51 protein-coding genes, 1 tRNA gene and 1 pseudogene (2 of these 53 running past the window's edge) are annotated in these 57671 nt (G+C 64.2%); 34 read left to right on the forward strand and 19 right to left on the reverse strand.

Annotation, left to right across the window (positions count from 1 at the left end; genetic code table 11):
• From EAV90_RS00745 to EAV90_RS00820, 16 genes are all read left to right on the forward strand, one after another.
• On the forward strand, positions 1–573 hold the 3' portion of the coding sequence (locus EAV90_RS00745; RefSeq protein ID WP_122406258.1) for a sensor histidine kinase. 393 nt of this gene lie to the left of the window's left edge; 573 of the gene's 966 nt are visible here — the last part of the coding sequence; its start codon lies beyond the left edge, outside the window; it ends in the stop codon at positions 571–573.
• Positions 574–879: 306 nt separating this feature from the next.
• A complete protein-coding gene (locus EAV90_RS00750) occupies positions 880–2616 on the forward strand; it encodes a putative bifunctional diguanylate cyclase/phosphodiesterase (RefSeq protein WP_162500527.1) in 1737 nt (578 codons plus the stop codon).
• Positions 2617–2710: 94 nt separating this feature from the next.
• Positions 2711–4147: a sigma-54 interaction domain-containing protein gene (locus EAV90_RS00755; protein ID WP_122406260.1), complete on the forward strand. Its 1437-nt coding sequence runs from the start codon at positions 2711–2713 to the stop codon at positions 4145–4147.
• A gap of 197 nt (positions 4148–4344) precedes the next feature.
• The gene (locus tag EAV90_RS00760) at positions 4345–5655 is read left to right on the forward strand and encodes an MFS transporter (RefSeq protein ID WP_122407000.1); all 1311 of its coding nucleotides are present in this window, start codon (positions 4345–4347) and stop codon (positions 5653–5655) included.
• A 110-nt stretch (positions 5656–5765) separates the two neighbouring features.
• On the forward strand, positions 5766–7799 hold the full coding sequence (locus EAV90_RS00765; RefSeq protein WP_122406261.1) for an acyl CoA:acetate/3-ketoacid CoA transferase: 2034 nt from the start codon (positions 5766–5768) through the stop codon (positions 7797–7799).
• A 105-nt stretch (positions 7800–7904) separates the two neighbouring features.
• Positions 7905–9089, forward strand: a complete 1185-nt coding sequence (locus EAV90_RS00770; RefSeq protein WP_162500528.1) for a substrate-binding domain-containing protein — start codon at positions 7905–7907, stop codon at positions 9087–9089.
• A gap of 183 nt (positions 9090–9272) precedes the next feature.
• Positions 9273–10037 carry an ABC transporter ATP-binding protein gene (locus tag EAV90_RS00775; RefSeq protein ID WP_122406263.1) on the forward strand — a complete coding sequence of 255 codons (765 nt, stop codon included), beginning with the start codon at positions 9273–9275 and terminating at the stop codon, positions 10035–10037.
• On the forward strand, positions 10034–10756 hold the full coding sequence (locus EAV90_RS00780) for an ABC transporter ATP-binding protein (RefSeq protein ID WP_122406264.1): 723 nt from the start codon (positions 10034–10036) through the stop codon (positions 10754–10756). The genes EAV90_RS00775 and EAV90_RS00780 overlap by 4 nt, the downstream gene beginning before the upstream one ends.
• Complete coding sequence (locus EAV90_RS00785) at positions 10753–11763, forward strand: branched-chain amino acid ABC transporter permease (protein WP_129142311.1); 1011 nt, start codon at positions 10753–10755, stop codon at positions 11761–11763. The genes EAV90_RS00780 and EAV90_RS00785 overlap by 4 nt, the downstream gene beginning before the upstream one ends.
• On the forward strand, positions 11760–12845 hold the full coding sequence (locus EAV90_RS00790) for a branched-chain amino acid ABC transporter permease (protein ID WP_174221619.1): 1086 nt from the start codon (positions 11760–11762) through the stop codon (positions 12843–12845). Before EAV90_RS00785 ends, EAV90_RS00790 begins: the two co-directional genes overlap by 4 nt.
• 171 nt (positions 12846–13016) lie before the next feature.
• Positions 13017–16139: an EAL domain-containing protein gene (locus EAV90_RS00795; protein WP_164936718.1), complete on the forward strand. Its 3123-nt coding sequence runs from the start codon at positions 13017–13019 to the stop codon at positions 16137–16139.
• A complete protein-coding gene (locus EAV90_RS00800; RefSeq protein ID WP_129142312.1) occupies positions 16139–17188 on the forward strand; it encodes a sensor domain-containing diguanylate cyclase in 1050 nt (349 codons plus the stop codon). Before EAV90_RS00795 ends, EAV90_RS00800 begins: the two co-directional genes overlap by 1 nt.
• 326 nt (positions 17189–17514) lie before the next feature.
• Entirely contained in the window at positions 17515–18678 is a 1164-nt protein-coding gene (locus EAV90_RS00805; protein WP_244608062.1) for an MBL fold metallo-hydrolase, read from the forward strand.
• Between the two features lies 1 nt (position 18679).
• Positions 18680–19591 (forward strand): hypothetical protein, encoded by a 912-nt coding sequence (locus EAV90_RS00810; RefSeq protein WP_122406269.1) that lies wholly within the window; start codon positions 18680–18682, stop codon positions 19589–19591.
• 25 nt (positions 19592–19616) lie between these two features.
• Entirely contained in the window at positions 19617–20336 is a 720-nt protein-coding gene (locus EAV90_RS00815) for a metallophosphoesterase family protein (RefSeq protein WP_244607843.1), read from the forward strand.
• A gap of 98 nt (positions 20337–20434) precedes the next feature.
• A tRNA-Arg gene (locus EAV90_RS00820) sits at positions 20435–20511 on the forward strand.
• 851 nt (positions 20512–21362) lie between these two features.
• Here EAV90_RS00820 and EAV90_RS00825 read toward each other — a convergent pair.
• Complete coding sequence (locus EAV90_RS00825) at positions 21363–21797, reverse strand: hypothetical protein (protein ID WP_197711523.1); 435 nt, start codon at positions 21795–21797, stop codon at positions 21363–21365.
• A 392-nt stretch (positions 21798–22189) separates the two neighbouring features.
• Positions 22190–22399, reverse strand: coding sequence for a hypothetical protein (locus EAV90_RS00830; RefSeq protein WP_122406270.1), 210 nt, complete (start codon positions 22397–22399; stop codon positions 22190–22192).
• A gap of 128 nt (positions 22400–22527) precedes the next feature.
• On the opposite strand from EAV90_RS00830, the gene dinB reads away from it, so the two are divergent.
• Together dinB and EAV90_RS00840 are read left to right on the forward strand one after the other, a co-directional pair.
• Positions 22528–23628, forward strand: coding sequence for a DNA polymerase IV (dinB, locus tag EAV90_RS00835; RefSeq protein WP_122407003.1), 1101 nt, complete (start codon positions 22528–22530; stop codon positions 23626–23628).
• A gap of 108 nt (positions 23629–23736) precedes the next feature.
• Complete coding sequence (locus EAV90_RS00840) at positions 23737–25176, forward strand: sensor histidine kinase (protein WP_122406271.1); 1440 nt, start codon at positions 23737–23739, stop codon at positions 25174–25176.
• Positions 25177–25599: 423 nt separating this feature from the next.
• Here EAV90_RS00840 and EAV90_RS00845 read toward each other — a convergent pair whose 3' ends face one another.
• Positions 25600–25893: a hypothetical protein gene (locus EAV90_RS00845; protein WP_122406272.1), complete on the reverse strand. Its 294-nt coding sequence runs from the start codon at positions 25891–25893 to the stop codon at positions 25600–25602.
• Positions 25894–26103: 210 nt separating this feature from the next.
• Positions 26104–26784, reverse strand: a complete 681-nt coding sequence (locus EAV90_RS00850) for a DNA-3-methyladenine glycosylase I (RefSeq protein WP_129142313.1) — start codon at positions 26782–26784, stop codon at positions 26104–26106.
• 157 nt (positions 26785–26941) lie between these two features.
• On the opposite strand from EAV90_RS00850, the gene EAV90_RS00855 reads away from it, so the two are divergent.
• Positions 26942–27769 carry a metallophosphoesterase family protein gene (locus EAV90_RS00855; RefSeq protein ID WP_129142314.1) on the forward strand — a complete coding sequence of 276 codons (828 nt, stop codon included), beginning with the start codon at positions 26942–26944 and terminating at the stop codon, positions 27767–27769.
• Here EAV90_RS00855 and EAV90_RS00860 read toward each other — a convergent pair.
• The 4 genes from EAV90_RS00860 to EAV90_RS00875 form a co-directional block, all read right to left on the reverse strand.
• Positions 27708–28193 (reverse strand): Crp/Fnr family transcriptional regulator, encoded by a 486-nt coding sequence (locus EAV90_RS00860; protein WP_122406275.1) that lies wholly within the window; start codon positions 28191–28193, stop codon positions 27708–27710. The genes EAV90_RS00855 and EAV90_RS00860 overlap by 62 nt on opposite strands.
• Before the next feature lie 168 nt (positions 28194–28361).
• The gene (locus tag EAV90_RS00865) at positions 28362–29102 is read right to left on the reverse strand and encodes a di-trans,poly-cis-decaprenylcistransferase (RefSeq protein WP_122406276.1); all 741 of its coding nucleotides are present in this window, start codon (positions 29100–29102) and stop codon (positions 28362–28364) included.
• 29 nt (positions 29103–29131) lie between these two features.
• Positions 29132–29506: a transcriptional regulator gene (locus EAV90_RS00870; protein WP_122406277.1), complete on the reverse strand. Its 375-nt coding sequence runs from the start codon at positions 29504–29506 to the stop codon at positions 29132–29134.
• Positions 29493–30110, reverse strand: a complete 618-nt coding sequence (locus EAV90_RS00875) for a hypothetical protein (protein WP_122406278.1) — start codon at positions 30108–30110, stop codon at positions 29493–29495. The genes EAV90_RS00870 and EAV90_RS00875 overlap by 14 nt, the downstream gene beginning before the upstream one ends.
• A gap of 201 nt (positions 30111–30311) precedes the next feature.
• Here EAV90_RS00875 and EAV90_RS00880 point away from each other — a divergent pair, with 201 nt between their 5' ends.
• Positions 30312–31556 (forward strand): S1C family serine protease, encoded by a 1245-nt coding sequence (locus tag EAV90_RS00880; RefSeq protein ID WP_122406279.1) that lies wholly within the window; start codon positions 30312–30314, stop codon positions 31554–31556.
• Positions 31557–31784: 228 nt separating this feature from the next.
• Here EAV90_RS00880 and EAV90_RS00885 read toward each other — a convergent pair whose 3' ends face one another.
• From EAV90_RS00885 to EAV90_RS00905, 5 genes and pseudogenes are all read right to left on the reverse strand, one after another.
• A complete protein-coding gene (locus EAV90_RS00885; protein WP_122406280.1) occupies positions 31785–32522 on the reverse strand; it encodes a DUF899 domain-containing protein in 738 nt (245 codons plus the stop codon).
• Positions 32523–32540: 18 nt separating this feature from the next.
• Positions 32541–32873, reverse strand: a pseudogene (locus tag EAV90_RS00890) (SRPBCC family protein); the annotation flags it as partial.
• Positions 32874–32884: 11 nt separating this feature from the next.
• Entirely contained in the window at positions 32885–33340 is a 456-nt protein-coding gene (locus EAV90_RS00895; protein ID WP_162500530.1) for an ArsR/SmtB family transcription factor, read from the reverse strand.
• Between the two features lie 100 nt (positions 33341–33440).
• On the reverse strand, positions 33441–33719 hold the full coding sequence (locus tag EAV90_RS00900) for a DUF3551 domain-containing protein (protein ID WP_122406283.1): 279 nt from the start codon (positions 33717–33719) through the stop codon (positions 33441–33443).
• A 148-nt stretch (positions 33720–33867) separates the two neighbouring features.
• The gene (locus EAV90_RS00905; protein WP_122406284.1) at positions 33868–34842 is read right to left on the reverse strand and encodes a Bug family tripartite tricarboxylate transporter substrate binding protein; all 975 of its coding nucleotides are present in this window, start codon (positions 34840–34842) and stop codon (positions 33868–33870) included.
• 124 nt (positions 34843–34966) lie between these two features.
• On the opposite strand from EAV90_RS00905, the gene EAV90_RS00910 reads away from it, so the two are divergent.
• On the forward strand, positions 34967–35377 hold the full coding sequence (locus tag EAV90_RS00910; RefSeq protein ID WP_129142315.1) for a VOC family protein: 411 nt from the start codon (positions 34967–34969) through the stop codon (positions 35375–35377).
• Positions 35378–35562: 185 nt separating this feature from the next.
• Complete coding sequence (locus EAV90_RS00915; RefSeq protein ID WP_129142316.1) at positions 35563–37143, forward strand: ATP-dependent acyl-CoA ligase; 1581 nt, start codon at positions 35563–35565, stop codon at positions 37141–37143.
• 114 nt (positions 37144–37257) lie between these two features.
• Here the strand turns inward: EAV90_RS00915 and EAV90_RS00920 are convergent, their stop codons facing one another.
• From EAV90_RS00920 to EAV90_RS00930, 3 genes are all read right to left on the reverse strand, one after another.
• Positions 37258–38352, reverse strand: a complete 1095-nt coding sequence (locus EAV90_RS00920) for an HD-GYP domain-containing protein (protein ID WP_122406287.1) — start codon at positions 38350–38352, stop codon at positions 37258–37260.
• 413 nt (positions 38353–38765) lie between these two features.
• Positions 38766–41051, reverse strand: coding sequence for a xanthine dehydrogenase family protein molybdopterin-binding subunit (locus tag EAV90_RS00925; protein WP_129142317.1), 2286 nt, complete (start codon positions 41049–41051; stop codon positions 38766–38768).
• Complete coding sequence (locus EAV90_RS00930) at positions 41048–41539, reverse strand: (2Fe-2S)-binding protein (protein WP_036002624.1); 492 nt, start codon at positions 41537–41539, stop codon at positions 41048–41050. The genes EAV90_RS00925 and EAV90_RS00930 overlap by 4 nt, the downstream gene beginning before the upstream one ends.
• Before the next feature lie 500 nt (positions 41540–42039).
• On the opposite strand from EAV90_RS00930, the gene EAV90_RS00935 reads away from it, so the two are divergent.
• The 4 genes from EAV90_RS00935 to EAV90_RS00950 all read left to right on the forward strand — a co-directional run bounded on the left by EAV90_RS00935 (position 42040) and on the right by EAV90_RS00950 (position 44691).
• Positions 42040–42804: an alpha/beta fold hydrolase gene (locus tag EAV90_RS00935; protein ID WP_129142318.1), complete on the forward strand. Its 765-nt coding sequence runs from the start codon at positions 42040–42042 to the stop codon at positions 42802–42804.
• 24 nt (positions 42805–42828) lie between these two features.
• Positions 42829–43164, forward strand: coding sequence for a hypothetical protein (locus EAV90_RS00940; RefSeq protein WP_122406290.1), 336 nt, complete (start codon positions 42829–42831; stop codon positions 43162–43164).
• A 167-nt stretch (positions 43165–43331) separates the two neighbouring features.
• A complete protein-coding gene (locus EAV90_RS00945; RefSeq protein ID WP_129142319.1) occupies positions 43332–44003 on the forward strand; it encodes a dienelactone hydrolase family protein in 672 nt (223 codons plus the stop codon).
• Between the two features lie 205 nt (positions 44004–44208).
• Positions 44209–44691 carry a hypothetical protein gene (locus EAV90_RS00950; RefSeq protein WP_129142320.1) on the forward strand — a complete coding sequence of 161 codons (483 nt, stop codon included), beginning with the start codon at positions 44209–44211 and terminating at the stop codon, positions 44689–44691.
• A 127-nt stretch (positions 44692–44818) separates the two neighbouring features.
• On the opposite strand, the gene EAV90_RS00955 is transcribed toward EAV90_RS00950, so the two are convergent.
• From EAV90_RS00955 to EAV90_RS00965, 3 genes are all read right to left on the reverse strand, one after another.
• On the reverse strand, positions 44819–45565 hold the full coding sequence (locus EAV90_RS00955; RefSeq protein WP_129142321.1) for a polysaccharide biosynthesis/export family protein: 747 nt from the start codon (positions 45563–45565) through the stop codon (positions 44819–44821).
• A 285-nt stretch (positions 45566–45850) separates the two neighbouring features.
• Positions 45851–46507, reverse strand: a complete 657-nt coding sequence (gene msrA / locus EAV90_RS00960; RefSeq protein ID WP_129142322.1) for a peptide-methionine (S)-S-oxide reductase MsrA — start codon at positions 46505–46507, stop codon at positions 45851–45853.
• Positions 46508–46663: 156 nt separating this feature from the next.
• Positions 46664–46981, reverse strand: coding sequence for a hypothetical protein (locus tag EAV90_RS00965; protein WP_122406294.1), 318 nt, complete (start codon positions 46979–46981; stop codon positions 46664–46666).
• A 423-nt stretch (positions 46982–47404) separates the two neighbouring features.
• Here EAV90_RS00965 and rpsT point away from each other — a divergent pair, with 423 nt between their 5' ends.
• The 8 genes from rpsT to murA all read left to right on the forward strand — a co-directional run.
• Entirely contained in the window at positions 47405–47671 is a 267-nt protein-coding gene (gene rpsT / locus EAV90_RS00970; RefSeq protein ID WP_024338506.1) for a 30S ribosomal protein S20, read from the forward strand.
• Positions 47672–48928: 1257 nt separating this feature from the next.
• The gene (dnaA, locus tag EAV90_RS00980) at positions 48929–50338 is read left to right on the forward strand and encodes a chromosomal replication initiator protein DnaA (RefSeq protein WP_122400102.1); all 1410 of its coding nucleotides are present in this window, start codon (positions 48929–48931) and stop codon (positions 50336–50338) included.
• A 375-nt stretch (positions 50339–50713) separates the two neighbouring features.
• Positions 50714–51832, forward strand: coding sequence for a DNA polymerase III subunit beta (gene dnaN, locus EAV90_RS00985; protein ID WP_122400103.1), 1119 nt, complete (start codon positions 50714–50716; stop codon positions 51830–51832).
• 75 nt (positions 51833–51907) lie between these two features.
• Positions 51908–52183: a GIY-YIG nuclease family protein gene (locus EAV90_RS00990; RefSeq protein ID WP_129142323.1), complete on the forward strand. Its 276-nt coding sequence runs from the start codon at positions 51908–51910 to the stop codon at positions 52181–52183.
• 46 nt (positions 52184–52229) lie between these two features.
• A complete protein-coding gene (gene recF / locus EAV90_RS00995; RefSeq protein WP_129142324.1) occupies positions 52230–53366 on the forward strand; it encodes a DNA replication/repair protein RecF in 1137 nt (378 codons plus the stop codon).
• A 92-nt stretch (positions 53367–53458) separates the two neighbouring features.
• The gene (locus tag EAV90_RS01000; RefSeq protein ID WP_129142325.1) at positions 53459–54202 is read left to right on the forward strand and encodes a hypothetical protein; all 744 of its coding nucleotides are present in this window, start codon (positions 53459–53461) and stop codon (positions 54200–54202) included.
• A 308-nt stretch (positions 54203–54510) separates the two neighbouring features.
• The gene (gyrB, locus tag EAV90_RS01005; RefSeq protein WP_122400107.1) at positions 54511–56946 is read left to right on the forward strand and encodes a DNA topoisomerase (ATP-hydrolyzing) subunit B; all 2436 of its coding nucleotides are present in this window, start codon (positions 54511–54513) and stop codon (positions 56944–56946) included.
• Between the two features lie 367 nt (positions 56947–57313).
• Positions 57314–57671, forward strand: partial view of a UDP-N-acetylglucosamine 1-carboxyvinyltransferase gene (gene murA, locus EAV90_RS01010; RefSeq protein ID WP_122400108.1) — the start only. Its footprint extends 938 nt past the window's final position; the window shows 358 of its 1296 coding nt (coding positions 1–358); the start codon lies at positions 57314–57316; its stop codon lies beyond the right edge, outside the window.

A 57671-nucleotide genomic window follows, 5' to 3' on the forward strand; every position in this document is an offset into this window, starting at 1 on the left:
GAAGAAGATTATCGCAAGCTGCTGGTCGACGAGCTCCAGCACCGGCTGAAGAACAAGCTGTCGACAGTGCATGCCGTGTTGCACCAGGTGCTGCACGACCAGCCGCAGGTGTGGACCCGGATTGATCCCCGGCTGCGCTCGCTGGCCGCGACCGACGATCTGATCTCGCGGATCGACAAGGGGGGCTGCGATATCCGCGACCTCTTGATCTCCGAGCTCGGGCCCTATGGCCATGTCCGATTCACTCTCAATGGTGAGCGGCTGTTCCTGCCGCCGAAGCTCGCGGTCACGCTGTCATTGATGTTTCACGAGCTCGCGACCAATGCAGGCAAGTACGGCGCATTCTCCGCACCGCGCGGTCTGCTGCAGGTGTCTTGGACCATCAACGACGACCGCCTCACCATCACCTGGGACGAAACCGAGGGGCCGAGCGTGGACAAGGTGTCCGAGCCCGGCTTCGGCACCAAGCTGCTGAAATCGGCACTGTCGGCCTTCGATGGCAGGACCGAGATCTCGTATCTCAAGTCGGGGCTGCATTGCATCATGCAATGCCGCATCCCCAAGAGCGGCTAGCCGACAGCAAGACTCGGTCGGATCACCTCTCGCCGGCGGGGAGAGGTGACCCTCCGGCGCGCGCATCGATTCAAACAAGGCTGATCGCGCATCCAAAGCGAAAGCGAGCCCGCGCACTGCGCGCGCGGTTTCGCATGCGTCGTTGACCCTCTGTTAATGACGATCGTCGGCGCGCGTCGCATCGTCGCAAGTTTTCTCCAAAACACCCCCGTATTTCTCCCGACCCCTTAACCAAACTTAAGAGGGAACCGCGCAAGATCGCGGCCATTGCAAAGGCGCGCTGAAACAACAAGATTCATGACTTCTATGAACGACAATAGATATTCCGGCGCGACTGAAGCCGAGCTCGGTTTTCTCAAGGAAATCGTTAGAATGCTGCCGGCCGGCCTCACCGTGCAGGACGCGCATGGCGAGCTTCTGCTGGTCAACGACGCAGCTGCTGCCCAGCTCGGCATGGACGGCAGCCGTCCCTCACCCGATCTGGCGCCGCGCCGCGAAGCCTGCCGCAAGGCGCTCAGCGCCGGCCAGCCGGTCGTCACCGAGGAAGCGCTTCACGACGGCGCGGCGCGCCAGGTGCTGCTCACGATCCATCGTCCCGTTCGGCTCGCCGGACGCGAGCTCCTGATCTCGGCGTCGTCCGACATCACCGAGCAGAAGAATTTCGAGGACCAGCTGTTCCGCTCCGCCTATTTCGACGAGCTGACCGGCCTGCCCTCGCGGCGCGTGATCGAGCATCGCGCCAACAGCCTGCTCGCGCGCGATCGCGGCGACGAGCGCTTTGCACTGGCCTTTCTCGACGTCGACAATTTCAAGCACATCAACGACTATTACGGTCACGCCGTGGGCGACGCGCTGCTGGTCGAGCTGTCGAAGCGGCTCGGGCGCGACCTGCGCGATTCGGACATGCTGTCGCGCATCTCCGGCGACGAATTCCTGCTGCTGCTCTCGCCGATCCAGAGCCAGGAGGAAGTCGCCGAATTCATGCAATCGACGCTGAAGCGGCTGACCGCGCCGTTCTTCATCGATCATTCGGAAGTCTTCGCCTCGACCTCGGTCGGCATCAGCCTCTATCCCGAGCATGGACGAAGCTTCGAGACGCTGCGGCAGAACGCCGACATCGCGATGTACCGCATCAAGAACAACGGCAAGGGACTGGCCGCCTTCTTCGACGCCAGCATGGAACGCGAGGCGCAGGCGCGGATGAAGGTCGAGCAGTCGCTGCGGCTCGCCATCCTGGAAAAGCGCTTCTGCTGCGCCTTCCAGTCCAAGGTCGACATCCGCACACAGGCCGTGAAGGGCATCGAGGCACTGGTACGCCTGCGCGACGACGAAGGCGTGATCCAGGCGCCGGGCTCGTTCATCAGCCTCGCCGGCGAGCTCGGCCTCATCGACGAGCTGACCCATCTCGTGCTCGCCGAGATCGTCAAATCGATCGACCTGATCAACGACACGTTCGGCGCGGAAGCGACCATCAGCATCAACGTCGCCGCCGAGCAGGCCGGCAATCCCGAGTTCATGCGCAGCTTTGCGCAGGCGCTGGACGACACCGGCTTTCCCCATCGCTTCATGATCGAGGTGACGGAAAATGCCTTCGTCGCCAAGAATCATTTTCAGGCCGAGATCCTGCCGATGTTCCGCAAACTCGGTGTCGGCATCTCCATCGACGATTTCGGCACCGGCTATTCCTCGCTTTCGGCGCTGGCCGACATCACGGCCGACGAGATCAAGATCGACCGCTCCTTCATCACCGACATCCATAAGCGCCCGCGCAGCCAGGGCATTCTGCGCGCGATCGAATCCTTGAGCGAAGCGCTCGGCATGACGGTGATCGCCGAAGGCCTCGAATCCTACGAGGAGCTGGCTTATCTGCAGGCCGCGACCAACATCCGCTTCGCGCAGGGCTATTACTTCTCGCGGCCGATCTTTCTGGAGGAGCTGAAGCTGGCAACGACCGTCTCCAGTGAGGCGCGGATCAGCGTGGCGAGCCGGCCGATGCAACAGAATCGCCAGGGCTATTCGCGGGCGAGCGGGTATCGGCGGTAGGGGCAGTGGCGGCGGCCCGAATTCTCCAATCAAATCCCCTTTGAAATTGCTGGTCTTTTGCTAATAAGCAGCCAGGCTTCCCGCGAGGTACGTCATGCCCGCCTCCTCCATCAGCGATCCCGCCTATCTCCGTGCGCGCGCGATGGAGACGCTGTTCGAGCGGCTGGAAAGGCTCTGCGAGGGCGCGATCGCGATCGACCGTGGCGGGCGCGTGGTCTACGTCAACGAGAAATACCTTGCCGCGCTCGGTCTCAACCATACGACCGAGGCGATCGGCCGGCCGATCGAGGAGGTCATCCCGAACAGCCTGATGCGGAAGGTGGCCGAGACCGGCGAGCCGATCCTGCTCGACATCATGGAGCTCGGCGGCGAGCAGCTCGTCGTCACCCGCATGCCGATCGAGGACGAGAACGGGAGGGTGATCGGCGCGATCGGCTTCGTGCTCTATGATCATCTCGAAAGCCTGAAGCCGCTGCTCGCCCGCGTCGCCCAGCTCGAGAGCGATCTGCGGCTGGCGCGCCGGCAATTGTCCAACCCCCGCGCGGCGCGCTTCACCTTCGCCGATTTCGTCGGCGCGACGCCGGCCATCGCCCGGGCCAAGGAGCTCGCAAGCCGAGCCGCGCGGCAGAACGTCACGGTTCTGCTCACAGGCGAGACCGGAACCGGAAAGGAGATGCTGGCGCAGGCCATCCACAATGCCTCCTCGCGCGCCGAGAAGCCGTTCGTCAGCGTCAACGTCGCCGCCATTCCCGACACGCTGATCGAGTCGGAGTTCTTCGGTGCGGCGCCGGGCGCCTATACCGGCGCCGACCGACGGGGACGCGAGGGCAAATTCCGCATTGCCGACGGCGGCACGCTGTTCCTCGACGAGATCGGCGAGATGCCGCTGCAGCTCCAGGCAAAACTCCTGCGGGTGCTCCAGGAGCGTGAGATCGAGCCGCTCGGCTCGGACAAGATCACCAGGGTCGACGTCCGCGTCATCGCCGCCACAAACGTGGACCTGCGCAAGCGCGTCAGCGACGGCGCATTTCGCGCCGACCTCTACTACCGTCTCAACGTGCTTTCGGTCGACCTGCCGCCGCTGCGCCACTGCCTCGACGATCTCCCCGACATCTGCGCCCGGCTGCTCGACGACATCAGCGCGTCCGGCGACTACGTCAAGGCGAAGATCACGCCGAGCGCGCTCGCCGCGCTCGCCCGTTACGATTGGCCGGGCAATGTCCGCGAGCTCCGCAACATCCTCGAGCGCGCGCTGATCCTCAGCGATTCCGGGCGGCTGACCGGCGAAGATGTCGCCCGCATCCTCCCGATCGGCACCGAGGCGAGGCTTGCACCGGCCGAGCGCCCGGCCGGAATGGTGGTGCCCTATGCCGAAGCCGAGGCCGAATTCGAGAAGCACACGCTCGAACAGGCGCTCGCCGCCAGCAACGGCCAGATCACCGAGGCCGCCAGGATGCTGCGGATCTCGCGCGCGACATTCTACAAGAAGCTCGCCAAGTTCGGCCTGGCCGCAGGCCCGGCCTCCGTCTGAATTTCGAGACTGGGCATGTCCGGAGTCTCGGATTCCTGACACGCGGCCTGGCCGCGCTTTCCTGATGCCTTCGCTGAATCTGCTGGGTTTTCAGCCATCTGCGCAAGCCTGCGGCAACTGGCGCGGAGCTTGCTCTTCGCTTTTGCACAATGACGCATGCTGCACATGCGCATTCGAAAACCAAGGGAGGACGCAAGATGAGCGAAGCGATCTCGGTCCATCAGCTTCAGGCGAAAAACCCGTCGCACGTCACGGTCGCCACCGCGAGCCTGATCGGCACGGCCATCGAGTGGTACGACTTTTTCCTCTACGGCACCGCCGCCGCGTTGATCTTCAACAAGCTGTTCTTTCCGACCTTCGACCCGATGATGGGAACCCTGCTGGCCTTCGCGACCTACGCGCTCGGCTTCGTCGCGCGCCCGCTCGGCGGCGTCGTGTTCGGGCACTACGGCGACAAGATCGGCCGCAAGACCATGCTCTATCTGACGCTGCTGATCATGGGCGCGGCGACCGCGGCGATCGGCTTTCTGCCGACCTACGAGACCGCCGGCATCTGGGCCGCGATCCTGCTGGTGACGTGCCGGCTGATCCAAGGCTTCGGCCTTGGCGGCGAATGGGGCGGCGCGGTGCTGATGGCGGTCGAGCATGCACCCTCAGACAAGAAAGGTTTCTACGGCAGCTGGCCGCAACTCGGGGCGCCGCTCGGCCTCGTGCTCGGCACGCTGGTGTTCTCCGTGGTATCGGCGATGCTGACTGACGCCCAGCTCTATGCCTGGGGCTGGCGTATCCCGTTTCTGTTCTCGATCGCGCTGGTGCTAGTCGGCCTGTGGATCCGCTTCACCATCGCGGAGTCGCCGGAGTTCCAGAAGGTCAAGGACACCAAGCAGGAAGTGAAGATGCCGATCCTCGAGGCGATCAGGATGTATCCCAAGAACATCCTGCTCGCGATGGGCGCGCGCTTCGCCGAGAACGGCTTCTTCTACATCTACGCGACATTCGTGCTCGCCTATGCCACGCAATCGCTCGGCATGAACAAGCAGGACATGCTCAACGGCGTGCTGATCGGCGCGGCGATCGAGACCGTCACCATCCCCGCCTTCGGCGCGCTCTCCGACCGGCTCGGGCGGCGGCCGATCTACATCTTCGGCGCGGTGTTCTCGGCGCTGATGTCGTTCCCGCTGTTCATGCTGCTCGCGACCAGGAACCCGCAATACGCCTGGATCGCGATCGTGCTGGGCCTTGCCGTCGGTCATGCCGCGATGTACGGGCCGCAAGCGAGCTTCCTGTCGGAGCTGTTCGGCACCAAGGTGCGCTATAGCGGCGTCTCGCTCGGCTACAACCTCGCCTCGATCTTCGCCGGCGCGCTGTCGCCGCTGATCGCGACGGGATTGATGACGGCCTATGCGCCGGCGACCTGGCCGATCTCGCTCTACATGATCGCGCTGGCGCTGATCACCGTGGTCTCGGTCTATTTCGCCACCGAAACGCGCAAGATAGCGCAGTCCTGAATGTCTTCATGTTGCCTCTTGTGTCGCGAGGAGCAACCTGTTCCGGGGCTGCTCTTCGCGATAAGATCAAGCATAACAAGGCATACGGTCCAGGGAGCGGGAGGAACGCCGTGAGCCACCATCCAGCCCTGCCTTATTTGCGCAATTCCGAGAAGGGCAAGGTCGTCTCGGCGACCGAAGCCGTCATGCTGATCCGCGACGGCGACACGGTGGCGACCGGCGGCTTCGTCGGCATCGGCTTTGCCGAGGAGCTCGCGATCGCGCTGGAGGAGCTCTATCTGTCGCAGGAGGGCGATGCGCCCTATACGCAGGGCAAACCGCGCAATCTGACGCTGGTCTATGCGGCCGGACAAGGCGACGGCAAGCAGCGCGGCCTCAACCATTTCGCGCATGAAGGGCTGGTCCGGCGCGTGATCGGCGGGCATTGGGGCCTTGCGCCGAAATTGCAGCAGCTCGCGATCGCGAACCAGATCGAGGCCTATAACCTGCCGCAGGGCGTGATCACGCATCTGTTCCGCGACATCGCCGCGCACCGGCCCGGCCACATCACCCGCGTTGGCATGGGCACCTTCGTCGATCCCCGGCACGGCGGCGGCAAGCTGAACGCGCGCACCACCGAGGACATGGTGGAGCTGATCACGCTGCGCGGCGAGGAGTGCCTGCTCTACAAGACGTTTCCGATTCAGGTCGGGATCATTCGCGCCACCACGGGCGATCCCGACGGCAATCTCACCATGGAGAAGGAGGCGCTGACGCTGGAAGCGCTCGCCATCGCCATGGCGGCGCACAATTCCGGCGGCATTGTCATCGCCCAGGTCGAGCGCGTCGCCGAGAGCGGCAGCCTCAATCCGCGCCAGGTCAAGATTCCCGGCATTCTCGTCGACTGCGTCGTGGTGGCGAAGCCCGAGAACCATTGGCAGACCTTCGGCACCCAATATAACCCGGCGTATTCGAGCGAGATCCGCGTCCGCGCCGCCTCTCTGCCGGTGATGCCGGTCAGCGAGCGCAAGATCATCGCCCGCCGCGCCGCCCTCGAGCTCAAGGCCAACAGCGTCGTCAATCTCGGCATCGGCATGCCCGAGGGCATCGCTTCGGTCGCCAATGAAGAGCGGATCATCGACCTCATCACGCTGACGGCGGAGCCGGGCGTGATCGGCGGCATCCCGGCGAGCGGCATCGATTTCGGCGCCGCGATCAACACGCAGGCGGTGATCGACCAGCCCTATCAGTTCGACTTCTATGACGGCGGCGGTCTGGATGCCGCTTTCCTCGGTCTTGCCCAGGTCGACCGCGCCGGCAATCTCAACGTCAGCAAGTTCGGACCGAAGCTCGCAGGTGCCGGCGGCTTCATCAACATCAGCCAGAACGCCAAGGAGGTCGTCTTCGTCGGCACGTTCGGTGCGGGCAAGCAGCGCATTGCGGTGAACGACGGCAAGCTCGTCATCCTCGACGAAGCCAAGTCGCGCAAGTTCGTGGACAGCGTCGAGCACGTCACCTTCAGCGGCCCGTTCGCCGCGGCGCGCAAGCAACGCACGCTGTACGTCACCGAGCGCTGCGTGTTCGAACTGCGGCCCGACGGGCTAGAGCTCACCGAAATCGCGCCCGGCATCGACATCGAGCGCGACATCCTGCGCCTGATGGATTTCAAGCCGCTGATCCCACGCGACCCGGCGCTGATGGACGCGCGCATCTTCGGCGAGGGTCTCATGGAGCTGCGCGAACGCCTGCTCACCATCCCGCTCGACCAGCGCTTCACACTGGACGAGCAGCAGGACCTGTTCTTCGTCAACCTCGAACGCTATCCGCTACGCAGCAAGGCCGAGATCGACACCATCGCCGCCATCGTCGAGGCCCGCCTGGCGCCGCTCGGGCGCCGCGTCTATGCCATCGTCAATTATGACAACTTCTCGATCCTGCCGGAGCTGATGGACGATTATTCGGCCATGGTCCGCAGCCTCGTCGACCGCTTCTATTCCGGCGTGTCGCGCTACACCACGTCGGGCTTCCTGCGCATCAAGCTTGGCGAAGCCCTGGAGAGGCGCGGCGTCGCGCCGCATATCTTCGAGAGCGCGGAGGAGGCGCAGTCGGACTGGCGCCAAGTCGAGGCCGGCGATTCGGGGACAGCGGGCCAAGCCCAAAAATGATGCATGCTCACGCGCCGGCGCGCTTCGCCGGAAGGTTTAATTGCAATGTTCGTAACGTTGTGCAAATCGCTGTTGCCGAGAAACTTTGAATCAGGAGGGACCATCGTGCGTCGATCACTCATCATAACAACAACCATTCTCGCGCTCGCCGCGGGCACTTCCGCACGGGCCGACGATCTCAAGATCGCGCTGATCTACGGCAAGACCGGTCCGCTCGAGGCTTACGCCAAGCAGACCGAGACCGGCCTGAAGATGGGATTTGAATACGCCACCAAGGGCACCATGACGCTCGACGGCCGCAAGATCGTCGTCATCACCAAGGACGATCAGGGCAAGCCGGACCTCGCCAAGGCCGCGCTCGCGGAGGCCTATCAGGACGACAAGGCCGACATCGCGATCGGCACGACCTCGTCGGCTGCGGCACTCGCCATTCTCCCCGTCGCTGAGGAAAACAAGAAGATCCTGATCGTCGAGCCCGCAGTCGCGGACCAGATTACTGGCGAGAAGTGGAATCGCTACATCTTCCGCACCGCACGCAATTCGTCACAGGACGCGATCTCGAACGCGGTCGCGATCGGCAAGCAGGGCGTCACCGTCGCGACGCTGGCGCAGGACTACGCCTTCGGCCGCGACGGCGTCGCCGCCTTCAAGGAGGCGCTGGCCAAGACCGGCGCGACGCTCGCCGCCGAGGAATATGCCCCGACCTCGACCACCGACTTCACCGCGGTCGGCCAGCGCCTGTTCGATGCGCTGAAGGACAAGCCGGGCCGCAAGGTGATCTGGGTGATCTGGGCCGGCGCCGGCAATCCGCTGGCAAAACTCCAGGACATGGACCCGAAGCGCTACGGCATCGAGCTCTCCACCGGCGGCAACATCCTGCCGGCGCTCGCCGCCTATAAGGGCCTGCCCGGCATGGAAGGCGCGACCTACTACTTCTATGAGATCCCGAAGAACCCGGTGAACGACTGGCTGGTCGCCGAGCACCAGAAGCGCTTCAACGCGCCGCCGGACTTCTTCACCGCCGGCGGTTTCGCCGCCGCGATGTCCGTCGTCGCCGCCGTCACCAAGGCAAAGTCGACCGACACCGAGAAGCTGATCACGGCGATGGAAGGCATGGAGTTCGACACGCCGAAAGGCAAGATGGTGTTCCGGAAAGAAGACCATCAGGCGCTGCAGAGCATGTATCACTTCAAGGTCAAGGTCGATCCGAACGTCGCCTGGGCCGTGCTCGAGCCGGTGCGCGAGCTGAAGATCGAGGACATGGACGTTCCGGTCAAGAACAAGCGGTGACCGCTTCACCTCTTCCATAGGGAGAGGTCGCACCGAAGGCGCGGGTGAGGGGTTCCGCTCTCTCGTGGGACCCGAGCCCTCTCACCCGATTTGCACTGGACGATGCTGCGCATCGCCAGGAGCCAATCGACCTCTCCCCTTCCGGGGAGAGGTGTCACAACCAGCCCGACACGCTTGAAACCCATGCCCCTGACCCTCGAAACCCGCGATCTCACCATACGCTTCGGCGGCCATGTCGCGGTCAACAATGTCTCCTGCACGTTTCGCCCGGGCGAGCTCACCGCCATCGTCGGGCCGAACGGCGCCGGCAAGACCACTTATTTCAATTTGATCTCGGGCCAGCTGCGCGCTTCGCACGGCAGCATCCTGTTCGACGGCGCCGACATCACCCAGCATTCCGCGCCGATGCGCACGCGCGCAGGCCTCGGGCGCGCCTTCCAGCTCACCAACCTATTCCCGAACCTCACCGTGGAAGAGAACGTCCGCCTCGCGGTGCAGGCGGCGAACGGCACCCATTACGACATGCTGCGGCCCTGGATGGTGCGCCGCGACCTGATCGCGCGCGCCGACGCCATCCTCGACCAGGTCGCCCTCGGCAATCGCTGCGGCGTCGCCGCGACCGCGCTGTCGCATGGCGACCAGCGCAAGCTGGAAGTGGCGTTGATGATCGCGCTGGAGCCAAAGGTCTTCATGTTCGACGAGCCGACCGCCGGCATGAGCATCGACGAGGTGCCTGTCGTCCTCAACCTCATCGCACAGCTCAAGCAGGACAAGAGCAAGATCATCCTGCTGGTCGAGCACAAGATGGACGTGGTGCGTTCGCTCGCCGACCGCATCATCGTGCTGCATAACGGACAACTCGTTGCCGACGGCCCGCCCGCCGAGGTGATCGCCTCGCCGATCGTGCAGGAAGCCTATCTGGGCGTTGCGCCAAAGAGTGCCGCATGACCGATCTCTTAAAACTCTCCGGCGTGCACACCCATATCGGGCGCTACCACATCCTTCAGGGCATCGATCTCGCCGTCCCGCAAGGGCAGGTCACGATGCTGCTCGGCCGCAACGGCGCGGGCAAGACCACGACGCTGCGCACCATCATGGGCCTGTGGCAGGCCTCGAAGGGCGAGATCACCCTCGCCGGGATGCGCATCGAGAGCCTTGCGACGCCCGACATCGCCCGGCTCGGCGTCGGCTACGTGCCCGAGAGCATGGCGGTGTTCTCCGATCTCACGGTCAAAGAAAACCTGGTGCTCGCGGCCCGCGACGGGCCCCTCGACGATGCCCAGCTCGACTGGATCTTCGGCTTCTTCCCCGCGCTGCGCCGGTTCTGGCTGTCACGGGCGGGAAGTCTCTCGGGCGGACAGAAGCAGATGCTGTCGATCGCGCGCGCCATCATCGAGCCGCGCAAGCTGCTCTTGATCGACGAGCCGACCAAGGGCCTCGCGCCCGCCATCGTGATGGCGCTGATCGAGTGCCTGAAGGAGATCAAGCGCAAGGGCGCGACGATCCTGCTGGTCGAGCAGAACTTCTTTGCCGCCCGCGAGCTCGGCGACAGCGTGCTGGTCATGGACAACGGCACCATCGTTCATCGCGGCGAGATGGCGGCGCTCGCCGCCGACGTGCCGCTGCAGGAGCGGCTGCTCGGCCTGAGCCTGGAGGCGCATCAGTGACAGACCTTGCCGCAACCGATCCGCTGCCGAAGCCGAAGCGCGATCTCGCGCCGGTCCTGCTGCCGATCGCCCTCGCGCTGCTGATGATCCCGCTGATCGGATCGACCAGCTCCTGGCTGACCTTGACCGCCGCGAGCCTTGCCATGGGCATGATGATCTTCATCATGGCTTCCGGCCTTACCCTCGTGTTCGGCCTGATGGACGTGCTCAATTTCGGCCACGGCGCCTTCATCGCCGTCGGGGCCTATGTCGCAACGCTGGTGCTGGCGCCGTTTGCGGCGTCAATTCAGGCGGATTCGCTCTGGGTGAACCTCGCGGTGCTGGCGCCGGCCGCGCTGCTGTCGATGGCAGTCTCCGGCGCGCTTGGCCTGGTCGTCGAGCGCGTGCTGATCCTGCCGGTATATGGCCAGCACCTGAAGCAGATCCTGATGACGACCGGCGGCCTGATCGTCGCCGAGCAGACGCTCTATGCGCTGTGGGGCCCGCAGATCATCCCGATGCCGCTGCCGGTCTCACTGCGCGGCTCCTTCATCCTCGGCGACGTCGCGGTCGCCAAATACCGCGTACTGGCCATGCTGATCGGGCTCGCCGTCTTCATCGCGATCCAGCTCGTGCTCAACCGCACCAAGCTCGGCCTCCTGATTCGTGCCGGTGTCGAGAACCGCGAGATGGTCGAGGCGCTCGGCTACCGCATCCGCCGGCTGTTCCTCGGCGTGTTCATGACGGGCTCGGCGCTGGCCGGCCTCGGGGGCGTGATGTGGGCGCTCTATCGCGAGCAGGTGCACGCCTCCATGAGCGACGACCTCACCGTGTTGATTTTCATCGTCGTCATCATCGGCGGCCTGGGATCGATCGGCGGCTGCTTCATCGGCGCGATCCTGGTCGCCATGGTTGCCAATTACGGCGGCTTCCTGGTGCCGAAACTCGCCCTCGTCTCCAACATCCTGCTGATGGTCGCCATTCTGATGTGGCGGCCGCGCGGCCTCTATGCGGTGACCAGCCGATGATGATTCTCTCAGGCGATCCGCCGCGCAGCCGCGTCCTCACGCTCCTTCTCGTCGTCATCATCCTGGCGCTGGCCGCGACGCCGTTCCTGTTTCCGGGCGCCAAGGCGCTGAACGTCGCGGCCAAGATCTGCGTCTTCGCCGCGCTGGTCGCCTCCTACGACCTGCTGCTCGGCTATACCGGCTCGGTGTCGTTCGCCCATACCATGTTCTACGGCATCGGCAGCTACGCCATTGCGATCGCCTTGTACGGAATGGGCCCGAACTGGGCCGCGGTCGCAACCGGAATCGTCACCGGCCTGCCGCTCGCAGCGCTGCTCGCGCTTGCCATCGGCCTGTTCTCGCTGCGGGTGGCCGCGATCTTCTTCGCCATGATCACGCTCGCGGTCGCCTCCGCCTTCCAGGTGCTGGCCTCGCAGCTGTCCTGGCTGACCGGCGGCGAGGACGGGCGCAGCTTTCAGCTGCCCGAATTGCTGCGCCCCGGCAGCGTGCTGATCTCGAAAAGCCTGTTCGGCTTCGAGATCAACGGCCGCATCCTGACCTACTACCTGGTGTTCGCGATCTCTGGCCTGATGATCCTCGCTTTGCTGCGCGTGGTGAACTCGCCGTTCGGGCGCGTGCTGCAGGCAATCCGCGAGAACCGGTTTCGCGCCGAGGCACTCGGCTTCCGCACCGTGTTCCACCTGACCTACGCCAACTGCCTCGCTGCGCTCGTCGCCGCCAGCGCCGGCATCTTGAACGCGCTGTGGCTGCGCTATGCCGGTCCCGACACCTCGCTCAGCTTCTCGATCATGCTGGACATCCTGCTGATGGTGGTGATCGGCGGCATGGGCACGATCTACGGCGCGATCATCGGCGCCACGATCTTCATCCTTGCCCAGAACTATCTGCAGTCGCTGATGGGTGTCGCCTCCAAGGCGGCGGGCGAAGCCGGCCTGCCGCTGCTGCCGGGGCTGTTGCATCCGGACCGCTGGCTGCTGTGGCTCGGGCTGCTGTTCATCGCCAGCGTCTACTTCTTTCCGACCGGCGTGGTCGGACGGCTGCGCAAGGCCGGCGGCGGCAAGAGTGCAGGCGGCCCGCACTAAGCCGGCATCAATGATGCAGAGCAGCGATTGCGCGCCGCGCAACCGCAACGAGAGATTCCCGCTTCGCGGCCTACGGACGCGACCACGCGGCCGAATTAATGCTTAGGTAACTGGTTTTCCTAAGGTTTGCGCCATTTCTGCAATGTATTCCTGTTCCAGCAGGGAGGGGGAATGCGCCAGGTTTTTTCCAAGGTTGCAGCCGGAATATCTCTAGCCGCGAGGAACGGCTGGGTGGTCTTGGCGCGGCGTGGTCCTGTGCTGTGGCTGACCCTGTGCGGCGTGTTGCTGGTCGCGGGCATTTTCATCGTCACGGCCGTGGCCGTCGGCGAATTTCGCGAGCGGGCCCTCGCCAACCGCGAACGCGAGCTGGAAAACACGGTGCAGCTGATCGCGCGGCACTTCGATCAGCAATTCCAGGATTCCGACAGCGTCGCCGCCGATGTGATCGAGCAGATGAACCTGCCTGAGATCACCTCGCCCGCAATGTTCCGCGAGCGCATTTCCGGACCTGCGACGAACCAGATGCTCCGCAGCAAGATCGGCTCCGTGTCCTATCTCGGTGACATCGCGATCTATGATGCCGACGGCGAACTGATCAACTGGTCGCGGATCCAGCCCCTGTCCAAGATCAACGTCTCCTCGCGCGCTTATTTCCAGACGTTCAAATCGGATCCAGCGGCCGAGCCGGTCATCCTGGAATCTGTCCGCAGCTTCATCATCGACCAATGGACCACGATCGTCGCGCGCCGGCTGACCGGCGCCGACGGCACCTTCCTCGGCGTGATGGTCCGGCGCATCGACCCGGACAGCTACCGGCAGTATTTCGCATCGGTCGCGCTTGCCGAGGGCACGGCGATCTCGCTGTTCGATCGCGAAGGCAAGATGCTGGCGCGCTATCCGCACGTCGAAGAATTGATCGGACGGAGCTTCAAGGACGCCCCGCTGATGCAGAGGGTGCTGACCAGGGGCGGTCAGCAGACGCTTCGCGTCAAGAGCCCGATCGACGGCGAGGACCGGCTCGGCTCGGCCGCGTCCCTGAATCATTTTCCCCTGATCATCGTTGCGACCAATACGATGTCGGCTGCGCTCGCGGACTGGCGGCAGCAGACCGGCTTCCTGGTCGCAACGGCAGGCTTCTCGGCAGCCGTGATCGCGCTGATCCTCTATCTCATCATTCGGCAGATCAACCGGCAGAACCGCGAGGCCAAGGAGCGAATCGAATTGGAGCGGCAGCGGCTGGATACCGCCCTCAACAACATGTCGCAGGGGCTGATCCTGTACGATGCCGCCGGATATATCGTCATTTGCAATCGCCGCTACGCCGATATGTTCGGTCTGTCCCACGACGTCATCAAGCCCGGCTGTCACATTCGCGAGGTGATGTACCATCGCAAGGAGCGCGGCGCATTCGACGGCAACGTCGCGGAATTTTGCGCGGACGTCATGCGGACCGTCGCCGAAGGTACCGTCTCCACGAGAACTCATCAGCTGGCCAATGGCCGCGCTTTCCACGTCATCAACACCCCTCTCGCGCAGGGCGGATGGGTCGCCACGATCGAAGACATCACCGAGCGCCGCGACCTGGAACAGGAGCGCGATCGCAACCACACCTTCCTGCGCGAGATCATCGATCACATTCCGTCGCAGATCACGGTAAAGGACGCTCAAACGCGGCAATATCTGCTGGTCAATCGCATCGCCGAGGAAGTCTTCAACGAAACGGGCGAGACGATCGTCGGCAAGACCGCCACCGATATTCTCCCGGCACCGGAGGCCGTCATCGTCAAGCGCGATGATGACGCCTTGCTGCAATCGCCCGATCAGCTGTTGGTCAAGGAACAAAGTTGGCCGAGGCGGACGGGTGGCCAGCGACATACCATCTCGAAGCGTATCGGCATTCGCGACAAGGCGGGCAAGCCGCGTTACATCATCAACGTGATCGAAGACGTCACCGAACGGCGGCGCGATCACGAAAAGATCGCGCATATGGCGCATTACGATGCGCTGACCGACCTGCCGAACCGGACCCTGTTCCGCGAGCAGATCGAACGCGAGCTGGCGAAAGTCGCCGATGGCTGCCAGTTCGCGCTACTCTACATCGACGTCGACGAATTCAAGGGCATCAACGATTCGCTCGGCCATCATGTCGGCGACGAGCTGTTGAAAGCGATCGCGGGCCGTCTCCGCGGCTGCCTCAAGCAGGGCGACCTGATCGCGCGGCTCGGCGGCGACGAGTTCGCGGTGATCCAGACCGGGATCGCATCGTCCGCCGACGTACTGTCCTTCGTGACGCGGATCTACCAGGCGATTCGGCAGCCCTATCATTGTCTCGGCCATCAGCTCTCGACCGACGCCAGCATCGGGATCGCGCTGGCGCCGCAGGACGGCGCCGATCTCGATCAGTTGATCAAGAACGCCGATCTCGCGATGTACGGCGCCAAGGCCGAGGGACGCCGCACCCACCGCTTCTTCGAGCCGGCAATGGATGCGAGCGCCAAGGCGCGCCTGAGCATGGAGCTGGATCTGCGGCAGGCTCTGGTGAATGGCGGCTTCGAGATTCACTATCAGCCGCTGGTCGACCTGCGCACCAATGAAGTGTCGGGCTGCGAGGCGCTGCTGCGCTGGCGGCATCCCGAGCGCGGCATGGTGTCGCCAGCGGAGTTCATTCCGATCGCCGAGGACACCGGCCTGATCACCGAGCTCGGCGACTGGGTGCTGCGCATGGCCTGCAACGAGGCCGCGACCTGGCCGGCGCATGTGCGTGTCGCGGTCAACGTGTCGCCGGTGCAGCTCAAATGCGACACGCTGGCACTGCGGATTGCGGGCGCGCTCGCCGCGTCCGGGCTGGACCCGCGCCGGCTCGAACTCGAGATCACCGAGGCGGTGCTGATCCGCGACGACGAGGCGGCGCTCTCGATCCTGCATCAGCTCCGCTCGATCGGCGTGCGCATCGCACTCGACGATTTCGGTACCGGCTATTCCTCGCTGAGCTATCTGAAGCGCTTCCCGTTCGACAAGATCAAGATCGACCGCTGCTTCGTCGCCGACATCGCCGAGACGAGCGGCGCGCCCGTGATCGTGCAGGCGGTGGTGAACATCGCGGCCGTCAGCAACATGACCACGGTCGCCGAGGGCGTCGAGACCGAAGCACAGCGCGACATGCTGCGCGCGCTCGGCTGCACGCAGATGCAGGGCTATCTGTTCAGCGCGCCGAAGCCCGCCAGCGAAGTGCGAAGGCTGTTCGGTCCCGGCGATGGCTTGCCCGGGACCTTGCCCGTGGCGGCGGTGGCGTGATGGCGAAGCCGCGCAAAAACGTCGATCTCGCGGATTCCTACGCGGTGCGGCTGATGCAGCACCTGGTGGTGCCGACCTTCGTGATCGATCCGAAGCGCCGTGTCGTGATCTGGAACAGGGCCTGCGAGCGGCTGACCGGCGTCGACGCTTCCGAGGTGATCGGCACCAATAGGCACTGGCAGGCCTTCTACGAAACCAGGCGGCCATGCCTTGCCGACCTCGTCGCGCTCGACCGTCCCGAACAGCTGCCGGAGTACTATTCGGAATATGCCGCGCGCGGCCACAACGGCCTCGGCTTTTCCGCAGAGAACTGGTGCGTGATGCCGAAGCTCGGCAACCAGCTCTATCTCGCCATCGACGCCGGCCCGATTCACGACGAGGCCGGCAACCTGATCGCGGTGGTGGAGACGCTGCGCGATCTCACCGACCAGAAGCGCGCCGAGATGTCGCTGAAGGAGCTCGCCACCAAGGACGGGCTGACCGGCCTGTCGAACCGCCGCGCCTTCGACCAGATGCTGATGAGCGAGTGGGCCCGCGCCCAGCGCACGCAGAAGCCGCTGGCGCTGCTGTTCGTCGACGTCGACCATTTCAAGCTGTTCAACGACCGCCACGGCCACCAGAGCGGCGACGAGTGCCTTCGCGCGGTCGCAGCTGTCGTCAACCGGCATGCCGTGCGCCCCCTCGACCTCGCCAGCCGCTATGGCGGCGAGGAGTTCGCGCTGATCCTGCCGGACATGGACTGCGACGCCGCCTGCACCGTGGCCGAGGAGATCCGCAGCGCCGTCATGGCCTTGCAGATCGCCCATGGCGCCACGGGCGCCGGCGACCACGTCAGCCTCAGCGTCGGCGTGGCAAGCCTGATTCCCGGTGGCGCGGGTGGCGGCCCCGACCGGCTGCTGGGCGCGGCCGACGAGGCGCTCTATGTCGCCAAACGGCTCGGCCGCAACCGCGTCATCTGTGCCGAAAGGGTGCTTGCCGAATTCGCGCGAGCCGATCGCGGCTCGCACCGACTTCCAGCCGTCGCAAGTCGCCGGTCGCGCCGGTGCTGAAGTTCAGCCCATTGAAGGTTCTATTGCGTTCGGGTTCGCCAACGGGTGATGTTGCGCCGAAGCAACATGCAGATTTTCTTCACGAGAAGTCGCAATTTCTCGGGCGCTCATTTGAATATAGATAAGTCATTGCCTGGAGCTGTATTCGCTTTGATGTTTCCCTGCCCATTGCCCAGTGCCCTCGCCTGCTCGGCCGCCCCCGGCTCAGCCATCGAGACCAGCCGCTGATGTCCAAGGAAGCTGGTTCGTTTCGCGGACGTGTCCACCGCGGAACGCAGCAAATTGGTGGCACCTGCATCGAACTCGAGGCCGCGGGCGAGAGAATCCTGCTCGACCTTGGACTTCCGCTCGACGCCGACGGCGCGTCCGACGATCTTCTCCCGTCCGTGGCCGGGCTTCGCGGCGACGATCCGACCCTGCGTGCGATCGTCCTGTCGCACGGACACGGCGACCATTGGGGTTTGCTCCCCCTGTGCAGCCCCAATGTCCCCCTGGCCATGGGCGCTGCAACCGCTCGCATCATGCGCGCGGCAGCTCCTTTCGTGCCCAACGGCTTCGTGCCAGGCGTTTCATTCGAGCTGGCCGATCGCAAGACTTTGCAGATCGGCCCCTTCAGCATCACGCCCTATCTGGTCGATCATTCGGCCTATGATGCCTATGCGCTGCTGATCCACGCCGCCGGCCGGCGTCTGTTCTATAGCGGCGACATCCGCGCGCATGGTCGCAAGAGCGGCCTGTTCGAGCGATTGGTGAGCGATCCGCCCCGCGGCGTCGATACGATGCTGATGGAGGGATCGAGCCTCGGCCGTCTTGACGAACGGACACAATTTCCGACGGAAGACGCCATCGAAGCGAGATTGACCGAGAGCCTCAGGCCGCCGGGCTTCGTCATCATCTCCGCCTCGGCGCAGAACATCGATCGCATCGTCAGCCTCTATCGCGCCTGCAAGCGCAGCGACCGGACGCTGCTGCTGGACCTCTACGCGATGGAGATATTGCGGGCCACCGGCAACGAGCGCCTGCCGAGCGTCGGCTGGCCCAACCTGTCGGTCTACGTGCCGGAATATCAGCGGCGACAGATCGCACGGAACAGGCGCTTCGACCTGCTCGAGCCGTACAAATCCGCGCGAATCTACCGCGAGCGCATCACCGAGATCGCCGATCGCACAGTGATGTTGTTTCGCCCGGCAATGGCCCCCGACGTGGAGACCGCAAATCTCTGGGCCGGCGCCAGGGCGATCTGGTCACAATGGGACGGATACCTGAAGGATGGTCCTGGAGCCAGGCTGAAGGCGGATCTCGCAACACGCGGCGTACCCATTGAGATCATCCATACCTCGGGCCACGCCAGCATCCTGGATCTCAAGCGGCTCTCGAGCGCAATACGACCGGACAAGCTGGTGCCCGTTCACACATTCGAAGGCGACAGCTTTTTCAAATATTTTGACAACGTCACGCGACGCAGCGATGGCGAATGGTGGGAGGTATGAAATGAGCTTCAGACGCGGAATCCGGCAAGACGACTTTCGCAAGGCACTCGAGGCACTTGCTCGGCAGGATGGCTGGTGGAGGGACGTTCTCGCCGATCCCTCTCTCATCATCGGCGTTCGGAACGAGTACCTGAACGTCTATTGGCAGGGACAATCCATCTTCAAGGTGTCGTTCAAGGGCGGGAAGGTGACCACCACGACGCACGAAAAGTATCTCCTGAATCCGGACTTGAAGGATCAGATCTCGCTTTTCGACGGCAAGTTCGCCTTTGGCGAGGCCGAGCAAAGAATGCTGACGCGCGAATATGAGGGCGCAAAGACCCTGGAGAAGCTCAAAAGGGCTGCATCGCTCTACTCCGGACGAGAGAAGGAAGGCGTTCACGAGATCGCGACATCCAATCGCTCCGTCGTCGACGTCGAGATCGCGATCAACGCATCCGGCGCCCCCGGCGTTGGGCGGAGTCTCCCGCGCATGGACCTTGCGAATTTCGAGACGACGGCGAGCGGAATAGATCTGGTGTTCTGGGAGGCCAAGACGTTCAGCAATCCCGAACTGGAGAACGGCAAGATTTTCCACCAGATCAAGGACTATAGGGCGGTGATCGACCTTCACAAGACGGAGATCGATGATAGCTATCGATGGGTTGCGAAGAATCTGACCGAGATGGCGGAATGGAGCAACGGGCACCGTAGTGTGGCTGAGGCGGTCGGCGCGGTTGCGAAGGGAGAGAAGATCAACGTGAGCAACGCCAATATCGGGCTGCTCGTCTATGATTTCACCGCGGACCAGCGTGATCGCAAGGACAAGGACGGCAAGACGCTGAACGACAGGGTGATTGAATCGCTCGCGGATCTGGGCGTGGGCCCAAAGCGCATCAGGTTCAAGGGCACGACCAAGGATCTCTACATCTGAGTTGGTAAGAGGGAGAAATCCTGCTTTGCCACTTCCCGAGCACGAACTGCTGACCTTCGCCATCGGCGACATCCACGGCTGCTTCGAAAAGCTGATGTCGCTTCTCGTCGTGTGCGATGAGATTCGCGGCCATCGGAGCGCCCAGTTTGTCTTTGTCGGAGACTACATCGACAGGGGGCCCCAGAGTCGCGAGGTCATGAATGTGCTCGTGGGCAGCAAGGGGCAGCAGGACCGATCCTTCGTCTGTCTCCGGGGCAACCATGAGGAAATGCTGCTTCGCGCGGCCGAGATAGAGCGCACCGACCGGGATCTCATGAACTGGTGGGGGAACGGCGGCGAACAGACGCTCGACAGCTACGGAATCGATGATCCGGCCGATTTCCCGAGCGAGCATCTCGACTGGATACGCGCGCTTCCGCTCATGAAGATCGAGCATGGACGACTTTTCGTCCACGCAGGAATACGGCCGGGCGTACCGCTGGCGTCGCAATCCGACCAAGATTTGCTCTGGATCCGGGAACCCTTCTTGTCGTCCGATCTCGACCACGAGTTGTTCATCGTCCATGGCCATACGCCGATCCGGTCCTGGACACCTGATCTGCGAGCGAACCGGCTGAACCTGGATACCGGCGCCTGCTTTGGCGGCCCGCTCACGGCGGCCGTGTTCGTCGCCTCGAAGGCGCGGCCGTTGATGTTTGTGAACGATTCCGGCGAGATCTCGCGACCGGCCGCCCTCCTGGATTGAAAAGCGATGCGCAGGACCGGGAATCGGGCGATACCGGGCGTCTGGGCGCGGGCGGAGGTTGCCGACCCCGCGGCAATCGGCTAAATGAACCTCGACTAGCACCCGTAGCTCAGCTGGATAGAGCGTTGCCCTCCGAAGGCAAAGGTCACACGTTCGAATCGTGTCGGGTGCGCCAATCGCTAAGCGGTTATACCCAATCAAGCCGCCTTCTGACCAGTGCACGATAGCTCGTCCCGCCTTGTCGGGGTCCCCGACGCTCCAGACTTCGTCCGCGGTTCGATGCCACTGTGCTGTTAGCGCGACATCGATGTTCGCCAGCACACAAGATCCTTGGCGAAGAGCCAGCCTTCGGCGTGCCAGGCGAAGGGCTCCTTTCACAATTGCGTCCATCCCGTGTTCGCGGAGCCAGTGACGATGGCGCCAATCATCGTCAGCTGAATAATCCATTTCGGCCTGAGCCAGGCGCAGCGCTTCCTGCAGCTCTGCAGCCGATATCCCGCGATCCGCCTGTCTCTCGAATTTGTTAATCGCCTCTACGACGAGAGCCAGCCGACGGATGAGGTAGACCGCTTCGGTATCGTTACCCGCCATTGTACGCAGCAGAGCGGCGGCGAATTGTGATAGCGCGGTGCGCCTCGTCCTTGGCCCATTCGATTTGTCGATCGGCCCGAGCATTCGGGTTGTCGCTAACGACCCTCAGCTTAGGAGGCTTCTCGTCGTCTTCCCCGTCATTGTCGCGGCCCGCCATTCTTAGACCCAATGCACCTTGAAGCGTGGAATGGGCCATGCGTCATCACCAGACCCTCCATAGGATCAGGCCAAGAAGCACAGTTTGCAGGACGAGCCTCGGATTCGATCTCATCAAGGTTCTCGCATACGTACCGACGGAAGTTCTCCTCACTTTGGAGCACCGCATATTGATCGTTGAAGGACCAGCGCAGGAAATTCGATCGTGTCATAGCTTCAAAACCGTAGATGTGAGACGCTCCTGGTCCTCCACAGACCCTGGCCAAGACCCAGGAGTCGCTAGTCATCGTCGCCCTGAATAGACAGGCCCTTGCCATATGGGTTCGTCGGACTGTCCGCCGAATACGGATTTCCGGCTCCGTATGGATTGTTGATGCTGTCCGGTGAGTAGCGGCTGCCGTATCGGCCGTTAGGGTTTGAAACGGAGTCCGGGTCGTAAGGATTGCTGCTCAGGCGTCCTCGATAATTCCCATCGGAATCGTATAGCTTTGGAGCGTTCGTAGCATACGGGTTGGTTGCCGAGTCGTTGCTGTACTGGCTGCCATAGCGCCCGTAGGGATTGTTGATGCTGTTTTGACCATACGGGCTTCCAGCACCGTACGGATTACCTGTCGAGTTAGGAGCGTACGGATTGGCGGAGTAATTCCCCAGTTGTTGGGCGCTTGCGTCTGAAATAGCCAAAGCCACCAAGCAGGCAAGTATCCATTTGACCATTTCCTCTCCCCTGGTTGAGTCTGCACTTTCATACAACCATGGGCAGGATTGTCTGTCCATTGCTTGAATAATGGTTTGACACATGAGCAAATTACCCGTCCGAGAGCCGCCGGCGCAGAAGAAATCACCAGCCCTCCAGTTCGTACAAGATTGGCTTCCAATTGCTGCGGTTTTGGTCGGAGCTCTGTGGACGCTCTACGACTACTCGACCAAGAGGTTGGAGGCGGAAAAAGCGGCAGAGGCAACCCGGAGGATTGAGGCCCGTCGCTGCCGCCCATGTATGCCGAGATCGGATCGACGATGATCAGCCTGACATTGCCGATTTTCCTCGCCATCTCTTCCAAGAGATCGACGTCGGGTGCGCCAGCTTGCAGCCGCTTTCATGCCGGCTTTCACGTCAGCATCGAGATGATTGCCTGAACCTGATCAGAGGCGGACGCCACCAGTCCGTCATACGAAGTCTGGCCGTGTGCCGCGGCCTTCAGGATGCATTCGGCTACGGCCGCTTTCAGACCGAAGACCGACTGGTGAGCCGGCACGTTCGCCACCACGGTCTCCAGCGCTTGGCGCATCGTCTGAATGAGTTCGGAGCTGTATTGCATGGGCGTCCTCCGCCGGCTCATATTAGGTCGCGTGCTCCCGCTTGCCACTCACAAGCCTGAGATTGCGCTTTGACAACTGACCCATCCATCACCTCGCGCTTCTCCTTGCTCGCTTGTATCATCTTGCCATGAGCGAATCCGACACCGTGACCGGCGCAGCCTCGCCGGTGCGCAAGATCATCCACATCGACATGGATGCCTTCTACGCGTCGGTGGAGCAGCGCGACAATCCGGAGCTGCGCGGCAAGCCGGTCGCGGTCGGAGGCTCCGCGGAACGCGGTGTCGTCGCGGCCGCCAGCTACGAGGCCCGCAAGTTCGGCGTTCGCTCCGCCATGCCATCGGTGACGGCGAAACGGCAGTGTCCCGATCTGATCTTCGTCAAGCCACGCTTCGAGGTCTACAAGGCGATCTCCAGGCAGATCCGCGACATCTTCGCCGAGCACACGGCGATGATCGAGCCATTGTCACTCGACGAAGCCTATCTCGACGTCACGGAGAACCTGCAAGGCATTCCGCTGGCGCGGGACATCGCGCTGAAGATCCGCGAGAAGATCAAGGCCGAGACCGGCCTCAACGCGTCCGCGGGCATCTCCTACAACAAGTTTCTGGCCAAGCTCGCTTCCGATCATCGCAAGCCCAATGGTCAGTTCGTGATCTCGCCGGAGATGGGACCGGCCTTCGTCGAGACGCTGCCCGTCGGCAGGTTCCATGGCATCGGTCCGGCGACAGCTGCCAAGATGAACGCGCTCGGCCTATTCACCGGCCGCGACATCCGTAACCAGACGCTGGAGTTCATGAATGCGAATTTCGGCAAGTCGGGCGCATACTATTATTGGATCTCACGCGGCGTCGACGAGCGGCCGGTCCGCGCCAACCGGATCCGCAAGTCGATCGGTGCGGAGAATACGTTCTCGGCGGATCTCGACGCGTTCGACGCGCTGGTCGCCGAGCTCAGGCCTCTCGTCGATAAAGTCTGGCGCCATTGCGAAGCCACCGGCAATCGCGGCCGCACCGTGACCCTGAAGATCAAGTTCGCCGACTTCGAGATCATCACGCGCAGCAGGTCGGTCACGGCGGCCGTTGCCGGCCGCGACGATCTGGAGCGGCTGGCCTGCGGCCTGCTCGAAGCCGAGATGCCGCTGCCCAAGCGCGTCAGGCTGTTGGGGGTCTCGCTGTCGTCGCTCCAGGTCGGAGACGGTGCGGAGCCGCAGCTGACGTTGGGCATCTGAACGGGGCTGGAGGCCCCCCCTTCAGCGAGCGCGGCATCTTTGTCCGCGACGCGGCGCGAAACCTGTCGTAGAGACACCAAGACACGGTTTTTCGCGATTGATGCTGGAATGCTTGCCTTATTGATACGCCTCGGACTGCGTTTCGAAGACCGCATCGAGGAGCGCCGGTTTGTCGACCAATATGTCCGAGGCAGTCTCGGCTGGACGCAGATCGCGATGCTGCTTGGCGCCGCCACCTATGCCGGCTACACACTGTGGGACTGGGTGCTCTACCCCGAAGTCGTGCCGACCACGCTCGCAATCCGTGGTGGCACCGCCGTGTTCATCCTGCTGCCGCTCACGGCATTGCTGTCACGGCGCTGGATGAAGCCGTGGGCGGAGACCATTTTCCTCGTCTATTGCGTCATCCCCGGCTGCATCCTGCCCAGCATTTATCTCGTGCTGCCATCGGGCTTCACGTTTGCCGCGCCCGGCATGATGATGATCATCCTGTTCGTCTCGACCATGCTGCCATTGCGGATCGGCTCGCTGGCGATCTTCTGTTTGCTCTCATGGGTGGCGCTGCTGATCGCCGAGACGTTCGCGCCGACGCTGCCGGCGGGCCTCAGGTTCATCAACCACTCTCTCGTCGGCAACGCCTACGCGCTATCGCTCTACGCTGTGGCTGCACGCGAGTACCGGGCGCGAAAGCAATTCCGGACATCCGAGGCGCTGCAACGCGAGAAAGAACGCTCGGAGAAATCGCTGCGAGATCTGCGCGCGACCCAGGAGCACCTCGTGCAGGCGGAAAAGCTCGCCTCGCTCGGGCAATTGGTGGCAGGTGTCGCTCACGAGGTCAGCACCCCGCTCGGCCTCGCCTTGACCACCTCGACGGCCATGCAGGCTGACCTGCAAGCGATGAGTGACGCATTGGCCGGAGCATCGGTCCGGCGCTCCGATCTGACCAAGGGCATTGACCGGCTGAAGCAGGGACTCAGCCTGACCTTCGACAATCTGCATCGCGCGTCCGAGATGGTGCACAGCTTCAGGCAGGTCGCCGTTCACCAAGCCGATGAGGACCGGCGCACTTTCGAACTCAGGGATTGGCTGTCGGAGTTGATGTCCAAGCTCGGGCCATTGCTGGCGCATCACGGCCTGACGGTCGAGGTGCAATGCCCGGCGGGAGTCAAGCTCAACAGCTACCCCGGAGCGCTTGCTCAGGTGATCAGCAATCTCGCCCTCAACACTGCCGTGCACGCCTATCCTGACAAGAGAGGCGGCAGGTTTGTCATCACGGTGAGCCGGCCGGACCCGACTTCGGTCCGCCTGGTCTGCGCCGATGAAGGCGTCGGAATCCCCGAGCCATTGCAGGCTCACGTCTTCGATCCGTTCGTGACGACCAGTCGGGAGCGTGGCAATGCCGGCCTGGGACTCCACATCGCGTTCAACCTGGTTGCCTCATCGCTCAACGGGCGCTTGCGACTTGAGCGCAAAGCGGGTCCGGGAACTCAGATCGCCATCGAGATTCCGACAGAACAGACATTGCAACACAGCAGCGAAGTCTCTTGAGATCGGAACGCCGTGCGAGCGGTTCCCGAGGCTGCGCCGATCTTCGCCCTCAGGATCGCCGGTCTGCTGCAAACCAACAACAGCCCCGCCAACTGGCTCTGCCTCAGCCAGGGTCGCACCAAGGAGTACATGCGCTGGAGCCCGTTCAATGTCTCAACATCGATTCTCGCCTTCATATGCGGGCTGCCGTTCGGACCAGTCGGCGTCGCCAGCGGTCATATGCGGTCTCGCTCACGATCGTCGCGTTGTTTCCGGCCTGTCGCGGAGAAATGTGGCGCTACGCTCGCACCCGTGGCGGATAGCACGACCGGCACGACGCTCGTTGGAAGACAACGGAACGACCGGGCATGCTGAAGCCTCGCGCCACGATCAGCGCTTTGCCGACCGTGGCGCACGTGTCTCGAAACGTCCTGCTCGGGGCGCTCAATGCTTCATCTGCTCGAACACCACGATCACGCCGGTCGGTTCGGGCTCATGCGCCATCAGGCGCGTCAGGTCGGAATCGCCCCAATCGGCGAGGCTGACGACTTCGCCGCTCTGGCGGTCGGTACCAAGCGATCCCGTGGGCTCGAGGACCTTGAGGCCCATCTCGTCGACGAAGAAGGTATGGTCGCCGAACATGCTGTTGAGCTGCGGCATCGCGGGATGTTCGTCGGGCAGCACCTGAGCGCCGAGCTGGTTGACGGTCTGCTTCACCTGTTCAGATGTGAGCTTCATGAGCTGCTCCGTTTCTGTAGCCGGTTCCTTTGAGCCGGGCGGGAGTGCGCGTTCCCTGCGCGCTTATCCGCCTGGCTCAATGGCCGAACAGGCGCTGCGGACAAAGGTTCCTGCAAAATGTATTTCGTGATCGCATGCGGCGTCCGCCGCGCTCGCGGCACAAGATCGCCACAGGATGCACACGATCCGGCGGTGGGCCGCGCTCACGCGCTATGCGTTTTCGCCGACCGAGAGCGCGCAGATGCGCGACAGATGGGTGTAGGGCAGGCCGGTCTCCCCGGCCCAGGCGTTGAACTGTGCCTGCACCTTGGCGAGGTCGCCCTTCGACTTGACCTCTTCGGCAATGTCGAGACCCGCACCGCGCAGGCAAGCCACCACGTCCCTCGACGTCACGAAACCGTCCCAGCCGACGAAGCGCAGCAGCATCTGGCCGGTGTTGCCCCCTAACCGGCTGCCGCGCTTGTTGAGGAGATCGAGCAGGCCGATCTCGTCGGACGACGGCCACTTCGCCAGAAACTTGCCGAAGCTGCCGTGCTCCTTCGCGATCTCCTGGACGAAGACGGCATTGTCCCGCACCGACATGACCTTGGCGCCGTTACGCACGATGCGCGCGTCGCGCAGCAGGCCCTCCCAATACTCTTCGGGCTGGAAGGTGAGCTTGGCGGGCTGGAAATGCAGGAAGGCGTCTTCAAAGCCGTCCCATTTCGAATCGATCACGCTCCAGGCAAAGCCGGCGCAGAACACGCGCTTGGTCATTTCGGCGAGGATACGGTCGTCGCCGAGCTTGGCCAGCCGCTTGAGGTCCGGCTTGGCCGGCAACAGTTTCTCCAACGCCTTGGGCCCGCCCTTGCGTTTCTCGGCGCGGGTGCGAATGGTCTTGAATGAGGTCATACGGACATCCGCATTGACGGTTCAATACGACATCAGAATTCGATGAACCGGTCCAGCGCTGCGATGATGACGCGAGGGAGCGACATGCTGGTCCGCTTCTTGCTTTCATGAGCCTGGAATTCCCGGATATAGTCGATCTCTCGCGGACGATTCTCCAATGCGCTGCCTGGTCGTGGCCGACCTGCACTATTCGCTGCCGCAGCTCGACTGGCTGGTCAGCGCGGCGTCGCAATTCGATCTCGTGATCTTCGCCGGCGATGCGCTCGACATCGGCTCGATGGTGGATTTTCGCGCCCAGATCGTCGTCGTGAAGAAGTACCTCGCGCTGCTTGCCGCGACGAGCCGCGTGATCCTCTGCTCCGGCAATCACGACCTCGACGAGCGCAACGCGGAGGGCGAAAAGATTTCGCGCTGGATCTCGGAGGTGCGCGAGCTTGGCATTGCCTGCGACGGCGACAGCCTCAACATCGGTGGCACCCTGTTCACGGTGTGCCCGTGGTGGGACGGACCACTGGTCAAGCAACGCCTCGTCGACCAGTTGCGCGATGCCGCGGCCGACCGACCGCAGCGCTGGATCTGGGCCCATCATGCGCCGCCGGCGGATTCACCCACGAGCTGGGGCGGCAAGCGCTTCTTCGGCGACGTCGAGCTGGTGCAATGGGTCATGCAGTACCAGCCGTCGATGGTGATCTCCGGCCATGTGCACCAGTCGCCGTTCGTCACCGGCGGCTCGTGGTTCGACCGGCTGGGCCAGACCTGGGTCTTCAACACGGGCCTGCAACCAGGCCGCCCCCCGACATACATCGTGCTGGACCTCGGTGCGGACAAAGCGTTCTGGCTTGCGGCCGGCGAGGCCCAATGGATCGACCTGAATGCGCCGCTGAAGCGCCCCGCCGCTCCGATCGAGGCGCCGCCCGATTGGCTCACATTCTTGGATCGGATTGCCGATCCGAGCCTGGCGAGACCTCGAGGGGCGGCAGGTTGATCATGCTCTGGAGCACTTCGCCGACCATGGCCAGATGCGTGCCGTGGCCGGCATATTGCCGCTTGAGATCGGCGAGGTAGGTATTGGCGACATTGAGCCGCTGCGCCAGCATTTTTGCGATCAGCAGGGCCACGCCCGGCTCCCTCTCCAGGAACGAGGCGGCATCCTCGAATTCGTAGACCACCGCGTCGGAGCAGGCCCGCACGGTTGCGGTGTGCGGCTGGCCCAGCAGCACGGACATTTCACCCAGCACCGCACCGGGCTCGGTGACGGTGGCGACCACCATCTCGCCCTTGAGCACCTCGAGCTTGCCTTGCATCAGCACGTAGAGATGGCCGGTGGTGCCACCCTCGGCGACCACGACCGTGCCGGCGGCAAGCTGCCGCTCCGTTCCGCCGGTGCAATAGTCCAGGACCGCACGCATCTTGCGAAAGCTCCCGTCGCGGCGCGATATCCAAAGTCGGAATACTAGAGCACGATCCATGCCAGGCGGCAATCAACGGGGATGCGGCTGGCGCCGCCTGCCCGCCGCTTGGACATCCTTGCCGGTCATGCGGCTGAAAACCAACAACTCGTTCTCACGTGCCGCCCGTCACACCCGAGAGAGCGAAGGCACCTCCCCAGGCAGAATGGCCTGCAAGCCACCAAAGCGGCGCTCACGGCTGTGGAAGGTGGCGAGCGCGTCAGCGAGATCGCCCGCCTCGAATTCGGGCCACATCCGCTCGGTGAAGTGCAGCTCGGCATAGGCGCCTTCCCAGAGCAGGAAATCCGACAGCCGCTTCTCGCCGGACGTGCGGATGATGAGATCGACGTCGCGAAGGCCAGCCTCGCCGGTAACGAGCTGCGAGAAGGCTTCGCGGGTGAGGCTCGTCAGCGCAGCCGCCTTCGCCGCGGCATTGAGGATGGCGTCACGCGCGGAATAATCGACGGCGATGCGCAAATGCAGCGCGCTGCCATCGGCTGTGGCTTCCTCGGCGCGGGTGATTGCGGTGGCGACGCCGTCGGGCAGGCGATCGCGGCGGCCGATGACGGAGAGGCGCACGCCGCTCCTGACCAGGCTCTGCACCTCGCTGGTGAGATAGAGGCGCAGCAAGGTCATCAGTGCGGCGACCTCGGCCTTCGGCCTCCGCCAATTGTCGGTTGAGAAGGCGTAAAGCGTCAGCGTGCCGATGCCCTGCTTGGGCGCGGCCTCGACGATACGGCGGATGCTTTCGACGCCAGCCTCGTGACCGCGCACGCGCGACAGGCCGCGCCGCGTGGCCCATCTGCCGTTGCCGTCCATGATGATGCCGACATGAAGCTTCTCGTTGCGGGACGTGATTTCACTTTGCATTGCAAAGTCTCCAGCCAAAAAGGGGAAGATCAGGTCGAGACGATATCGAGGCGGCCGAGCGGCGGCGCCTCGCGGCCGGCAGCTTTCGCCGCGTCGCGCACCAGCCGCTCGAGCACGGCGAGATAGTCGAGGAAACGGCGGCGGCCGGCCTTGGTCAGGCGGCAGGTCGTGTGCGGGCGGTTGCCCTCATAGCCCTTGGTCACCTCGACGAGGCCGGCTTCCTGGAGCACGGCTAGGTGCCGGCTGAGATTGCCGTCGGTGAGGCCGCAGAGCTGCTTGAGGTCGCCGAATGCCAGGCCCTTGGGATGCGCCATCAGCGAGGTCAGAAGCCCGAGCCTCGCCTTCTCGTGGATCACGCGGTCGAGCCCTTCATATGAGAAGGGCGCGCTGTCAATCTTCGACATCGTTGTCTCCGGACGCGAAATGCAGAATGGCCGCCATCACCGATTGCCCGATCACGAAGGGCAGCCCCATGGTCCATGGCGACAGCGTGTGCGTTCGGCTCGCGAGCACGACGACCGCAAAGCCCGACACGAAATACCAGGCGCCCGCGAGCGCGACCGTGCGCGGCAGCGAGCGGACCGAGGCGAAGATGCCGAGCGACACCAGGATCTGCCACAGACCCGGCAGCAGCCACAGCGTCTCGCTCGCGAACTTCCACATCACCACTGCGAGCAGCACGCCGGCAACGCCGGCGGGCAGAAACTGCTCGATCGCCTGGTGGATCATGGCATCGGCAAGACCCGAATGATGGCGTCGCGAGCGCGCACGCATCTCGATGCCGATGATGAGCCCCGAGAGAACGGCAGCGATGAACCAGCCGACGAAGAAGCCGAGCGGCTCACCGGTGGGATCACCCAGCAGCCAGAATTGCAGAATCGCGGTGATGAGCGCGACGGCGCCGGTTGCCGCCATGGTCGCCGGGCCGTAGCCGCGGAAGGCGGTGCCCGCCGCGATCTGGCTGCGGATCGCCACGATGTCGGCCAGCGCCTTGTCGAGATCGCGCATTGGCAACGCCAAAACCTCGTTCCACCCGGGCATTCCGGGACGATAGGTCCCGTTACTTTGTAGTGCAAAGTATATGGCACTGCAAAGCAGATGCAAGCCCGAACTGTTGCGAGAGCCGCACGACCTCGGACGGACAACTGACGGTTGCACCCGACCTGCCCTCGCGGATAAGATGGATCCGAAAGCGTTCCGGGGGCTGGTATGTGGTTGAGGTCGTTCGTCGTTGCGGTCGCGTTGCAGTTGAGTGTGGTCGGGGCGAACGCGGCGGGGCCGTTCGGCTCCGTCAATGTCGGCAACTGGATCGGCGGCGCCTTCAGCAATGACGAGACGGGTGCTTTCTCGCATTGTGCAGCGACGACGCCCTACGCCAACGGCGTCATACTCGTGGTAGGCTACAATGCCGCCGGCACCTGGACGCTGGCCTTTGCGAGTCCCAGCTACCGCTTCAAACAGGGCGAGAACGCCGCGATCGACGTCATCTTCGACGGGCAGGAGCAAGCCAGGCTGTTCGCCACGGCAAACCAGCCGAACATGCTCACATCCGTCATGCCTATCAACGTTGTGCGAACGTTTCAGAAGGCGAGTCTGATGGTCGCGACGAGCGGCCGCACCGCCTTGAATTTCGATCTGACATCGACCGGACCGGTGATCGCCGCTTTGGCCAATTGCGTCACCAGGGTGAAAGCCGACGGGCTGAGCAAGGCGGGCGACTTTACCAAAGGAGCGGCCAAGCCGGCAGTGACGGCGGAGAAGCAGACATCACCGCCGGCCGGCGGCAAATCTGCCAGGACCAAGAGCGGCACCGGCTTCGTGGTCAGCACGAGCGGACACATCGTCACCAACCACCATGTGATCGACGGCTGCGCCGGCGACATCAAGGGCAATCTCACCGGCGAGGCCGCAATGGTGCTGCGCGTGGTGTCGAGCGACGCCAACAACGATCTCGCCCTGATGCAGGCGCCATCGACGATGACATTCAAGGACTTTGCCCGGATCCGTGACCGCTCGATCCGCTCCGGCGACTCCGTGGTCGCGATCGGCTTTCCCTATCACGGCATCCTGACCTCGGACTTCACCGTGACGACCGGCATCGTGAGCTCGCTCAGCGGCATGCGCAACGACTCGCGCTTCCTGCAGATCAGTGCGCCCGTACAGCCCGGCAACAGCGGCGGACCGCTGTTCGATAGCACCGGTCAGGTCGTGGGCGTGGTCACCGGAAAGATTCCGGCATTGCGCATCGCGGTGGCGACCGGAAACATTCCCGAGAACATCAACTTCGCCATCAAGACGGGCGTGTTGCGCGACTTCCTCGACAATTCCGTAGTGCCCTATCAGACCGCCGAACCAAAGGGCGAGCTCAAGACCACCGACATCGCCGCCAACGCCCGGCCCTATACGATGCTGATCTCGTGCAATGCGACGGAGCAGGCGGACGCGAAGCGGTAGCGTGGCGCGGAAGGATAGCTGCCTCGCCGCCTCGCGCTGTCATTCCCCGCGACCCGGCTACGCCAAGGCTTCGCCGCGGTCGAGGTCCAGGGGCGCCGAAGCTTTAGCGTAGGCGGCAGGCGGGGAATCCAGCGGCCTCTCGATTGAACCACGACCGCCTCGGAGTACTGGATCGCCCGGTCAAGCCGGGCGACGACACCTTTGATGGGATCCGGCGTGCCCCTACCCTCACCCGTGGCAGCACGCCGCCTTCGCCGGCTGCGGCTCGTACTGGTCGCGCAGGCGGACCCAGTCCATCGGATAGGGCAGACCCTCCTCGTGACGACCGAGCGGCGTGAGATCGAGATATTGATAGGCGGCGTTCATCATGTCGAGGCCGCGGGCGAAGCAGGAATAGGTGTGGAAGATCTCACCGGCTTCGCCGCGGTAAAACACGCTGATGCCGGGCAGCTCGGGGCCGTAGATTGGCGTAGTGCCGAAATTGTACATCGGCTTTCCGGTCGCGATCTCTTCGCGCGAGAACGTCACGCCGTAGTCCCGATTGAAATCGTTGTCGCCCGAGGAGACCCAGTCGAAGGTCCAGCCCATCCGCTTCTTGAAGGCTTCGAGCTTTGTGCTGGGCGCCAGCGAGACCGCAGCCATGGACGTGTCGCGCGCGGCCAGATGCGGCACCATGCGCTCGAAGCCGTCGGCCCAAAACGAGCAGCTCTTGCAGGCAGCGTCCCAGTCGGGCGCGAACATCACGTGCTGGACGATGAGCTGCGGGCGGCCTTTGAAGAGATCGGAAAGCGTGACCTTGCCGTTCGGCCCGCTGAAGACGTAGGTCTTGTCGACCTTCACCCAGGGAAGCTGGCGGCGCTCCTCGGCAACCCGTTCGCGGGCCTGCGTCAACTCCTTCTCGCGAGCCAGAAGGGCCTTGCGCGCCGCAATCCATTGCTCGCGCGAAACGATTTGATGTTGCTGCATGATACTCTCCTTTGGAGCTCAGGCGACGAAGGCATCGAGCTTGTCGAAGAACGAGCTCCAGCCGCGCTGGTGGTTGTCGCGTGCGGTCTCGTCGAAGAACTGGGCGTGATGGAAGATCATCAAGGTGCCGGCACCGTCCGGCTTCAGCGAGATCGTCACCAGCGATTCGCGTTCCGGCGTCGAGTGCCAGGCCCAGGTGAAGACCAGGCGCTCGCTCGGCACCACTTCGCGATAGGTGCCGCCGGCCTCGAAATACTCGCCGTCGTCGCGGACGAAGCTGATGCGAAAGCGGCCACCGATGCGGACGTCGAGATCGGCTTGCAACGTCGCCGGCTTCATGTTCGGCGGCCCGAACCACTGCGCTAGCTGCTCGGCTTGCGTCCAGGCGGCGAAGACTTTTTCCGGCCGCGCGCGGAGCCGGCGCGTGAGCGTGAGGCTTGGTCGATCTGCTGGCGGGCGTTCAGCGGCGTTGACGGCGGTGGCGGCCATGTCTCTTCCTCCACGAAGGCGGCAAGACGGTCGAGATTGTCGGACCAGAACTGCGCATAGCGATTGAGCCAGTTCATCGCCTGCTCCATCGGCCGTGCGGTAAGCCGGCAGACCACGGTGCGGCCGGTCTTCTCCCGCACGATCAGGCCTGCATCCGTGAGCACGTCGAGATGCTTCATGATCGCCGGAAGCGAGACCGGAAACGGCGCGGCCAGCTCGCTCACCGACAGGCTGCGCTGCTCGCCGAGGCGCGCCAGCAATGCACGCCGCGTCGGGTCGGAGAGCGCCGCGAAGGTCCGGTCCAGTGCCTCGTCCTGATACTTAACCATGTGGTTTAGTATAGAAGCGAGCGGGGCAGCGTCAAGCCGGAACCCGCGGGCGCGGGTGCGCACGACTGCGTGATCAGGATGAGGCCAGTATGAAGCGTGATCAGTAGGGCGCGGCGGGCCGCGCGCGCCGGTGCGGCCGCGGCTGCGGGATTTGTTGCTGGCCATAGGCGAAGCGAGGATTGCGATCGCAGTACAGCAGCCGCCCGGACACGCTCGCCTGGCACTGCTCATAGGTGCTGTAGGCGCATTCGCCGGGATAGTCATACTCGCCGCCCCGGGCGCACCAGGGGTAATCGAGGGCTGCCGCCGGCGTGATGGTGACGAAGCCGGCAACGACCGTCGCGCACAGCGTCAGCAGTGCCAATTGCGTCTTGCGCATGACCGCAACTCCTTTGCTCACGACGCGAGATACGCGCCATCTACCATCAGGTTTCGTCGCACGGCTTTATTCCGGATCATGGCATCGCGCGCGCAAGAAAAAAGCCCTGCCGAACGGCAGGGCTCCCCTTTCAGGCATCACAAGATCGCTACTCGACCTTCAGGCCGGCGAACTCGACGACCTTCTTCCACTTCTCGGTCTCGGCCTTGATCTCCTCGCCGAACGCCTCCGGCGTCTGCACCCGAGGCTCGCCGCCGAGCTCGACCAGGCGCTTGGCCATGTCGGGCTCTTTCATCAGCGCGTTGATCTCGCTGTTGAGCTTGGTGATGATCTCCTTCGGCGTGTTCTTCGGCGCTCCCATGCCGAACAGCGCGCTCGCCTCATAGCCCTTGACGGTCTCGGCGATCGCCTGCACGTCCGGCAATTGCGGCGAGCGCTCCGCGGTGGTGACGCCGATCGCGCGCAGCGAGCCGGAGCGGATGTGCTGGATGATCGAGGGCATGTTGTCGAAGATCACCTGCACCTGGCCGCCGAGCATGTCGGTGATTGCGGGCGCAGCGCCGCGATAGGGCACGTGCTGCATCTTGCAGCCGGTCATGGCCATGAACATCTCGCCGGACAGATGCACCGAGGTGCCGTTGCCGGACGAGGCCATGTTCACCTTGCCGGGATTGGCCTTCACGTACTCGATGAACTCGGCGACGTTCTTGGCCGGCACGTCCTTGTTGACGGTCATCACGTTCGGCACGCGCTGGAACGAGGCGACCGGCGCGATGTCGCGCACGAAGTTGAACTTCAGATTGGCGTAGAGCGAAGCGTTGATGTAGTTGGCGGGATTGACCAGCTGCAGCGTGTAGCCGTCGGGCTCGGCGTTGATGACTGATTCGGTCGCGATATTGTTCCCGGCGCCGGGCTTGTTCTCGATCACGAATTGCTGGCCGAGCTTTTCCGAGAGCCGCTGGCCGATCAGCCGCGCCAGGATGTCCGTGGCCCCGCCCGGCGGATAGCCGACCACCCATTTCACCGGACGTGCCGGATAATCGGCGGCAACAGCCTTCGACAGCGGGGTGGCTGCAAGCGGACTGGCGGCGAGCAGGCCCAGCGCGGTACGGCGAGTGATCATCTCAAGGGTTCTCCCAGTGTTGTTCTTGAAAGTCGGATAGCTTGAACGTCGCGGCGGCGCGGTTGTAACAAAGCTTGCCGCAGGCGGAAAGTGCGCGGGGCGCATCACGACGAAAGGATGAGACATGCCGGTCAAGGTTCATGCCCTGGATCATCTCGTGATCAATGTCAGCGATGTCGCGGCGACGGCGGAGTGGTACCGCAAGATTCTCGGCATGGAAGTCAAGGTGTTCGATCCGGGCGGCGGCAAAGCGCCGCGGACTTTCCTCGAGTTCGGTAACCAGAGGATCAACGTCCGGCAGCGCGATGCCGACAGAGTGGAGTGGTTCACCGCGAATCATCCGACCGCCGGCAGCGAGGATCTGTGCTTCCTCACCTCGGCCACACCGGACGAGGTGGTGGCACATTTGCGGGCACATGGCGTTGCGATCGAGGCGGGCCCAGGCCCGAGGCAAGGCGCCCGCGGCACGCTGCGCTCGGTCTATTGCCGCGATCCCGATGGCAGCTTGATCGAGATATCGTCGTACGAGGACTGAGGCGCAGCGAAGCAAATCCAGACTGTTTCCGCGGAGTGAACCTGGATTGTTTCGTCGCAAGGGCTCCTCGCAATGACGGGAGAGATGGGGTGCTCCGATTTGCACCCCGCGCCATCTGGTGGCAGGAAGACGCAATAATCCAAAGACAGCCGCCAGCAAGATGCAGGGCTGCACCGGGAGGAACCATGCCAGTTCAACAGACCGCCGCCGGAATCGTGAGCCCGTTCGACGGGCTCGACGTGCCCTGGCTGCTCAAGCTGCGCGCCGAGGTCCGGCGTGATCATCCGTTCCTGATCTGGGCTCCGTTCGACGCGCCGGCGCGGCGCTGGAGCTATGGTGAGTTTCACGAGCGGGTCGGCGCGCTTGCGGCGGGGCTCGCCAGGCGCGGCGTCAAGCCCGGCGAATACGTGCTCATTCACCTCGACAACTGCATCGAGGCGCTGCTGGCCTGGTTTGCCTGTGTCGAGTTAGGGGCCGTCGCGGTCACCACCAACACGCGCTCAGCGCCCGCCGAGATCGAATATTTCGCCGATCATTGCGGCGCGGTCGCTGCGATCACGCAGCCGGCCTATGCGGAAGTCGTCGCGCAGAATTGCCGCAACATTCGCTGGATGGCGGTGACCTCGCATGACGCCGGCACAGCGCCTGCGCAGGCGGTCTCACGCGGCGACGGTTTTGAATCCCTGTTCGCCGACAGCGCCGATCGTCCGAGGCGCGCGACCGATCCGCTCGCGCCGTGCAGCGTGCAGTACACGTCGGGCACGACATCACGGCCGAAAGCGGTGCTGTGGACCCATGCCAACGCGCTGTGGGGCGGCAAGATCAATGCCGCGCATGAGGACCTTCACGCCGAGGACGTGCACCAGACCTATCTCCCGCTGTTCCACACCAATGCGCTGGCCTACTCCATGCTGGCGGCACTGTGGGTCGGGGCGACTTGCGTGATCCAGCCGCGCTTCTCCGCGAGCCGGTTCTGGGGCGTCGCGCGCGAGCACGGCTCGACTTGGACCTCGACGATTCCGTTCTGCATGAAAGCGCTGCTCGAGCAGGAGATCCCGAAGGACCACAAATTCCGCCTGTGGGGCAGTGCGATCAACGAGCCGCCGGCCTTCGCCGCGTTCGGCGTCAAGATCATCGGCTGGTGGGGCATGACCGAGACCATCACCCACGGCATTGTCGGCGAGGTCGACCAGCCCAACATCCCGATGTCGATCGGCCGCGCCGCGCCGGAATATGAAATCCGTATCACCGGCGATGATGGACGGCCGACCGAGGTCGGCGACACCGGCAATCTCGCGATCAAGGGCATCCCGGGCCTGTCGCTGTTCGCCGAGTACCTGCACAACGAGAAGGCGACGCGCGAGAGTTTTGACGAGCACGGCTTCTTCCTCACCGGCGACCGCGTCGAGCGGCTTCAGAACGGCTTCATCAAGTTCGGCGACCGCGCCAAGGACATGCTGAAGGTCGGCGGCGAGAACGTCGCGGCCTCCGAGATCGAGCAGGTGATCGCGCTGGTGCCGGGCGTGCGGGAAGCTGCCGTGGTGGCGAAGAAGCATCCGATGCTGGACGAGGTGCCGGTCGTCTTCATCATCCCGCAAGGCGGCGTCGCGGGTGCTGCGCCGGACCTGCATGATCGCGTGATGGAAGCCTGCCGCAAGGGCCTCGCCGACTTCAAGCTGCCGCGCGAGATCAGGCTGGTCGACGACATGCCGCGCTCGACGCTGGAGAAGGTGGCGAAGGCGGAGCTGAGGAAGATGGTGGGGTGATCTAGTCGTTCCCGGGCGATGCAGAGCACCGAACCCGGAACCTCGAGATTCTCAGGTGCGCAATTGCGCACCATAGTTCGCGCTTCGCGCGCCGCGGAATGACGGATTAGATCGTCAGAACGACCCCAGCGCCACGGGCCGGAAGGCCTGCAGCAGCTGCTGATCCAGCTTGCCGCCCATGCCTTCCATCATCGCGAAGGCGCGGGAGTGGGTGAAGGGCATGCGGTAGGCGCGCTTCTCCACCAGGGCGGCGTAGATGTCGACAATCGTCGTCAGGCGCACGATGTCGCTGATCTGGTTCGACGACAGGCCGTTCGGGTAGCCGGAGCCGTCGAGGAATTCATGATGATGCAGCACCACGTCGAGCATCTCCGGCGGGAAGCCGCCTTGGGCAGCGAGCGCGTCATAGCCGCGGCGCGGATGCTGGCGGACCTCCGCCATCTCCTCGTCGGTGAGCCTGCCCGGCTTGTCGAGCAGCGCGGCCGGAACGAAGGCCTTGCCGACGTCGTGCAGCAGCGCTGCGCGCGTCAGGCGGCGCTGGTCGTCCTCGCGCATGCCGAGATGCTGGGCGAAAGCGACGGCGAAGCCGGTGACGAACAGGCAATGGCGGTAGCTGCCGACATGATGGCAGCCGACCGTGGTGAGCCATTCGCGCAGCGAGGAATGCTTGATCGCCTTCAGGATCTTGCTCTCGGCCGCGATGACGTCGTCGAAGGTCAGGGGCACGCCGAGCGGCAGCTTCTCGAACATCTTGGTCAGCACCGCGTGCGCCGCCGCGACGCCGCGGTTGAGCGTCTTGCCGCGATCGGTGGCGTCATAGGCGGCCGTATCAGGGAAAGCGGCGCGGATGCGCTGAAGGATCGCGTCCGCCTGGAGCGGCCGTGAGATGGTGTCGGTGGCCCCTAACGCCCAGGCCTGCATGGTGCCGTGATGCAGGGCGTCCGCGAGCACGAACAGCCGCGGCATCGAACGGTAGGCATCGCCGCGCAGCTTGTTGCGTACCCGCTGCACACTCTCGGGCGAGCGCAGGTTGATGTCGACCACGAGGCCGGAGAGATCGCGCGCCGGCTGGGCGGGAATCTCTTCCGTCGTCACCGTGGAGACGTCACCGACCGCTTTCAAGATGCTGGCGAGCTCGCTGCTCCCGTCGCTGCGATCGGAGGCGAGCAGAAGCCGACGGTTGGCGGCGGGTTTGGCTGAGGCGCTCATGACTTCCCCAAAGCACGGAACTGGATTTGGCGTCAGCCTAAGCCGGATCAGGTTCCCCGGGCCTTAAGAGGCGTGCTCAATGGAACCTTGGGGAATAGGGTGCAATTTTAGGGATTGGGGTTCCGGGAGGGGGAGCTTCGAAGCCGCGAAAACAACCCCATGCACAGTAGAACGGGCATTGATAACACAGAGGAATTTTGGATGCTGTCGCCCCACCCTCCGTTGTCGTCGCCCGGCTTGACCGGGCGACCCAGTACGCCGTGACGGCGCGGCTGAACCGAAAAGCCGCGGCGTACTGGATGCCCCGGTCAAGCCGGGGCATGACAGTGAGGGTGTGGAGGCGGCTTCCCCAAAACAGATCCGCCGGAGGTTACCCTCCGGCGGATCATCTCGTTTGGCGATCGCGGCTCAGCTTACGCCTTCATGCTCGCCTTCACGGCCTCCGCCGTGATCGGCAGGGCGCGAACACGGGCGCCGCAGGCGTTGAAGATGGCGTTGCCGATGGCCGGCGCCACCACCGTCACCGCGGGCTCGCCGACGCCGGTGGCCTTCTCGCCATTGGCGATCACGGCGACCGCGACCTCGGGCGTCTGGCTCATGCGCAAGGGCGTGTAGCTGTCGAAATTGGTCTGCTCGATGCCACCGTCCTTCAGCGTCGCCTTCTCGTACATCGCCAGCGACAGGCCCCACAGCGCCGCACCCTCGACCTGGGCACGAATGTTCTCGGGATGCACCTGCGTGCCGACGTCGGTTGCGACCGTGAGCTTCTTCACGGTCACCGCGCCCGACGGCGCCACCGCGACATGGGCGACACACGCCGTCCAGCTTGCAGTCGCGCGCTCCTGCGAGGAGACGCAGGCCACGCCCATGCCCTCGCCTCTCGGCAATTGCTTGGTGCCGTAGCCCGAAAGTCCCATCGCGGCGAGCAGGGTGTTGCGCAGCCGCTGCGCGCCGCCGTCGTTCTTGCCGGCGCCGTCGAGCAGCGAGATGCGGAACTCGGCGGGATCCTTGCCGGTCGCCGCCGCGATCTCGTCGATCATGCTTTCGACCGCCCAGAAGGTCCAGCCCGGCGCCACCGAGCGGAGTTGACCGGACGGTGTGGCGTTGTGCGCGAGCTCGTTCTTGATCGCGCGCACATAATGGTTGGGCACGGTGTAGAAGAAGTCGGCCCCGTTCACCGTGAAGGAATCGAGCGGGCCTTTCTTGTCGACCGAGGGCGTCAGGAAATCGGGGATTCCCCAGCGCGCGGTCGGCCAGGCCGAGACCACGTCGTGGCTGATCGCGATGAGCTTGCCATCGCCGTCCACGCCGGCCTTGACCTTTTGATAGGTGAGCGGACGCGAGAAATCCATCGTCATGTCGTTCTCGCGCGTGTAGATTACCTTCACCGGCTTGCCGACCGCCTTCGCTGCCTGCACCGCGGGGATCATCATGTCGGCATCGAGACGCCGGCCGAAGCCGCCGCCGAGCCACATCTGGTGCATGACCACGAATTTCGGATCAATCCCGGCGGCACCCGCGGCGATCGCGCCGGAACGCGTCGCGAACTGGTTGCCGGAATAGATGTGCAGGATGTCGCCCTTGAACTCCGCGGTGGCATTCATCGGCTCCAGCGGCGCATGGATGTTGATGCTGGTGGTGTACTCGGCCTCCAGCACCTTGGCCGCCGAACCCAAGGCAGCAACGGGATCGCCGTCCTTGACGAAGAACTGGCCGGAATCCTCCAGCTTCTGAAGCCGCATGGCTTCATCGAGCAGCGACTGGCTCGACAGCTTGGCGTTCGGGCCGTTGTCGTAGGCGACCTTCAGCGCCTGCGCCGCTTTCTTGGCGTTGGCGTAGGTGCTGGCCACGGCGACGACCCAGCCCGACGTCGTGCCGGTCTTGTCGTCGAGGGTGACGGCCTTGATGAAGCCGGGCACCTTCTTCGCCGCGCTGTCGTCGACCGATTTCACCGTGGCGCCGAAGCGCACCGGAGGCGTGACCACCGCGCCATAGACCATGCCCGGCAGCATCACGTCGATGCCGTACTTCGCCGTGCCATTGGTCTTGGAGGGGATGTCGAGCTGCGGCACCGAGACGCCGATCATGGTGTATTGATCGGGCGTCTTCAGCTTGATCGCCTTCAGCTCGTCGGGCGTGAAGGTTTTCGTCGCCTTTCCGCTTTTCACGACATCGGCGAACGACATCTGCTTCCTCGACTTGGGATGCACGATCACGGAATCGCGCACCACGAGCTCGGATGCCGGCACGCCCATCGCGGCGGCGGCACCTTCGGTCAATGCGATGCGGCCCGCGGCGCCCGCGCGGCTCATGGCGTCGAAGTTCATCATGGTCGACCAGCTGCCGCCGGTGATCTGCGCACCCAGCACGGGGTCGTTGAACTTCGGATCGTTGGAGGCGAGCGCCACGCGCATGTCGCTCCATTTCGCGCCCAGCTCCTCGCAGACGATCTGCGCCATGGTGGAGGCGATGTGCTGGCCCATGTCGGCCTTGCCGCAGGTCACGGTGACGAGACCGTCCGGCGAGATCGCATACCAGACGCTCGGCTCGAAATTGGCAGGCGCCGCGGCGGCCGCAGGATAGATGCCGGGCACGCCGGCATAGCCGAGCACGAGGCCGGTCGCGGCGGTGCCGACGAGGAAGGAGCGGCGGCTGAGATCCGTCGCCTCGGCAGTGACGTTCTTGACGTGCTTGTTCATGTGGGCCTCCGCTCGCTGGAGGTGGCGGATGCGGTGCGCATCTCGGATGCGGCGCGCATGATCGCCTTCTGGATCCGTGAATAGGTCATGCAACGGCAGAGATTGCCGTCCATATGCGCGACCACCTCTTCCTTGGTCGGATTGGGATTCTTCGCGAGCAGCGAAGCCGCCTGCATGATCTGCCCGGACTGGCAGTAGCCGCATTGCGGCACCTGCTCGGCGATCCAAGCCTTCTGCAAGGGATGATCGCCCTTGGCCGAGAGGCCTTCGATCGTGGTGATCTTCTTGCCGGCGACGTCGCCGACCATGGTCTGGCACGAGCGCACCGCTTCGCCGTTGACGTGCACGGTGCAGGCACCGCACAGCCCGGCACCGCAGCCGAACTTGGTGCCCGTCATCTGCAATTGCTCGCGGATCGCCCAGAGGAGCGGCGTGTCGTTCGCCGCATCCACGGACAGACTCCGCCCGTTGATGGTGAGTGTTGGCATAGGCGTCTTCCCCTGCCGGTGCATGAAGCCGCTTACGGCGGCAACTTGTGTGGCGGACGCCCACCGGGCCAGCGTCAGCCTTGCCGCGAGAATGATCGCGTTCAGGCGCGGAGGCAAATGCAATTTGGATGCAGTCGAACTATCTCGGCAGCCCGATGTTGTGCGTTGCGAGAGCAGGCGGATGCAGCGACTGGACGCAACAGAGCGTGTTGTCCGACATGCGTGCCATTGCGATCAGGTAGTTTCTTCGAGGTAACTTGGCGCGCTAGAGTGCAGCCGCAGGCGCGGACTTCCTTCTCCCCTTTCTTGTGGGAGAAGGTGGCGCGCGTAGCGCGACGGATGAGGGGTTCTCTCCACTCGCAAACCGCTCGTGAGGATGGAGACCCCTCACCCGGCTTTCGCTTCGCGAAGCCACCCTCTCCCACAGGGGGCCCACAGGGGGAGTGGGTGCACCGTCATCGAGGCGCGATAGAAAAGAAACGAGAAAGGCGCGAAAAACAATGCCTAAAATCAACCGGGACGGCGTCGAAATCTACTACGAGGTCCATGGCAACGGGCCGCCATTGCTGCTCACCCACGGCTATTCCTCGACCTCGACGATGTGGCATGGGCAGGTCGATGCGCTCGCTGGGGATCACCAGCTGATCCTGTGGGACATGCGCGGCCACGGCCGGTCCGATTATCCCGACGATCCGAACGCGTACAGCGAAGCGCTGACGGTCGGTGACATGGCGGCGATCCTCGATGCGGTCGGCGCGAAGCGCGCCGTCATCGGCGGCCTCTCGCTCGGCGGCTACATGTCGCTCGCGTTCTATCGCGCACACCCGGAGCGGGCCCGTGCGCTGTTGATCATCGATACCGGACCGGGCTTCAAGAACGACGACGCGCGCGAAGCCTGGAACGCGCGGGCGCTTGCGACGGCCGACAGGCTCGACCGCGAAGGCCTCGACGTCCTGAAATCGGCAACGCGCGAGCGCGCCACCGCGAACCATCGCAACGCCAGGGGGCTGGCGCTCGCCGCACGCGGCATGCTGACCCAGCGCGACGCCTGCGTGATCGAGTCGCTCCCCGACATCACGGTGCCCTCGCTGATCGTGGTCGGCGCCGACGACACGCCGTTCCTCGCCGCGTCCGACTACATGGCGGCAAAGATCCCCGGCGCACAAAAGGTCGTGATCCCCGCCGCCGGACACGCCGTCAACATCGATCAGCCCCAGGCTTTTGTTGACGCGGTCGTGCCTTTCCTGAAGAACTTGCCGGCATAGGGCGATCGAGCAGGGACGTAGGCGATGAAGCTGATGATGCTGGCCGCGGGCACGATGTTGCTGTCGATATCTGCGCAGGCCGAGCCGTTCGGCGCCGTGCCGCCGCGCCAGCCGTTCGTCACGACCTCGTCGAACAACACGCCGCTCGCCTTCGGCATGGATGCAGGAGAGACCGCGCGCGCCCTCGGTCAGCCGCTGCAATATGTACGGGGACGTGCCGGCAACGAGATCTACCTCGCTTTGCGCAACATCGGCGGCAGCGGCTTGCTCCCCCACCGCCACCGCCTGTTCTTGCAATTCCGCCACGGACGGCTGGCAGGATGGAAGGAGGATTACGGCGAGAACTGGATGTGGGAGTGAACCCTATCCCCTCATCCTGAGGAGCTTGCGCAGCAAGCGTCTCGAAGGATGAAGGCCCCGCTGCCGCCTCTCGGCCTTGCATCCTTCGAGACGCGCGCGAAGAGCGCGCTCCTCAGATGAGGAGAGAGAGCTGAATTTCGGATCGACAACCAAGAAGGACAACCCGCGTGGGACAAGACATCAAGCTGACGGCCTCCGACAATTTCCAACTCGGCGCCTATCGCGCTGATCCCTCAGGCACGCCGAAGGGCGCGGTGGTGGTGATCCAGGAGATTTTTGGGGTCAATCATCACATTCGCTCTGTCTGCGACCGGCTGGCCGGGGAAGGTTATGTCGCGATCGCGCCGTCGATCTTCGACCGGACGTCGCCGAACTTCCAGTCGGGCTATTCGCCCGACGAGATTGCGGAGGCGCGCAAGTTCGTGGCCAATCCGGACTGGGCCGCGATGCTGCGCGACACGCAAGCCGCGATCGACGTCGCCAGAAGCGTCGGGCCCGTGGGCATCATTGGCTTCTGTCTCGGCGGCAGCGTCGCCTTCGTGGCGGCGACGCGGCTGTCGGGGTTGAAGGCCGCGATCGGCTATTACGGCGGCGCAATCGTGCGCTTTGCCGACGAGGCGCCGAAGGTGCCGACGCAGCTGCATTTCGGCGAGAAGGATGCCGGCATTCCGCTCGCCGACGTCGAGACCATCAAGACCAAGCGGCCGGAAGTGGAGGTCTTCATCTATCCCCGCGCCCAGCACGGCTTCCATTGCGACGAGCGCGCCAGCTACGACAAGGCCAGCGCCGACATCGCCTGGCCGCGCAGCATGGCGTTCTTCGCGAAGCATTTGAAATAGGGCGCGCGACACTCCCCGCCGAATCCATCGGGCGTCAGCGATGGTAGCGCGATGGCTTCCGGGCTCGCGCTACCGCGCGCCCCGGAATGACAAGAATGACAAGAGGAGAGAGTTGCGCCGCCCCCGGAGCGGAAATCGGGTGGCTGCATCGTGCCGCCCGGCGATAGAGCTGGCCGGTCAAGCCAACTCACGCCGGGAGATCGCCATGCAGCAGGCAATCACGCACCTCGTCATCCGCAATCCGTTCGGAACCATGGACGTTCCATCTCCTGACGATCTCGAGGTGAAGGATTATGCCGCGACGGCATCGCTGCCCGGCGATGCTGCCGACGTCAACGCACCGGCATGGGCATCAATCGCGACGCGCTCCGATCCGATCGAGGGCGAGTGGCAGAGCCGCTGGAATGGCGGCGCCGATCCCACCATCGCCGGCGATGCGCCGGACAAGTGGAAGCAGGGCCGCGCCGAGATCCGCGTCTCAGCAGGCCGGATCTATCTGCGCTTTGACTGGGACAACGGCCGCCGGCACGGACTGATCGATGCGGCGCGCGACGGCGCGGATCGCCTGGTCGGAAAATACATCAATCTGACCACGCCGGCGATCACCCGGCCCTGGGTCGGTCGCGTGGTCGATGCGATGCGGATCGACGGATGTTTTCCGAACGGGCGGCTGGATTTCAGGCGGTGAGATTCCGCCGTCATTCCGGGGCGCGCGTAGCGCGAGCCCGGAATCCATCCGACGGCAGAGACGATGGAGAGATGGATTCTCGCGACTTCGTCGCGCCCGGAATGACGAGGGGGGCGCGGCTGAGGCCCTAGAACCAGCGCTCGCCGACGAACACGGTGTCGCCGGGCGCCAGGGGCGTGCCGAGCGGGACGACCGCGCGCATGGCGCCGCCGCTCTCGGTATGGGTGACGGTGACCACGTCGCGCTTGGCGCGCGGCGAGAAGCCGCCGGCGATGGCGACCGCGCTCTCGACTGTCATGTTCGGCACGTATGGATATTGGCCGGGCGCGAGGACCTCGCCGAGGATGAAGAACGGGCGATAGGTCTCGATCTCGACCGCCACCGACGGCTCGCGGATGTAGCCGTTGCGCAGGCGTGCGGCGATCTCACCGGCAAGGCCCGCCGTGGTGCGGCCGCGCGCCGGCACTGCGCCGATCAGCGGCATGGTGATGGAGCCGCCCGCGTCGATCGAATAGCTGTTGGTGAGGCCTTCCTGGCCGTAGACCACCACGCGAAGCTTGTCGCCGGCGTCGAGATGGTAGGAGGCGCCATTGCGCGCCGGCGCCGCCATCGGCGCGGCGTAGCCGACCGGCATCGGTGCGGGCGAAGCCGCAAAGGAATTGCTGAACGCCGCGATGGCGCCGCCGCCGTTGTTGGCGACGACCACTGGCTGCGGCGCGCTATAGGGCTGGCCATAAGCCATGGAATCGAGATCGGGCCGAGGCTGCACGTAGGCGACGGGGCTTCCGGTCTGCATGCAGCCGCCCAGGGCGAGCGCGGCGGACGCTGCCAAGGACGCCAACTTCGACCATCGAAACGCGCGTGCAACCGGCACCGGACCCATCCCTCGAAACGAGACAGCCGCAGTGATGCACCGGTTATGGTTAATAAAGCGTTGCGTGGGGGGATGGTCTCCAACCCTCCCCTGGAGGGGTCCGGGACGAGCGTAGCTCGCCCGTGGGTCGATCGCGCGCAGCGCGAGCGGGGTGGGGTGATCTCTCCACTCGGGCAGTATGCGATGTGGAGAGACCGTCACCCCACCCCCTCTCACATTTCGCTGCGCTCAATGTGAGCCGACCTTCCCCCTCCAGGGGAGGGTAAGCAAGATGCGTCGTTCCGCCTACACGCTCACGCCGACCCCGATCGGGCAGGACACGCCGGTGCCCCCCAACCCGCAATAGCCGGCCGGATTCTTCGCCAGATATTGCTGATGGTAGTCCTCGGCGAAATAGAATTCGCCGGCGGGGCCGATCTCGGTGGTGATGGTGCCGAGGCCCTTGGCGGAAAGCGCCTTCTGGTAGAGCGCCTTCGACTGCTCGGCGGCCTTCTTCTGCGCATCGGAATAGGTGTAGATCGCGCTTCGATATTGCGTGCCGACGTCGTTGCCCTGGCGCATGCCCTGGGTCGGGTCGTGGCTCTCCCAGAACGTCTTCAAGAGCTTCTCGTAAGCAATCTTCTTCGGATCGAACACGACCAGCATCACTTCGGTGTGGGCGGTGCGGCCCGAGCAGACTTCCTCATAGGTCGGGTTCGGCGTGTGACCGCCGGCGTAGCCGACGGCAGTCACGTGGACGCCGTCGCCAAGCTCCCAGAACTTGCGCTCGGCGCCCCAGAAGCAGCCGAGCCCGAACACCGCCTGCTCGAGGCCGGCGGGATAAGGCGGCTTCAGCTTCGCGCCGTTGACGAAATGGGTGGTTGCGGTCGGGATGGCCTGCGCACGGCCCGGCAACGCCTCAGTTGCGCTCGGCAGTGCGGTGGTCTTGCGCATGAACAGCATGACGGATCTCCGAAGCGAACTGTCCGTCGCCTGAGCCAAGGTGGAAAACCGGGCACGAGAAACCAGACAGCTCAGGCGGCGTGCTCGCGATGAGGTGGGACTATAGGCGTCTACGCGACGGGACGCAGCCGTGTTACGCGGCCGCCCGTTCCAGGCTCAGTCGCGGGAATAGCCGATCAACGGCTTGCGCGGACGGAACAGGATCATCAGGAGGATGCCGAGAATGCCGAGGACGGCAAAGACCGGCTGATCCAGCACCAGGCGGATCACCGAGGTCCAGAGCCAGGGCGCCTTGGCCTCGACCCAGGTGCGGAATGCCGACTGGCTGGCCTGATTGATGTCGTTCCAGAACTGGCCGAACCGGGTGAATTTGAGGTTCTGATCGGCCACCCAGCGGGCACCGTCATAGACCATGAAGATGAACCCGCCGGCGAGCAGCAACAGCCCAATCAGTCGGAAAAAGCCGCGGATCATGCCTCACCTGCGATGGCCGCCCGATCGAACGGCCTCCTGGAACGTTGCCAGCCAATAGCCGGGCGACGGCAGAAATTCAACCTCTTCAGGGCGTTACGGTGCCCATCCAGGCCGCCAAAGACCGGATTTCCGGCCCCCGAAAGCGTTGACGGTGCTGAAGACCCTCTCTATAAGGGCGGCAATTGGCGGTGGGCGCAATCCCGCCGCCGCTGTTCTTTGAGCAGTTGCAGGCACCTTGAGCCTCAAGACTCTCTCGAGCTTGAAGACTCCTTGGAGCCTCAGAGACAGCCGCAAGGCCGTCGCTCATGTTCCGGGAACGGCCCAGCAACCGAACACCCTAAATCCGAGCGTCGATTACGCGGTCAAGCAAGCCGGCGCTACCCGACCAAGACGCGACCGGTACCCGCAAAGGACATTGAGACCATGGCCAATACCACTTCCGCCAAGAAAGCGACGCGCAAGATCGCCCGCCGCACCGCCGTCAACAAGTCGCGCCGCACCCAGATGCGCGGCGCCGTGCGCACCGTCGAGGAAGCCATCAAGAGCGGCGATCGCGCCGCAGCCGTGAAGGCACTCGCGACTGCCGAGCCGGCGTTGATGCGCGCCGCCCAGCGCAACATCATTCACAAGAACAACGCCAGCCGCAAAGTCTCGCGCCTCACCGCGCAGATCGCCAAGCTCGCCAAGTAATATTGCGAAGCAATCTCGCGAGGTAGTCTCGCGCAGCATCTGATCGGTCGATCCGGTCAGCGCGTCAAACAGCCCGGCATTGCGCCGGGCTTTTTTGTTGACTGTCATGTTCGCGCAAGCAGCCACGCGCAGCCCGATCTTCGCTTGGACGATCTGCATCATCTGCGTTATTCTTCGTCCCGTAGTTCTACCGGACGCTGTACTGCAACAGCGGAAACCTCACTGCGTTGCAAAAACCCCTGTGCCGCGGGCTCCAATTGAATCGGCGGCCGAGAAGTTCTGCGCACCGTAAATTCACCGGAATGTGTGTCACGGTGGAGTTACCCTGCAAAACGAGTCTCGAAAAGCGATGACTCGATAATCACTTATCAACATAGCAGCGACAAGCATTTGGAAAATTCGCTCGCACGTGCAGCGCGTGACGAATTTGTAAAAAAATTTTGGCGGTGGCCGAGAATTGTCACACGACGCACCACATTTTCGATTCTGTGCACGGATTCAAAAACTTGCTTCGCAGCCTGTGAACAAGTCGCGCGCGGCGTTAACCGAGGTCAAGTTTTTTGGTGCCTCAAGTGTGAATCAATTTCGTTGCGAGTCTTTCCGCTTAGTGTATTCCTTAAGTGGTCAGCGGCGCCCACGATCTTCAGACCAGCGCGGTTTAGGAAACGGGGCGAGCGTGCAAATCGGCGGCGATGAGCACGTAGGCGACGCTTCAACAAGTGATGTCGGTGCAAAACCCATAGCAATATGGGAAGGGTAGTTTTTTGTCTGAATGTCTCCAGGCGGGATCTTCTCGCTCGCGCCAAGCGTATATGAGAGACATCGCAATGCTACCCCGGCACGCAAGCTGGGCGACGTCGAGCGGACGACCAGTACATTGGGCAGGCATCCGCGACAGGAGTACGGCGCGGTTGTCTTCAGGACACGCAGGACCTTGTCGTGAGCGATCACGGCAGGACGGGGAGGTATCATGTCTTACGGACTCAACGCGGTATTGAAGCACGTTTCCCATTCCAGCGATGCCGTTCCAGCTCCGTCGGATCTCCAGCCCCCCGCGTGTGACGGAGCGCCGAGTACGCGCTGACCTCGCGACCCTTCCATCTCTGACATCGCTGATCTGACCCGCGGCGTTCGCGCCGAAGGTCGAGCCATGCCCGACGATGGACTCGCTCGAGGTCGCGCCACTTCAGGGACCGGGCAGGACCCCTGCATGGCGCTCACAACGCAACTATATCTCTCAAGAGAAGTTTTCTGACGATGACAATGGAACAGGATCGCTGGTCACGCGTGAAGGGTCGGCTGCGCTCGAGCGTTGGCGAGGACGTCTACACGAGCTGGTTTGCACGCATGGATCTCGAAGGCGTGCAGGACGAGAGCGTGCGGCTCTCGGTGCCGACGCGATTCCTGAAGAGCTGGATCCAGGCCCATTATGCCGAGCGCGTGCTGTCGTGCTGGCAGGCCGAGATGCCGGAAGTGCATCGCATCGACCTCACGGTCCGCTCCGCCGTGCGCCCGGCGGCGCACCCGAAGGAAGCGCCCGCGCCGGTCGAGGCGCGCCGCGCGCCGACACCGGAATTGCGCTCGACCGCGACCGCGCCGGTCTCGGCCAATCACGACGCGCTCGGCGGCTCGCCGCTGGATCCGCGCCTGACCTTCGCGAGCTTCGTCGTCGGCCGCTCCAACACGCTGGCACATGCCGCCGCGCGCCAGGTTGCCGAAGGACGCCGCGGCGATCCCGTCATGTTCAACCCGCTCTACATTCACGCCGGCGTCGGCCTCGGCAAGACGCATCTCTTGCAGGCGGTGACCTGGGCCGGCAATTCCGGCAACGAGCGCAAGGTGCTGTATCTCACGGCGGAGAAATTCATGTACGGCTTCGTCGCTGCGCTGAAGACGCAGACGGCGCTGGCCTTCAAGGAAGCGCTGCGCGGCATCGACGTGCTCGTCATCGACGATCTGCAATTCCTCCAGGGCAAGTCGACGCAGGCCGAGTTCTGTCACACGCTGAACGCGCTGATCGACGCCGGCCGCCAGGTCGTGATCGCGGCCGACCGTCCGCCGTCCGACCTCGAAAGCCTCGACGACCGCGTGCGCTCGCGGCTCGCCGGCGGGCTCGTGGTCGAGATGGGCTCGCTCGGCGAGGAGCTGCGCCACGGCATCCTGAAGTCGCGCGTCGCCGCGGCCCGCGCCCATCATGCGACGTTCGAGGTACCCGAGGAGGTGCTGCAATATCTGGCGCGCACCATCACCCATAATGGCCGCGATCTCGAAGGCGCGATCAACCGTCTGCTCGCGCATTCCAAGCTCAACAACCGGCCGGTGACGCTGGAGATGGCGGAGCACGAGGTGCGCGACCTGGTGCGGCCGCAGGAGCCCAAGCGGATCAAGATCGAGGACATCCAGCGCGTGGTGGCGCGGCAGTACAATGTCAGCCGCTCCGACCTGTTGTCCTCGCGCCGCACCGCCAACGTGGTCCGCCCGCGGCAGGTGGCGATGTATCTCGCCAAGACGCTGACCCTGCGCTCGCTGCCCGAGATCGGCCGCCGCTTCGGCGGGCGCGACCACACCACCGTGCTGCACGCGGTACGCAAGATCGAGGCGCTGGTCTCCAAGGACACCGCGCTGTTGGAAGAGGTCGAGTCGCTGAAGCGCCAGCTTCAGGAATAAAGGCCTATTTGTTTCGCCTTCAGCAGAGGCCGTCATGCCCGGGCTTGACCCGGGCATCCACGTTCTTTGGCCTTCTTAGGCAAGCCGGATGGCCGGGACGAGCCCGGCCATGACGCTGTGGGGACGATCGCTACCCCACCAGCGAGGGAGCGCACCTGCACCCGGCTGCCCGCGCCGGTTTGCCGTTAAATCGTGGGGAACTGCCCCCAATGCCTTGAATCCCACCGCCATCCGCGCCACCTTGCGCGACCCTGACGGCTTTGGTCATATCGGCTCGATGACCCGGCCTTCCGGGGTCTTCGGTGCCGTGGCGCTTTTCGGCTGCCGGGCTTCTTCCAACGCAGTGTTTTCCTTGGGGATCGGGCGAGTAGTGCAATGAAGGTTACGGTCGAACGCGCGCAACTCCTGAAGTCGCTGGGCCATGTCCACCGCGTGGTCGAGCGCCGCAACACGATCCCGATCCTCGGCAACGTGCTGGTCCGCGCCGAAAACGCCAAATTGTCGCTGAAGGCGACCGACCTCGACCTCGAGGTGACGGAGACGCTGCCGGCGGAAACCGCGACCGCGGGCTCCACCACCGTGCCGGCGCACATGTTCTACGACATCGTGCGCAAGCTGCCCGACGGCTCGCAGATCGTGCTGGAGGCCGACGGCGACCGGGCGGTGCTCGCGATCCGCGCCGGCCGCTCGCGTTTCACGCTGCAGACGCTGCCGGAGAATGATTTCCCGGATCTCGCCGCCGGCGACATGTCCCACTCGTTCTCGCTCGCGGCCAAGGACGTCAAGCGGCTGATCGACCGCACCCAGTTCGCGATCTCGACGGAGGAGACGCGCTACTACCTCAACGGCATCTATCTGCACGCGGCCGGCACGGCCAAGGCCGCCACCCTGCGCGGCGTCGCCACCGACGGCCACCGCCTCGCCCAGCTCGACCTGGTGCAGCCCAGGGGCGCCGAGGGCATGCCCGGCGTGATCGTGCCGCGCAAGACCGTCGGCGAGGTGCAGCGCCTGATCGAGGACACCGAGGCCGAGATGACGATCGAGCTGTCGCAGGCCAAGATCCGCTTTACGATCGGCAACGTCGTGCTGACCTCGAAACTGATCGACGGCACCTTCCCCGACTACGGCCGCGTCATCCCGCAGAACAACGACAAGGAGCTCGTCGTCGACAAGAAGGACTTCGAGAACGCGGTCGACCGCGTCTCCACCATTTCCAGCGAGCGCGGGCGGGCGGTGAAGCTGTCGCTGTCGGCCGGCAAGCTGGTGCTGTCGGTGACCAACCCGGATTCGGGCAGCGCGACCGAGGAGCTCGAGGTCGAATACGCCGCCGACGCCCTCGATATCGGCTTCAACTCCCGCTATTTGCTCGACATCGCCGCCCAGATCGAAGGCGACGTCGCAACCCTCCGCCTCGCCGATCCGGGCTCACCAACCCTGGTGCAGGATCGTGACGACAAGAGCGCACTGTACGTGCTGATGCCGATGCGGGTGTGAGGCTATTTTCTCCTCTTGTCATAGCCGGGTCATGGCCGGGCTTGACCCGGCCAGCCATCGAACAAAACGACCTGGGTGTACATCCTCGCCAGCAAGCCCGGTGGAACACTCTACATAGGCGTCACGAACAATTTGGTCCGCCGCGTCTATGAACATCGCGAGGGTCTGGCCGATGGCTTCACCAAACGTTACGGCGTGAAGGCTTTGGTCTATTTCGAGGCGCATGACACGATCGCCGCTGCCCTTCAGCGCGAAAAGAACATGAAGCACTGGTCCCGTGAGTGGAAGATCGATCTGATTGTGAAGAGCAATCCCACCTGGCAAGACCCATATGATGAAATTGCCCGCTGACGCGGGCGAGGGATTGCCGGGTCAAGCCCGGCAATGACGAGTTGAGATGACCCCCTCCCGCATTCATCGCCTGACGTTGACGCACTTTCGCAATTATCGGGCGGCGGGGCTCGAGACGGCGGCTGACGTGGTGGCGCTGGTCGGGCCGAACGGGGCGGGCAAGACCAATTGCATCGAGGCGATCTCGTTCCTGTCGCCGGGACGCGGCCTGCGCCGCGCAACGCTGGAGGACGTCGCCGACAACCAGGGCGACGGCTCCTGGGCGGTGTCGGCGCAGGTCGAGGGCGCGCTGGGCCTCGCCACGCTCGGCACCGGGATCGATGCGCCGCGCGCAGATGGCCCGGTCAGCCGGCGCTGCCGCATCGACCGCGAGCCGGTGGGGTCGGCCAGCGCCTTCGGCGACCACATCCGCATGGTGTGGCTGACGCCGGCGATGGACGGGCTGTTCATGGGGGCTGCGTCCGAGCGGCGGCGCTTCTTCGACCGCCTGGTGCTCGCCATCGACAGCGAGCATTCCAGCCGGATCAACGCACTCGAGCGCTCGCTGCGTTCGCGCAACCGCCTGCTGGAGACGCGCAATTACGACGACCATTGGTGCGACGCGATCGAGCGCGAGACCGCCGAGCTGGCCGTCGCGGTCGCAGCAACGCGCGGCCAGACCGCGGCAAGGCTCACCGGCATGCTCAACGCACGCGCGCAAGAATCCGCGTTCCCGTCGGCGCAGATCGCGCTCGACGGCTGGATGGAGAACGCGCTGCTCCAGGAGACCGCGACGTCGGTCGAGGACCGCTACCGCCAGATCCTGCGCGACAACCGCCCGCGCGATGCGATCGCCGGTCGCACCACCGACGGTCCGCATCTCACCGACCTGCAGGTCGTCTACGCGCCGAAAAGCATGCCCGCGCGCGACGCTTCGACCGGCGAGCAGAAGGCGCTTCTGATCGGCCTCGTGCTCGCGCATGCGACGCTGGTCGCCGAGATGACCGGCATCGTGCCGCTGCTGCTGCTCGACGAGGTGGTTGCGCATCTCGACCCGAACCGCCGCGCGGCGCTGTTCGAGGAGCTGAAGAAGCTCGGCGCGCAGGTGTGGCTGACCGGCGCGGATCCTGCCGCCTTCACCGAGATCGGCGCAGGGGGCGAAGTCTTTGACGTCGAGAGCGGACGAGTCTCGGCCCGAAGCTAGACCGCCGCCTTGAACCCGCCCGTTTGCGGCCGCGACTAGCTTTTTGAGCGCGCGGCGGCGATGGCGTCGCGCGCGATATCCTGGAGAGAAAGATGCGGACGGTAATGACCGGGGCGCAAGCCCCGGCACGATGGCTGGCGTTTGCGTGCGGCCTCTGCTTTCTCGCGATCTGCATGCTCGCGGCGAGCGCCGGAGCCTGGGTGTCGCAGCTGCCGCCGCTGTTCTCGGCCGGGCTCACGCCGGATCCCGCGACCAAGCTGCCCGCGCCGACCCGCTACAGCTACAGGGGAATCCACACCACCGTGGTGAGCGGCATCGAAGCGCCGCTCCGTACCAGGCTGGAAGCGACCGTCCCCTTCGATCTCGGCGACGTGCTCGCCTTCTACCGCGCCGAACTCGGCAAGCTCGGCTGGCAGGAAAAGCCTGACGGCGCGGTGATCGCCGCCGATCACGTCGAGCTTGCCTTCGCCTCACCGCTCGGACCGGCGCTGCTGGAGCTCCATCGCAAGGACAACAGCACCGCGATCGAGCTCGTGCAGAAGAATTCGGATACGGCGACAAAGGCGAACGTCATGCCCGAACCCGGCCAGGCCAAGGTGGTGTTCAGCAATATCGGCGAGACGGAGGCCGCGCTCACCATCGACGAGCGGACAATCATCCGCGCCCGCGGCGCCAATGCCGTCGCGCTGGACCTGCCGGCCGGCAAATATCCCTACGAAGTGAACGTGCCCGGGCATCCCGCCCATACGAACACCCTCGTCATCGCGGCCGGCGACACCTGGGAGCTCACGGTCGGACGCGACGGCGATGCGTGGTCGCCGCTGCATCTGTATTGAGCCCGTCTCGATCCGCGGGCAGCGAGACGCGCAGCGTGAAATCTCTCACCCCGGCGGCGCGGAACCAGCCTTCAGCCCCGCAAAATCCACGCCCCCTTCGAGGCCCCAACGGGCCCTCGAATCGCGCTTTTTGCAGTGCCGGAAACCGCCCTCCAAAAGCCTTGAAAACCGGCCCAAAAACCCTATCTGCTCAAAGGGTTGCCGGGAGATACTTTGCGCTAGGCGCAAGCGGTCTTTCATGGCACAAATAACCTCGCAAATCAGCGCCTTTTGCGCCGCTGATTCGGGCGACATCTCGAAGGCCTCTCATGACAGAACCTGCTCGGCAGCATGCTGCCGAAAACGAGCCCTCCACCGCGAGCGAATACGGCGCGGAATCGATCCGCGTGCTCAAGGGTCTCGACGCCGTCCGCAAGCGTCCGGGCATGTATATCGGCGACACCGACGATGGCTCGGGCCTGCACCACATGGTCTACGAGGTCGTCGACAACGCGATCGACGAGGCGCTCGCGGGTCATGCCACGCGCGTCGACGTGATCCTCAACGCCGACAATTCCGTCACCGTGCGCGACGACGGCCGCGGCATTCCCGTCGACATCCACAAGGGCGAAGGCATCTCGGCGGCCGAGGTCATCATGACCCAGCTGCACGCCGGCGGAAAGTTCGACCAGAACTCCTACAAGGTCTCCGGCGGCCTGCACGGCGTCGGCGTCTCCGTCGTCAACGCGCTGTCGAGCAAGCTGATGCTTCGCATCTGGCGCGACAACAAGGAGCACTATATCGAGTTCGCCCATGGCGACGCCGTCGCACCGCTCAAGGTGGTCGGCGAGGCACCGGGCAAGCGCGGCACCGAGGTGACGTTCCTCGCCTCGACCGAGACCTTCAAGAACATCGAGTACGATTTCGCTACCCTCGAGCACCGCCTGCGCGAGCTCGCCTTCCTCAATTCCGGCGTGCACATCGCCCTCTCCGACATGCGCCACGCGGTCGAGAAGCGCGAGGAGATGTACTATTCCGGCGGCGTCGAGGAGTTCGTCAAATATCTCGACCGCAACAAGAAGGCGCTGGTGCCCACGCCGATCATGGTGCGTTCGGAAGCCAACGGCATCGGCGTCGAGGCCGCCTTGTGGTGGAACGACAGCTACCACGAGAACGTGCTGTGCTTCACCAACAACATCCCGCAGCGTGACGGCGGCACCCATCTTGCCGGTTTCCGCGGCGCGCTGACGCGCCAGGTCAACGGCTATGCCGAGGCCAATGCCAAGAAGGAAAAGATCGCGCTGACCGGCGACGACTGCCGCGAAGGCCTCACCGCCGTTTTGTCGGTGAAGGTGCCCGATCCGAAATTCTCGTCGCAGACCAAGGACAAGCTGGTGTCCTCGGAAGTGCGTCCCGTGGTCGAGAACGTCCTCAACGAGGCGCTCCAGGCCTGGTTCGAGGAGCACCCCTCCGAGGCCAAGATGATCGTCGGCAAGGTGATCCAGGCCGCCGCTGCCCGCGAAGCTGCGCGAAAGGCGCGCGAGCTGACGCGCAAGAGCCCGCTTTCAGTCTCCTCGCTGCCCGGCAAGCTCGCCGACTGCCAGGAGAAGGATCCAGCCAAATCCGAGCTCTTCATCGTCGAGGGCGACTCGGCAGGCGGCAGCGCCAAGCAGGGCCGCAACCGCGAATTCCAGGCGGTGCTGCCGCTGCGCGGCAAGATCCTCAACGTGGAACGGGTCCGTCCCGACAAGATGCTGTCGTCGGAGCAGATCGGCACCCTGATCACCGCGCTCGGCACCGGCATCAGCGACGAGTTTTCGGTCGAGAAGCTGCGCTATCACAAGATCATCGTGATGACGGACGCCGACGTCGACGGCGCTCACATCCGCACGCTGCTGCTCACCTTCTTCTACCGGCAGATGCGCGACATCATCGACGGCGGCTATCTCTATATCGCCCAGCCGCCGCTCTATAAGGTCTCACGCGGCAAGTCCGAGCAGTACCTGAAGGACGAGCGAGCGCTGGAAGACTATTTGATCGACGCCGGTCTCGATGACTGCGTGTACATCCCTGGCACCGGCGGCGACCGTTCCGGGCGCGATTTGCGCGCGCTGGTCGACGACGCCCGCGTCGTCCGCAGCATCCTGCGCAACCTTCACAGCCGCTATAACCGCAAGGTGGTCGAGCAGGCCGCCATCACCGGCGTGTTGAACAAGGACATCTACGGCGATCCCGAGAAGGCCGCTGCGGCCGCGCAATACATCGCGAGCCGGCTCGACAACCAGGCCGAGGAGGTCGAGCGCGGCTGGGTGGGACAATTCGTCGAGGGCCAGGGTTTCGTGTTCGAGCGCACCGTGCGCGGCGTCAAGGAAGCGGCTGTGATCGACGATGCGCTGCTCGGCTCGGCCGAGGCGCGCAAGCTCGACGAATATACGACCAGGCTCCAGGACGTTTACGCCCGCTCCGGCAAGCTGCGGCGCAAGGACAACGAGCACGTGGTCCACGGCCCGGTCGATCTGTTCGAAGCCGTGACCGACGCTGGCCGTAAAGGCATCACGCTGCAGCGCTACAAAGGCCTCGGCGAGATGAACCCCGAGCAGCTCTGGGAGACCACGCTCGACACCGAGGCACGCTCGCTCTTGCAGGTGAAGGTCAAGGAGGTCGACGAGGCCGACGACATCTTCACCAAACTGATGGGCGACGTGGTGGAGCCGCGCCGCGACTTCATCCAGGAACACTCGCTGAGCGCGACGATCGATATTTGAGGCCGGGTTGGCTTGATCGGAGCCAACCACGGATGCAGATCACCTGATCGGCGCGCTGATCCTGATCGCGACCCTCTATGTGATCGGGAATATCGTCGGGCTGTTTTGAGGGCCGCTTCCACAAGCTTCATCCTCATCCTGAGGAGCCCGCGAAAGCGGGCATCTCGAAGGATGGCCACAGGCGAATAGGGGCCTGCATGGTTCGCGACGCGCGTTCCGCGCTCCTCACCATGAGGGATCAGCAGCTTCGCCTGGGCTCACGGATCGGCTACGAACCACCGCCCAGCACAATTGCTCCCGCGCTCAAATCTCTGTAGTTTCCGCCCGAAACAGCCCTCCCCACTCCATCAGGACAGCGAGAATCCATTTGGCGCCCATCCAATATATCGTCGAGGGCGGTCACCGGCTCTCGGGCTCGATCGAGCCGTCCGGCAACAAGAACTCGGCGCTTCCGATCATCGCCGCCGCCCTGCTCACCGAGCATCCGGTCACGCTGGAGAACGTGCCGCGGATCCGCGACACCGAAACACTGGTCGAGCTGATCCGCTCGGTCGGTGCATCGGCGGAATGGACTGCCCGCAATACGCTTCACATCCATGCCAAGAGCATCCGCGCCGCCGATCTCGATCCCGAGCTGTGCGTGCGCATCCGTGCCTCGATCCTGCTCGCGGGGCCCCTGCTCGCGCGCTGCGGCGAGGTGATGCTGCCGCCACCGGGCGGCGATG

It is taken from the genome of Bradyrhizobium vignae, from assembly GCF_004114425.1.
GTDB classification, from domain to species: Bacteria; Pseudomonadota; Alphaproteobacteria; order Rhizobiales; family Xanthobacteraceae; genus Bradyrhizobium; species Bradyrhizobium vignae.

Bases quoted from the DNA above. Each gene is read 5' to 3' on its own strand.
- EAV90_RS00750 (WP_162500527.1), top strand. From the start codon at position 880: ATGAACGACAATAGATATTCCGGCGCGACTGAAGCCGAGCTCGGTTTT.
- EAV90_RS00755 (WP_122406260.1), top strand. From the start codon at position 2,711: ATGCCCGCCTCCTCCATCAGCGATCCCGCCTATCTCCGTGCGCGCGCG.
- EAV90_RS00760 (WP_122407000.1), top strand. From the start codon at position 4,345: ATGAGCGAAGCGATCTCGGTCCATCAGCTTCAGGCGAAAAACCCGTCG.
- EAV90_RS00775 (WP_122406263.1), top strand. From the start codon at position 9,273: ATGCCCCTGACCCTCGAAACCCGCGATCTCACCATACGCTTCGGCGGC.
- EAV90_RS00780 (WP_122406264.1), top strand. From the start codon at position 10,034: ATGACCGATCTCTTAAAACTCTCCGGCGTGCACACCCATATCGGGCGC.
- EAV90_RS00790 (WP_174221619.1), top strand. From the start codon at position 11,760: ATGATGATTCTCTCAGGCGATCCGCCGCGCAGCCGCGTCCTCACGCTC.
- EAV90_RS00795 (WP_164936718.1), top strand. From the start codon at position 13,017: ATGCGCCAGGTTTTTTCCAAGGTTGCAGCCGGAATATCTCTAGCCGCG.
- EAV90_RS00800 (WP_129142312.1), top strand. From the start codon at position 16,139: ATGGCGAAGCCGCGCAAAAACGTCGATCTCGCGGATTCCTACGCGGTG.
- EAV90_RS00810 (WP_122406269.1), top strand. From the start codon at position 18,680: ATGAGCTTCAGACGCGGAATCCGGCAAGACGACTTTCGCAAGGCACTC.
- EAV90_RS00825 (WP_197711523.1), bottom strand. From the start codon at position 21,797: ATGGTCAAATGGATACTTGCCTGCTTGGTGGCTTTGGCTATTTCAGAC.
- EAV90_RS00830 (WP_122406270.1), bottom strand. From the start codon at position 22,399: ATGCAATACAGCTCCGAACTCATTCAGACGATGCGCCAAGCGCTGGAG.
- dinB (WP_122407003.1), top strand. From the start codon at position 22,528: ATGAGCGAATCCGACACCGTGACCGGCGCAGCCTCGCCGGTGCGCAAG.
- EAV90_RS00840 (WP_122406271.1), top strand. From the start codon at position 23,737: ATGCTTGCCTTATTGATACGCCTCGGACTGCGTTTCGAAGACCGCATC.
- EAV90_RS00845 (WP_122406272.1), bottom strand. From the start codon at position 25,893: ATGAAGCTCACATCTGAACAGGTGAAGCAGACCGTCAACCAGCTCGGC.
- EAV90_RS00850 (WP_129142313.1), bottom strand. From the start codon at position 26,784: ATGACCTCATTCAAGACCATTCGCACCCGCGCCGAGAAACGCAAGGGC.
- EAV90_RS00855 (WP_129142314.1), top strand. From the start codon at position 26,942: ATGCGCTGCCTGGTCGTGGCCGACCTGCACTATTCGCTGCCGCAGCTC.
- EAV90_RS00860 (WP_122406275.1), bottom strand. From the start codon at position 28,193: ATGCGTGCGGTCCTGGACTATTGCACCGGCGGAACGGAGCGGCAGCTT.
- EAV90_RS00865 (WP_122406276.1), bottom strand. From the start codon at position 29,102: ATGCAAAGTGAAATCACGTCCCGCAACGAGAAGCTTCATGTCGGCATC.
- EAV90_RS00870 (WP_122406277.1), bottom strand. From the start codon at position 29,506: ATGTCGAAGATTGACAGCGCGCCCTTCTCATATGAAGGGCTCGACCGC.
- EAV90_RS00875 (WP_122406278.1), bottom strand. From the start codon at position 30,110: ATGCGCGATCTCGACAAGGCGCTGGCCGACATCGTGGCGATCCGCAGC.
- EAV90_RS00880 (WP_122406279.1), top strand. From the start codon at position 30,312: ATGTGGTTGAGGTCGTTCGTCGTTGCGGTCGCGTTGCAGTTGAGTGTG.
- EAV90_RS00885 (WP_122406280.1), bottom strand. From the start codon at position 32,522: ATGCAGCAACATCAAATCGTTTCGCGCGAGCAATGGATTGCGGCGCGC.
- EAV90_RS00895 (WP_162500530.1), bottom strand. From the start codon at position 33,340: ATGGTTAAGTATCAGGACGAGGCACTGGACCGGACCTTCGCGGCGCTC.
- EAV90_RS00900 (WP_122406283.1), bottom strand. From the start codon at position 33,719: ATGCGCAAGACGCAATTGGCACTGCTGACGCTGTGCGCGACGGTCGTT.
- EAV90_RS00905 (WP_122406284.1), bottom strand. From the start codon at position 34,842: ATGATCACTCGCCGTACCGCGCTGGGCCTGCTCGCCGCCAGTCCGCTT.
- EAV90_RS00910 (WP_129142315.1), top strand. From the start codon at position 34,967: ATGCCGGTCAAGGTTCATGCCCTGGATCATCTCGTGATCAATGTCAGC.
- EAV90_RS00915 (WP_129142316.1), top strand. From the start codon at position 35,563: ATGCCAGTTCAACAGACCGCCGCCGGAATCGTGAGCCCGTTCGACGGG.
- EAV90_RS00920 (WP_122406287.1), bottom strand. From the start codon at position 38,352: ATGAGCGCCTCAGCCAAACCCGCCGCCAACCGTCGGCTTCTGCTCGCC.
- EAV90_RS00925 (WP_129142317.1), bottom strand. From the start codon at position 41,051: ATGAACAAGCACGTCAAGAACGTCACTGCCGAGGCGACGGATCTCAGC.
- EAV90_RS00930 (WP_036002624.1), bottom strand. From the start codon at position 41,539: ATGCCAACACTCACCATCAACGGGCGGAGTCTGTCCGTGGATGCGGCG.
- EAV90_RS00935 (WP_129142318.1), top strand. From the start codon at position 42,040: ATGCCTAAAATCAACCGGGACGGCGTCGAAATCTACTACGAGGTCCAT.
- EAV90_RS00940 (WP_122406290.1), top strand. From the start codon at position 42,829: ATGAAGCTGATGATGCTGGCCGCGGGCACGATGTTGCTGTCGATATCT.
- EAV90_RS00950 (WP_129142320.1), top strand. From the start codon at position 44,209: ATGCAGCAGGCAATCACGCACCTCGTCATCCGCAATCCGTTCGGAACC.
- msrA (WP_129142322.1), bottom strand. From the start codon at position 46,507: ATGCTGTTCATGCGCAAGACCACCGCACTGCCGAGCGCAACTGAGGCG.
- EAV90_RS00965 (WP_122406294.1), bottom strand. From the start codon at position 46,981: ATGATCCGCGGCTTTTTCCGACTGATTGGGCTGTTGCTGCTCGCCGGC.
- rpsT (WP_024338506.1), top strand. From the start codon at position 47,405: ATGGCCAATACCACTTCCGCCAAGAAAGCGACGCGCAAGATCGCCCGC.
- dnaA (WP_122400102.1), top strand. From the start codon at position 48,929: ATGACAATGGAACAGGATCGCTGGTCACGCGTGAAGGGTCGGCTGCGC.
- dnaN (WP_122400103.1), top strand. From the start codon at position 50,714: ATGAAGGTTACGGTCGAACGCGCGCAACTCCTGAAGTCGCTGGGCCAT.
- recF (WP_129142324.1), top strand. From the start codon at position 52,230: ATGACCCCCTCCCGCATTCATCGCCTGACGTTGACGCACTTTCGCAAT.
- EAV90_RS01000 (WP_129142325.1), top strand. From the start codon at position 53,459: ATGCGGACGGTAATGACCGGGGCGCAAGCCCCGGCACGATGGCTGGCG.
- gyrB (WP_122400107.1), top strand. From the start codon at position 54,511: ATGACAGAACCTGCTCGGCAGCATGCTGCCGAAAACGAGCCCTCCACC.